Here is a 46,701-nt window from a genome sequence, read left to right on the forward strand (position 1 = left end):
TTACTCACCCGTTTGCCACTAGGCTCCATAATAGCAAGCTATCACTTCGCCCCGTTCGACTTGCATGTGTTAAGCACGCCGCCAGCGTTCGTCCTGAGCCAGGATCAAACTCTCCAATAAATATATTAGTCTGGACATTAACCAATCAACTTCGCCCTACGGGCTCGTTTCTTGGATGTCCTGACACTCATTTCACAGCCGTTCAGCTATCGCTTCACGGGTGAAATGTAGAAGACCTTGATTGGCTCTCAAAATTATCCATGTAATGGAATTTCAGATTGTGTTTCGCACAAATCTTGTTTGTTTATATTCTGCATCCGCATGGCGGACACAGAATCCAACATCTGGCTTGAAATCATGTGTGCATGATTTCTTATTGCATTGTTTAGTTTTCAAGGAACACTGCCGCTCACTTTACTCTAGGACTTTTGTCTTTGTGCTTTCGTGAGTCAGCTTGTTTATAATACCTTTTTTCTAACCTTTTGTCAAGCACTTTTTAAAATATTTTTAAAAAGTTTTTCAACGGCTTCGAGGCAAGAAAAAATGGTGGGCAGGGATGGATTCGAACCATCGTAGCCTACGGCGACGGATTTACAGTCCGTTCCCTTTAACCACTCGGGCACCTACCCACAAAAAATGGTGACCCAGGAGGGACTCGAACCCCCGACCCTTTGATTCGTAGTCAAATACTCTAATCCAGCTGAGCTACTGAGTCATGTTAAATGTGGTTATTCAGTTTGCTACCAAGAAATGGTGGGCCCACCAGGACTTGAACCTGGGACCGACCGGTTATGAGCCGGTTGCTCTAACCAACTGAGCTATAGGCCCATGACTTTTGATAGAAAATCTCGCACGGCACAAGCAATGCGAGACTCGCAAACATAGTATGGAGCGGAAAACGAGACTCGAACTCGCGACCCCCACCTTGGCAAGGTGATGCTCTACCAACTGAGCTATTTCCGCATGATATGGAGCGGAAAACGAGACTCGAACTCGCGACCCCCACCTTGGCAAGGTGATGCTCTACCAACTGAGCTATTTCCGCATTTTCTCTTTTGTCTCAGCCGCGCCCTGCGTGACTGACAAGGAATATAATACTACTTTCCCCTATCCATGTCAACACTTTTTTATAATTTTTTTTAAAAAAGTGTAAAAAAATTGAAAGAGCCGCTGTATTGCACCGCAGCAGCCCTTTCTTCACAATAAAAAACACACTCTAAAACTGGCTATCACACCAATTCATAGCCAGCTTCTGCAATTACCGACCTGAATTCATCCACAGAAATTTCCCTGTCCGACTCCACCAGGGCCGTCTTCTTTTCCAGATCAACCTCCACAGAAACCACACCGGCCATTTTGCTCAGAGCATCATGCACATGCTTCTGGCAATGCTGGCACATCATGCCTTCGATTTTTAACTCAGCTTTCACTTTGCCATCCTCCTTCTGACATTTATCTTCATAAGCAAATTTATCCTTCTCTGCCCTGCCGGCAGCCAAAGAAACAATTTTCACTTCATTCAGGGCCTCGCCACGCAGCTCGCCTCCATCATCCCCCTGTACGGCGTTTTCCTTTCCCGTCCCCTCACCTGGCAAAGCATCCCGGTCAGGAAATCGGAAGCCTTTCAGCCGCAGGGCATTCAGCACTACGCAGAGACTGCTCATGCTCATGGCTGCCGCCCCGATCATCGGGGACAGCTTCAGCCCGAAAGCGGGATAAAACACGCCTGCTGCCAGCGGAATACCTATAACATTGTAGAAAAACGCCCAAAACAGATTTTCCTTGATATTACGTATCACCGCCCGGCTCAGGGCAATCATATCGGCAATCTGCCGCAAATCGCTGCCTGTCAGCACCACATCCGCGCTTTCCATAGCCACATCCGTGCCTGCACCTACGGCAACACCCACATCAGAGCGCATCAGTGCAGGAGCATCATTGATGCCATCACCTGCCATAGCCACCACGCGTCCTGCCTTCTGCTGCTCCCGGACAAGCCTCTCCTTATCCTGGGGAAGAACACCGGCAAACACCCTGCCTATGCCTGACCGCCGGGCTACTGCCTCCGCCGTAAGCCTGTTATCACCGGTAATCATCATAACATCTATGCCGGAATTTTTCAAAAGCTCCACTGCCTGACGGCTGGAAGCCTTCTCCCTGTCAGCCACGGCAAAAAGCCCCAGCAGGCGGTCTCCGCCTGCCACCAGCAGCACAGTCTTGCCCTCATGGGATAGCTCATCCATGGAGCACCTGTAATCGGCCACATCGAAGCCGCTGCTCTCCATGTACTCACTATTGCCCACAAAAACACGCTCATTTTCCAGCACGCCGGAAATCCCCATGCCCGGCTCGTTGGCAAAATCCTCAAAAGGCAGCAGCCCGATTTCCTTTTCCCCGGCAAAAGAAACTATCGCCTGCCCCAGGGGATGCTGGCTGGCCTGCTCCACAGAAGCAGCCTTCTGCAAAAGCTCCTGAAAATCAGCCCCCAGGCACAGCACATCAGTCACCCTGGGACTGCCCTCCGTTATAGTGCCGGTCTTGTCCAGCATTACGGTGTCAATCCCCCTGGCACGCTCCAGGATTTCCCCGGACTTAATCAAAATTCCCCGTTCAGCCCCCTTGCCAGTGCCCGTCATAATCGCTACCGGCGTGGCCAGTCCCAGCGCACAAGGGCAGGAAATCACCAGCACGGAAATCGCCGCTGAAAAGGCAAATTCCACTCCATACCCCAAAAGCAGCCAGGCAATACCGGTCACAAGGGCAATCCCGATGACAATCGGCACAAAAACGCCGGAAATCCTGTCTGCCAACTTGGCAATAGGCGCCTTGGTGGCACCTGCCTCCTCCACCAGACGTACAATCTGGCTGATGGCAGAATCCGCCCCCACCTTTTCCGCCCGAAACCGGAGATAGCCGTCCAGATTGATGGAGGCAGAAATCACCCTGTCTCCTGCCTTTTTCTGCACGGGCAGTGACTCACCGGTAATCGCCGACTCATCCATGCTGGCACTACCCTCCAGCACGATGCCATCAGCGGCAATGCTGCCCCCCGGCCTGACAATCACCTCATCCCCGGGCACCAGCTCATCAGCGGCAACCTCCACTTCGCTGCCGCCACGCATTACGACAGCAGTCCTGGGCACCAGCCCCATCAGCCTTTGCAGGGCTTCTCCTGTGCTGCTCTTGGCACGGGCTTCCAGGTACTTGCCCACGGTGATCAGCGTCACAATCATGCCCGACGACTCAAAATACAGGCTCTCGCTATAGGCCTCCACCAGCTGCCAGTCACCGTGCCCCATGCCCCAGCTCATGCGGAAAATGGCAAACACGCCAAAAACCGCTGAGGCAGCAGCACCTATGCCCACCAGGCTGTCCATATTGGGGGATCCCCTGAAAAGATTACGAAAGCCGTTGACAAAATACCTGCGGTTCAAAAGCAAAATCGGCAACGTCAAAAGCAGCTGGGCAAATGCCGAAGTCACAGCGTTCTCCCTGCCATGAAAAACCGCCTTGAAGCCATCCCATGGCACGATGCCGAACCACTCCGCCAGCATGTGATGCATAGCTATGTACATCAGCGGCACCAGGAAAACCACCGACCAGGCAAGACGCCTTTTCAGCCCTGCCGCCTCCCTGCCAAGGGTATCCACCAGGCTGTTTCCTGTATCATTTCCCATGCCAGGTTCCGCAGCAGCTCCGCCACTGCCGCCATTTCCCCTGCCATGCCCTGCCCCGGCATCTGCCAGGGCAGCACCGTACCCTGCCTTTTCCACTGCTGCCACAATCTCCCGGGCATTTAGCAGCCCTTCATCATATTCTATCTGCATGCTGCCGGTCAGAAGATTGACTACGGCATTTTGACACCCCGGCAGCCCGTCCACCGCCTTCTGCACCCTGGCAGAGCAGGCGGAGCAGGTCATACCACTGATGATGAATTTTTCCTTTTTCATAACAACCCTCATCTTGATATAGCCATGGCATTGAAGCTATCTTTTTTGATAGCAATTATCGTTATTAATATTATCAATATATTACTAAAATGTCAAATTGTCAACACAATAATAACAAGCATTTCCCGGAGCAAAACTTTTCCCTGCCATTATCTGACAAATTAAAATATTGCTTATTTGCACATTTAATATTAAAATAGACGATAGAACAGATTTCTTTCAAAAATTCTGCATGAACTGCCGTCAGGCAGGCTCAAACAGACGACCAAATATAATCAAATGGAGCGTATTATTATGGATTTTTTACAAAACTTATGCAAGAAAATACTATCTGTCGTGGCACATGCCGCCCTGACCATCACCGGCGCCTTCACCATGCTGCTGAGCCTGGGAGGCTTCCTCTCCGGTGAGCTGATAGGAGGCGGCATCGTCCTTTTGCTGGGTTTCGCCATGACAGCCATCGGCACCCGTAGCTTCTGGTATCCCGGCTACAAGGAAAAGCAGGCTGAAAAAAAGCAGCTGCAGAACATCAAAAACACCTCCCTGGAAAGCGATACGGCACAGCCTGTCACAGATTTTGCCCAGGACAGCTACCAGAAAGCAGTCAGCGACTTCAACGCCCTGAACGGCATCATCAGGCAGCTGCAGGACCAGGAGCTGGCAGAGCAGCTGAAAAAAATGCAGGGCATTGCCCTGCGGATGATTAACTACATGAAGGAGCATCCCGACAAAATTTCCATCGCAGACCAGTTTATCAACTACTATCAGGACAGGGCCCTGTCCCTTTCAAATCAGTTTCTTGAATTTGAGCAGATGGGACTTGGCACGCCGGATGTCAATGCCATCAAAATCAAGACCAAGCACACCCTTGAGTCCTTTGACGAGGCCTACGAGGCGCAGTTCAGCCGCATGCTGACCGACAAAATGCTGGAGGTAGAGTCCGAGCTGAAGGTAGCCCAGCAGATTATGTCGGATGCCGGCATCCAGAATACATCCGGGATTCCTAAATCACATAGAACATCAGATGCCTCAACAAATACTGCATCTACAGCTTACCGCACACCTGATACAGACGGTATGCAGGCACCGTCTTCCCCTGCCAGGGAACTCCCGGACATCACGCCGGAAAACAATCCTTTCAGCATCGACCGTCCCTTCGATATCGACGAAGCTGCCGATGACTATCCCTGTAGAAGCAGGAAAAAGGGGCACTGCCGTCCTAGAGGACGCTTCCAAAAATAAGCCCGCCCTGTCCTCCTTCAAGCCAGGTGACCTCATCACCCTCGCCATCGGCGGCTGGTTCTTCCAGCATGCGGCTGAAAAGCTGCTGCACGGGCATTTCGTCTGGACTGCGATTTTTGCCGCCATCGGCATAAGCATTGCCAAAAAGCCATTGAAAAAAATTTTGCAAAAACTTTTTCCCAATAAAAATATCTGATGCCGTCCGGCACAGCCGGGCTAAATAAACATCACCAACAGGAAAGGATGAATAATATGGCAGAAATCAATCTTGAAGATTTGCTGAAAGCAAAAGCACAGGAAAACACTGCAGCCGCAGCTCCTGTAGCTGTCATCGACCAGCAGCAGGAGATAATGCAGGTAACGCAGCAGACAGAAACCCTGACACCTGCCGAGCGCAAGCAGGTTGAGGAAATAAAATCAAAAATCGACCTGATGAACTCCGGCTATGCCCTGCAATTCGGCTCCGGCGCCCAGAAGAACATGGCAGATTTTTCCGACAGCCTGCTGTCACAGGTACGTACCAAGGACAGCGGCGAGGTGGGTGCACTGCTCACTGACCTGTCCGGCAAAATCAACGAATTCAATCGCAAGGAATCTGACAGCTTCGTAAAGAAGCTTCCCCTCATCGGCGCCCTGGTCAGCAAGGGTGAGACCATGCTGGCCTCCTACGAGAAGCTTTCCACCAAGGTAGACAAGATACAGTCCGAGCTGGAGAAATCCAAGACCACCATGATGAAGGACATAATGCTCTTTGACGCCCTCTATCAGAAAAACCTGGAATACTTCAAGCATCTTGAGCTCTACATCCGCGCCGGTGAGGAAAAGCTGGTGGAGATGCGCAGCACCGTGCTGCCAAAGCTCAGGGCCGATGCCGCCGCTTCTGCCGACCCTATGGCCGGCCAGGTAGTCAGCGACTTTGAGAGCAACGTGGACCGCTTTGAAAAGAAGGTACACGACCTGAAAATCAGCAAGACCATCGCCATCCAGACCGCCCCGCAGCTGAGGCTCATCCAGAACAACGACAAGATTCTGGTGGAAAGGGTACAGAGCGCCATCTACAACGCCATTCCCCTCTGGAAAAATCAGATTGTCATCGCCCTGGGGCTTACCCGTCAGCAGAATGTGCTGAAAATGCAGCAGGCCATCTCCGACACCACCAACGAGCTCTTGAAGCGCAATGCCGAGATGCTGAAAATCAATTCCATCGAAACTGCCAAGGAAAACAACCGCAGCATCGTGGATATTGAAACCGTGAAGAAGGTCAACGATGACCTGGTAACCACCATCGAGGAAACCCTCAAAATCCAGCAGGAAGGACGTCAGGCACGCCAGTCTGCCGAGCAGGAGCTTTTGCAGATTGAAAACCGCCTGAAGGAAACCCTGCTTGCCAACATGAACCGCTGATATATCACACTAAAAAACCCCTGCCTTCCAAGGCAGGGGTACATTTTTTATGGAGCTGGTAGCCAGAATCGAACTGGCGACCTTCGGGTTACGAATCCGATGCACTACCGACTGTGCTATACCAGCGCATTTCCCATTATACGACCAATCATACCATCTGTCAAGAACAAAAGCATTATTCCTGTACAAATAACATCTAACATTCACCTTGCCGGAAAAATATGATATAATGGCAGGGCTGACATCATACAGTAAAACTAATCAAAGGGAGGAAGATGTCTGATGATTTTTCTTGCCATGCTGATTCTGGGCACGATTATAGGCTTTGTAGGGGCAGGCGGTGCCGGAGTGACCATCGCCCTGCTGGTTGTGGGCTTTCATGTTCCCATGCATGCCGCCCTGGCAGTGGCACTGGCTTCCATGATATTCACCACCCTGTCCGGGGCCTACAGCCACTTCCGGGAGGGAGAGGTGGTAGTCAAGACAGGTGCCGTGCTGGGCGTAGGCGGCATGCTGGGCTCCTTCGCCGGTGCCAATGTATCCCTGATGCTGGACGAGGAGCTGGTACGCTACATGACCAGCTACATCATGCTGCTTTCTGCCGTACTGCTCTACCTGAAGGTATATCAGTCAGACTGGCTGAACTCCCTGTTTCACTTTCCTGACCACCTGCTGGAAGGCAAAAAGCTGTACATATACGGCATGCTGGCAGGAACCATCAACGGCTTCATCTCCGGTGCCTTCGGCATCGGTGCTGCCGCCTTTATACAGCTTACCCTGCTGATTATTTTCGGCGTGCCGCTGATACAGGCCATCGGCACCTGCATGATGGTCATCCTGCCTATCTCCGTGGCAGGAGGCCTTGGCTATCTCCTGCAAGGGCAGCTGGACTTCAGCATTTTCCTGCAAACCCTGGCAGGGCAGTTCATCGGTGCCTACCTGGGAGCCAAGCTCACCCACCTGGCGCCCCGCCCTGTCCTCAAATTCTCCATTGTGGCCATGAGCACCGCCGGAGGCGTAATACTGCTTTTCGGTGTCTGACAAAATAACTGCAAATAAAATACAAAATGCTGCGGCATAAATCTGTCATCAGACTGGCTGGCAATCAGCAAGCCCACAGGCAGATATCTGCCGCAGCATTTTTATTTGGCATATTACAAATTACGCTAAAATTTTATTGCAAAGCTCCACCAGCTGCCACTTATTTGCCAGCTCATGTCCCTCCACAAAAGCCTTGATAGCCCGGACCAGCTCAGGCTCTGCATTTTCTGCCTGCAATTCCAGATACGCCTGCAAAAGCTCTCCGGCACGCTTGTATTTTGACAGGCCTGCCACAGGCTCATCCTGCAAGGCATAGCCAATCAGTTTTCCTGCCACAGCAGCCCATGCCGCCCCCTGGGCGGACTGCAGCAAGTCCGCCAGCTTCGTCCGCTTGATGACAGTAATCGCCGAATACTCCGGCATGATTTCATTCTGCCAACCCTCCAGCAGCAGCCAGTCGCGCATTGCCTGGTTTTCCGGCTTCACCATGCTCACCGCATGAATCCTGCCCCAGCCCTTCAGCTTCTTTGCCAGCTCAAAATAAATCTGATTGGCATCCTCATAAGCCCCCAGGGCAAACAGGCAGAAAAGCGTCAGCTCCTCGCAGGCCGCCAGAGTCAGCAATATCTCCTTCAGCTCCTGGTCAGGCTCCCTGTCAAGAATCTCCAAAAGCGTCAGACCAAACTTCACCGACTCAATATCCGGGCTCTTTAAGAGCAAGGTCATAGCAAACTGCCCCAGCCTGTCCGGTGCCAGCTCCCCGGCGTGCTCATAAGCCCATTCCTGCACCTTGTCCATAACAGGCAGCATGACAATCCCCTGGGCAAAGTAGGTAATCAGGGCATTGCCCCCATCCTCAAAACGCCCATCAGAAGCCAGCTTCAATGCCTGCTCCAGCATGGTGATATCCGTATTGCTGGCAGGGCCCATGTAGTACCTGATAGTGCCATCAATGGCACCGTCCGCAAACTGCCGCCCGTCCTGGAGCCTTTCCCGCAGCACAAAACCTTCCGGCATGGTGCCCTCCGCCGTCATCGCCTCCCTGATGCGATTGTAAATAGATTTCTTTTCCGCCATTTTTGTCCCTCTCTTAAATTATCTTATTTTCTCAATTTCTGCTTTTCTTCAGACTGTAGCTGATATACAGAACCAGCAGCCATACAGGCAGCGCCCAGACCGCCATCTGCATATCAGGAATCTGATACATCATGAAAATAACCCCCGCCAGAAAAGCCAGGCAGAAATAATTCAGCCACGGATACAGCCAGGAATGAAAATGCGGTATCTCATGGCCTGTCCGCTGGCAATACTGCCGGAATTTGAGATGGGTAACCGTAATGGAAACCCAGTTGATAACAGCTGAGATGATTACCACCGCAAAAAGATACATAAACACCTGGCTCGGAAACAGGTAATTCATAATGACAATAATAAAGGTAATGCCGGAGGAAATCAGCGTACCGGCTATTGGCACGCCCCGCTTGGAAAGCTTGTGCAGAAGTGCCGGAGCATCCCCCTTGTCGGAAAGGCCATAGAGCATGCGGGAATTGCTGTAAATCGCGGAATTATACACAGAAATTGCTGCTGACAGCACCACCAGGTTTAGGATATGCGCCGCTGCCGGAATCCCCACATTGTCAAAAATCTGCACAAAAGGGCTTGCCTCCATGCCCACCTGATTCCACGGCCACAGGCACATGAGGATAAACATAGTGCCCACATAGAAAATCAGAATACGCCAGATAACCTGGTTGATGGCCTGAGGAATGGATTTGTCAGGATTTTCCGCCTCCCCTGCGGTAATGCCCAACAGCTCGATGCCGCCAAAGGAAAACATCACCACAACGCATGCCATCATCAATCCCCATACGCCGTTAGGCAGATAGCCCCCATGAGCCCAGAGATTGCTCATGCAGTCAGGGAAGCCTGCCGGATTGGAAAACACTAGAAAGCCGCCAAAGATGATCATGCTCAGGATGGCAACCACCTTGATCAGCGCCATCCAAAACTCCGTCTCACCGTATGCCTTGACATTGAACAAATTGATTGCCGTAATCACCACCAGGCAGATAAGGGCGGACAGCCACTGGGGCACATCCGGCAGCCAGTAATTCACATAAATGCCCACAGCCGTCAGCTCAGCCATGCTTACCATAATATAGCAGTACCAATAATTCCAGCCGGACAAAAAGCCCGGAAAATCCCCCCAATACTTGGTGGCATAGTAGCTGAAGGAGCCGGATACAGGCTCATCCACAGCCATTTCTCCCAGCATCCGCATGATAAAATAAATCACCACGCCACCAATCAGATACGCCAGCATTACCGACGGACCTGTCAGGGAAATCGTAGACGCGGAGCCATAAAAAAGCCCCGTTCCGATAGCACTGCCCAGTGCCATCATCTGCAGATGCCTGTTTTTCAGCCCGCGCCTCAATTCTTTCTTTTCTTCCATTGATATTCCTCCAGTGCACACAAAAATACATGCTATCTTTGTGAATTGTCTGCATAACTTATCCACAGGCAGCAGGTAATTGTGGATAAAAAAGTGTATAACCTTATTTTTCCTGCCTCTGCCTATGTAAATCCACATTTTTCTGTGGATAATTAAAGTTACGATGTTGATAATTATAGCATAGTTTGTCTCTTTATCCAACTGCTGTTATAATATATGCTAGATAAATATAGTATTCATGCAACGGATAGAAAGGAAGGCTTGACCATGGCAGGTACTGATACAGATACTACTAATAATACTGGCACAGCTACAGGTACAGACACAGGTACAAGTACAAATACAAAAGAAGCACAGGACAGCAGCACAAAGAAGCTGATAGAAACGCCCCACGGCGTACAGGAAAGCATCAAGATGGATTTGCTGGAAATGATTCAGGAGGGCACAGAGCCCTTTGAAATCATCTATGCCGTAGCCAGATACCTGGAAACTGCCTCAGCAGAACGTGGCTATGCCCAGCACATCATCGACAATATACGCACCATCTACGGCACAGCCCTGGGTGAGCAAAAGCCCCTGGCCGATGAAATAGCCGCCCTGGAAAGCCGCCGCCAGCGCATCCAGGATTACCTTGATGCCACCAAAAAGAATGACACCGTCACCGAGGAAGAACGTGCCCGGCTTAATTTCTCCATCAAGGCCCATGAGCGGAAAATTGAGCGGCTGAAAGGACTTCTGGTAAACACAGAAAAATAATGCATACAAAAACAGGTATTGACCACGTGCGCCGTCCTTCCTGACGGAGCCCATGCCAATACCTGTCTTTTTTGCGCTAAAATAAGGCTGGCTTGCCATAGGATTTTTCAAACCTGCCAGAGAGAGAGAAATATACCTTGACATTATGATTGTATATAGCAACTAAAGCAATAACAGGACAGGAGGAGACAGGCACACATCTTCCCCTGCTCTTTCAATTTCTAAAATAAGCACATAGCATCACAAAAATCAGATTGTCCCCACCAAATTTCCACATAATTGGGACTAAAGACTATTGCCAAACTAAACAATTTCAGCATAATATAGACTGTATAGGATGAACGTTGCAGGAGGGATACAAGCATGTTTATTGGCTTAAAAAATTATATATCAGACATATCTTCCAAGGCACAAAAGGGACAGATTATCGTATTTACAGCAGTCCTGCTGCCATTGCTGATAGCTGCCACCGGCTTTACTGTAGATTTCGGCAATATGTACATGCACAAATCAAGGCTGCAAAATGCAGCAGATGCGGCAGCCATAGCCGGAGGGCACAGTTTCGTACAAAATAATGATACACTAAGCAACCATCCACATGCCGATGAAGCTGCCGAGAAATCTATCGATCTTAATCACCCCAAAATTGCTAATATAATTCGTGACTACAAGGCCAGAAACACAGACCAGGGAATAACCATCTACCGTGTACATCTTACTGAATCTGTACCTGTCTACTTTCTCAGTTTTTTTGGTGTAGGAGATTCCACTGATGTCACTGCTGAAAGCTTTGCTCAGATAGCCTATACTGGTGGAAGCAGCGGCGGTTCTCTATTCGATAACCTTTTTTCCTATGGCAGTGGCGGGTTCAGATCCATCAATGCCAGCCAAAATCCTGATAATCCTTCTATTTCCCAAATTTTAGATGCCTCATTCTACCAAGGTCGAATTGTCGGTATGGGGGCAGATGCAGATATGACAAAAAATTACCGCCATGAACTATTGAATCTCAATGCAAAGGCTCATTACCAGGATGGTTCCTTTACTTCTATGCAGGACGCCATCAATTACTCAAATGCACATCCCGATGACACGATGCTTGTTACTCCGGAGCAGGATTTAAATACCAGCCTTGATTATAAATTGGCCGAAATCCTCGGTAATGCAAAAGCCGACTTGGCAAAAAACAAGCTGATATGGACTAACGAGAATAATATCGGCAACATAAAAGCTCAGGTTATGTCCAAGGACATAGATTATATCTACAATCCAACCACAAATACACCTGAGTATGGCCCTGGCGGCAATACAGAATTTAAAATAAACGACTATATTCCTGCTAATGGAGCTGACAAGGATACTCCTCTTTTCGTCGTAGTTGATCCGCCAAAAAATCCTTGGTATGACGGCGAAGGATGCTACGGATCGCACAAATTGACTTTGCAGGGCTATAACATGCCTGCGGACAGCCGTCCTATCGTATATGTATATACAGGCACAGGTACCATCAATATAGAAGCAAACAATTCCACCTTCTATGGGGCCATTTATGCCCCTTATGCCAATATACACATGAATGATCAGGGACTTACCTTCCATGGCTCCATCTTGTCTAAAGGCTTGGAAATTACAGGCAAAAGTACCTACATTTATAAAAAATTCCTAAGTGATAGTGCAGGCACAGGCAGCAGTGGCAATGGCACAGGCGGCAACGCAAACGTCAGCCTTGCTTCCCCGCCTGCCGATATTGACTGGAATGATTAATAATAAAACAAAGTGACTGTTACATGAATGATTTTACAATGATAGAAAAGAGTCCTCAAGGGTGCTTAATCTCTCATCTTATTTCATAATGTACAGCCACTTTTTATTTACAATAAATACATTATATCAACAATTAATTCATTGCAGAAAACATAGCGCGGATTCCTCATCTTTTTACTTCATACAATCTATATTTAAGCGGCTCTGCGCCTTCTTCAGATGACTCTTCCGTAGTACCAGCCTCATCAGAATCATATAGCAACAGATAATCGTCATCATCCTGCAAAGATTCATACAAAGCCTCATAATTGTTTACCAAAATATGCGTAAAGTGATAATTTTCCATAAACTCTTTATAATTTATCCGTCCATTGCACAGCATCATATATTCATGAAAAATATCTTTTTGAGCATTAACCTGCTTTATGAATACCTCTGCCCGTGCATCCATGTAACAGCGCAAACCATGAAATTCCAAATAGCCTCCCTCCGTATAGCCGGTCCAAACGGACAATTCTTCACTAGAGCCACGCTGCTGCAAAATTTCCACGCAATCATCCCATGCCCTTGACATAATAACCTCATCAGGCACTTTGCTCTTGAATGGTATCATAGCAGCCACCACCAATGCTGTTATTGCTATAACCATGCCAGCACCACCCTCCCTTGAAATTATTTTTCTTCCCAGAAAGGCAGCTAGGGCAACTATCATTGATAGCCCAACCGCAGCAATGACAAAAATACCACCTTCATATTGACCAAGCACACATTTATGGAAAAACTCCCTGCTTTGCCAAAGAGATACCAGCGATAAGAACGATAAAGCAAGCATAAATCCATAACGTATTCGCACGGATTTTACATCATTGGACAGCCTTATATCCAATCCTTTCCAATTACGATAAACATAAGCTACACCAAGGCCACCAAACAGCAAATATAAAAAAAGGCTTCTGATTGCCAACAGGCTCATCAAGGCTGTCCCTGCTGACAATAGAATATAATGCAAAGGAACCTTGTTCCTGCTGTACACAGCAGTTACAGCAAACATTGAAACAATTGGCAGCCCTAGCCATGTCCGTATCGACACCACCGCCATTTCATTTATATACCTATTGATTTCGACAATTCCGTATGAATAATATGTATAGGTCATAGCCTCAATGCCATACGGATTTACAAAAGCTGCTGCCAGCATTAAAGCTGCCAGCAAGATAATCTTTCGCCAAGTCCATGCGACAGTACACTTGCCTAGAAAGCCTATACGGCCACCAATAACCATTTCTGCCAAGTACGGCAGCAAGAATACAAAAAGCATCGGCCACATGGCTGCGTGCAAATTAATCAGCAAAACGGATAATAGCGGAAACAACGCAAAAAGCCATTTGCTCTGTTTATGGGAATAATATTCCAGCAAAAATATCTCAAGCATAAAAATCAGATGTGAAGCTACCCAGGGACGCTGGCAGACGAAGCCAGCACAAAAAAGTATGCCTATAAAACATGTCATAATAGCGGATAAATCAAAATTGCCCCTGCTCACCAAATAATTTAATTTGAAAAAAACATACAAAAGAACAGCCCCTGCTGCCCATTGAAACACTATCAGCCCTGATAAGCCCCAGGCTGCATATATTTTCCACAGCATCAAGGCAAACAGCCATTGCTGCATCACGAAATGCAAATTCTCATGCACGGTAAAGGGCTCCACATGAGGTATGCCATAGGTTTCTACATATCTGCCGCTATTCAGCAAAAACCATACATCATTATTTATAGAGTTTCCTACGAAAATAACGCCTAAAAACATAGTAATTGCCAGAAAAACCTTTTTAACATCCCAATTGCTGCCTGAAAAAAATCTCATCGCCAATTATCCCTTCTGCCGTACCTCATGATAGTTTTCTTCCGTATTGACCTGCCACAGGGCTCGCTTATCCTGACTGCCAGACTTAATAACACGGACAGCCTCTATAGCCGTAAGCATGGAATGATCCATATTGTTATAACGATGCTGCCCATTACGGCCAATGCAGTACAGATTAGGTATAGTATCTAGATATTCCCGTACCTTGCAAAAATCCTTATAGGAGCCAAAATATGCCGGATAGGCCTTTTCCATTCTGACAACGCAGCCCTTTTCCACACAGTTATGCCGTATAATGCCAATGTTTTCCAACTCCCTGACAGCAAAGGCAAGAAAATCCTCATCCTGCATCTGCCACATTTCATCCCCCTGCTGACAGAAATATTCCAGTCCCAGCCAGACCTTGCTTTCAGGGCTTTCCACCAGATATGGTGACCAATTGTTGAACACTTGCAAACGCCCCAGCTTCACATCAGGCTCCTGTATATAAATCCAGCAATCAGGCACAATATTCCCCAAAGTCTTGTGGTGTGTCTGATTATCAATCTCCAAGCGGTCAACCAAAAGACCTGCCGTCATAAAATCACGATATGGTAGCTTATCGCCTATTGCCTGTACCTCATCAGGCACACCGTAACCAGACAGCGTATGAAGCAGCTGGGAAATAGGCATGCTGGAAATTACATAATCCGCATCCAGCCTTTCCCTGCCATTACCACACTCATAAACCACACCGGCAAGATCACCAGATGTACCCGGCAACAGTTCCACCGCCTCGCAGCCCATGCGTATTTCACCGCCCATAGCCAGTACCTCGTCACGCATTCTTTCCCACAGCTGCCCCGGACCATATTTAGGATAACGAAATTTTTCTATCAAGGAAGCCTCGGATTCCTGCCGCTTTATCCTCAAAGCCCGTTGCAGGAAATCGGACAACACCTTGCTAATCGATACCCCCTTGATGCGCTGGCTGCCCCAGTCTGCGCCAATATCCCTCGGATGCCTGCCCCAGACCTTTTCCGTATACTTCTCAAAAAAAATCTCGTACAGCCTCCTGCCAAAGCGGTTAATCATGAAATCCTCCAGATTATTTTCCTGCCGCTTCTTGAGTACAGCCTGTAAATAACTGAAACATATCCCAGCCATACGCGAAAGACCAAGATTTCTTATGGTTTCCCAGCCCAAGGAAACAGGATAGGCAAAAAAATGCCGCAGATAAAAAATTCTGGAGATACGCTGGCGATTGAGAAAGACAGCATCGCACTGTTCCGGATCTGCGCCGCCTTGCACCAGTTCAACATGCCTGCCTAACAGCTTGTCATCCAATGCTGGTGCTCCCTGGGGTGGCAATAATTTTTCCCACAGGGCAGCCACCTCATCATTTTTGGTAAAAAAACGATGGCCGCCTATATCCATCCTATTCCCTTCAAAATTCACAGTCCGAGACAAGCCACCCACCACATTATCCTTTTCAATGATAACAGGCTTGATGTCGGTTTCTTTCAGCAAATAATAGGCTGCCGTCAGCCCTGCTGGTCCTGCCCCGATAATTATCGCTGTCTTCACCTTGCTGCTTCCTCCTCAACCTTCACCCTCGTGCTTCCGTCTGCCGTAAATACCAAAAGCTTTCGTCCTAAATAATTCCACAAAAACACAATGCTAGTTACTACCAGCTTCACCAGCAAATAATTCACCTGCAAAAGGTCAACACCTGCATACATGCTCACTTCCGTCAACATCAATCCGGCAACGCCTACAAGCCCAATCCCTGCCACATCCCTGACATTCCTGCCCCGCCTATCAGCCACTACAGCCGGAGCCCTAAAGACATACCTGACCGACAAAAAGGTATTAATCGCCAAACCGCCTAAAAATCCCCCAAAAGCTGCCCAATATACGCCTGCATAGCCTGTGCAGATATACTCACGCAACACATATAAGAGACCAAAATCCACCACGAAGGAAAGACCACCTGCCAAACCATATCGAAGCAGCTCCTGCCAATTCTTGTATTGCTTGCAATCACATGAGATATAATCACTTTTTCTTTCTGCCAGTATCGCTTCCATAACCCATGCTCCCTACTTGTCCTTCTGCATAAACCTCTTACCGACAGCCAGCCCATAATGCGCAATAGAACCTATCGGCAATTCCAGCACCGCCCAGGTTCCCTTTTTGAAGCAGGCACTAATGCCCAGCCATGGACGCACATTTTTCACTGTCTTCACCACGGTATAATCCTTAGCCAGATACACCACATCAATAGCAAAACGCATAAACATCATGTGGATGCTATTGCAAGGAGCAATCAATAGCCCCGTTCCCAGCGGCAGGCTTTCCGGGCTTCTCAGCATCAGCCCACGCAATCTCTGCAAAAAATTATCCGCAACCTGAACCCGAAGTTCCAGCTGCGGATTATCCAAAAACAAACTAACAATTTTCATATCAGTTGACTCACTTAATAAAATTTTTCATCATATTCAACAGAGCCGGTAAAAGCACAATGACGAATATTGACGGAAAAATAAACAAGACTAAAGGAAAAATCATCTTGACAGGTGCTTTCATAGCCTCTGCCTTGACGGTCTGACGCCGCCGCTCGCGCATATTGATAGCCTGATTATTCAAAGTTTTGCCTAAGCTGGTTCCCAGCCGCTCCGCCTGAATAATCGCCGTAACAAAAAGGGCAACCTCCTGCACCTCGCACCGCTCTCCCATCATGCGGAGAGCCTGCCTGCGTGGCAGTCCCATGCGCACATCATCCAGCATCCTTGAACATTCCTCTATCAGAGGCCCCTTCATGCGCTCTACGATGCGCCGCAGGGCTGCATCAAAGGACAAACCTGCCTGCACGCTTACACAGAGCAAATCCAGCACCTCCGGCAGCTGCTTCGTAATCAGCTTCTGCCTTTTCTGTGCCATAATCCTCAGCATAATCCAAGGCAAGGCAGCCCCCAGAGCCGTAAACAAAATCATCACCATTACCAGCTGAACAGGTGCCAGGTCAGGCCGCCCGTATACATACTTGATGGCAATGACAATCACCACGAGAACTACAATCACCCAAAAAACAGCATATCCCTGGGCTGTCCACACACGCCCCTTACCAGCCGTCACCAGCTTTCGCTCAAGAGCAGCTGACCAGGCAGCAGGAGCCAGCCTGGTAATCAGATTCCCCAAATAATGGCCCAATGGTGTAATGACACGCTCACGAAAACCGGGAATCTCATCTTTGTTGTAATCAGTCCGCCGGATTTTTTTGCCTTCATATCCTTCATCAAGGGATTTCAGTCTTTCAGTCAGTTCCTTCTGAGGTATTACCTTAGCCTTGATGATAGCATACATGATGGCAAAAGCCAGCAAAGCCACTGAAAGAGAAAATACTGCTAACAGCATCAGTAATACCTCCCCCCGGCTTCCTCATCCGGCATGAAGAAGTCCTCCGGCAGCTCAACGCCGTTTGTTTGGAACTTTTCCATAAACCCCGGCTGCATACCCGTAGAAACAAAATGACCGGTCAGCTTGCCATCTGCATCCATGCCCGTCTGCTCAAAACGGAACAAATCCTGGGTGGTTATTACATCACCTTCCATGTGCTGCACTTCGGTAATATAGGTGATTTTACGAGAGCCATCCTTGAGCCGGGACTGCTGCAAAATCAGCTCAATAGCAGAAGAAATCTGCTCACGAATAGCACGGACAGGCATCTCAAAGCCCGCCATCAGCACCATGGTCTCCAGACGGCTGAGGGCATCCCTTGGCGTATTGGCATGAGCCGTAGTCAGGGAACCATCATGACCTGTGTTCATGGCCTGCAGCATATCAAGAGCCTCGCCGGAACGAACCTCGCCTACAATGATGCGGTCAGGACGCATACGCAGTGCATTCTTCACTAAGTCACGGATAGTAATCTGACCGGAACCTTCAATATTGGCAGGCCTTGACTCCAGCGTTACTACATGGGTCTGCTGCAGCTTCAGCTCCGCCGCATCCTCTATAGTGACTATACGCTCATTCTCAGGAATAAATGAAGATAGCACATTCAGTGTAGTGGTCTTGCCGGAGCCAGTACCCCCTGATACGAGGATATTTATTCTCGCCTGAATACATGCCTTGATAAAATCAGCCATCTTCCTGTCCAGTGTGCCGAAGCTGATGAGGTTTTCTACCGAAAGAGCCTTCTGGGCAAACTTACGAATGGTGATGCATGGACCACACAGTGCCAAAGGCGGAATAATGATATTTACACGGGAACCGTCTTTCAGGCGGGCATCCACCAACGGCGTGGACTCATCAATATGCCTGCCAATAGGTGACAAAATACGCTCAATAATATTCATCACATGAGCATCATCATGAAACTGCACCCCGGAAAGCTGCAGCTTGCCCATGCGCTCAATAAACACCTTCTTGGGCCCATTGACCATAATCTCTGTAATGGATGGGTCCTTTAATAGTGACTCGATAGGACCCAGCCCCAGCATTTCATCTCTCAGGTCAGAAACAATCCGCCCCCGCTCGCTGACAGGGACAGCAAAAGGATTATCCTCCAGCACCTTGTCCACATAGTTGCCTATAACCTGCTCCACCTCGGCAGCATCCTGCTGCACGGCAGACAAAACCATCTGCTCGGTAGGCGTCATCTGCTCCACAATAATCTTATGGACAGACTGCTTAATAGTCTGATAATCATTATCTACTGTTTCTGATGAAATAGTAGCAAAAATCTGTACCTGGACATTCGGCTGATTGCCACGCCCCAATTTCTCCAATAATGTCAAGACCTTCACATCCTTTGCTACTTTCTATCCGTATACATAGTATAAGTGATGCTCATTGCATCGCCTATGCTATTTCCCAGCATGTTATTAACGGCATTGGCAATAGCGCTATCCTTGCTTAGCTTTGCCTGAGCCCGTACCACCACATTGTGACGATCAGCATCATAGGTAACAGACAAAAAATCATTATTGTTGCCATTCTTGCTGTCAGGCTGCCACACATATATATCGCTTACCATGGTAATGCCACTGGTAGCGTTCCTGATAATGGTTTTATAATCATCATCAGTGCTTTTTAGTGAAGCCTCATGGGCTACACTGCGCACTGTATTACTCATAGTCAGATAATCACTGAATGCCATGCCAAAATAAATGACACCCATGGACAGCAGCAAAAACAATGGCAGCACCACGGCAAACTCTACTATCCCCTGTGCCCTTTGTCCTCTCAGCATACCGCCGCCTCCTCAAACCTATACAAACAAGCAATCTCAAAAATCATACCGCCTGCGACTTCCATCACAGGCGGTCATACCATCTTGCAAAACCGGCTATCCGCCGACTACTAACTGCACTTTGGCTACAATTTCGGCAAAGTTCTCCAGGACAGCCTCCTTCAGGGCACTATCTCCAGCCAAGGTGGCAGCCAGTGCCAAAACTGCTACGAAAGCCAACAGCAGGGCATACTCCACCATGCCTTGAGCGTTCTGTTTTCCACACCAGCAGTCACTGAAAAAAACTATCAGCATATCCATTGCTCTCTAATTTTAGTTCAACTTAACGCTTAGTAACCTGATTGGTAGTATCACTGAATACATTCTTGATAGCCTCGCTCAGACCGCCACTTTGTGTCAGCACAATAGCCAGAACTACAACAAATGCCAAAATCAGGGCGTACTCTACGATACCCTGCGCCTTCTGGCTCAGGTAACGATTCTTGAGATGAGTTAAAATAGTGAACATAATTCATTCCTCCTATGAATAAAAAAAATAATAAATATAAAATATTAATATCGCCGATAAATATCAGCGTATATTACAAAAACAAAAACTAAATATCTATATCAACAATCCTCTTGATGACAACGCAGCCTATTACTATCATAACCAAGGAGCCAGCGACTGCCATCCTGCCAATGGGATCATTAAATAACGGATCCAGATAAGCAGGATTTATAGTGCTCAGAAAACCTGCCAAGGCAAACGGCAACACTACAAGGATAAACCCTGACATGCGCCCCTGGGCTGTCAACGCCATAACCTCCCGGCGCATCCGGATGCGGTCATTGATAGTCTCACTGATATTATCAAGAATCTGAGCCAAGTTGCCGCCTACCTGCCGCTGAATGAGCACGGCTGCCACCACCAGGTTGAAATCAGGGCTTTTGATGCGCTTGGTCATATTATTGAGGGCCTCCTCCAAGGAAATCCCCACATTGACATCCCTGACCACTTTGTTGATTTCCAGCCGGACAGGGTCATTCATCTCTCCAGCCACATGCTCCATTGCCTGCATAAAGCTGAAACCTGCCCTGAGGGCATTTGCCACCATGCTGAGCATATCGCCCAGCTGATTGACAAAGGCCGCCTGCCTGCGCTGTATGCGGATAGACAGAGCAATCATACAGCCCAGGATGCCGCCAATGAACCCCAGTGCCGCCATCAGCACATCCAATGTCAACAGCCCCAGCACCAGTGCCGCCACTGCACCTGTTCCCAGCATAATAACCTGAAACTCGCTGCCCAGAAAAGGCCACGCTGCCTGCTGCATCTTCATGTCCAGGCTGTTATCCTTCTGAAAGCGGCTTATCTTAGCGCCTACAACCTGTATAAAAAGCCGTAGCCTCTCCACCAGCGGCTTGACGCCATCACGCCTGTGACCATGCTTCCTGCTGGCATTTTGCAGGCTCACATCCACCCCGGCGAAATAGGCCATACGGTTCTTGATGGTTTTCTGCTCCGAAACCTTGCGGCTCAAAAAAAACATGGAAAGGCTGAAGCCCAAAATGACAGCCAGCACGGCTATTGCAATATTCAGTATCATCCTGCACCACGCCCTGTATCATTCTGATGAATAATCCTGCCAGCCAGATAGTTGATGCTCATTGCCAGCGGGCTGTCCGGCTCCAGATCAAGTGCCATCTGGCCGTTGTCCGCAGCCTTTGACACTACCATGTAGGCATTAGGCACCACAGCCTCCACCGGATAGCCGATAGCCTCGGACATTTTCCGCTTTGACTCCTGATTGCAGGGCACTACACGGGTAAAAACCACCTTGACACGCTGCTGGTAATCCTCCCATGCCTCGAAAATATCCAGGGCACGCTGGGCATGCTTAACCTCATAGGCCCCATTCAGCATGGAAACCACATAGGTCATGCCTGACATCTCCGCCGCAGCGATAGATGTAGGATTAAAGCCTGCCGGAACATCAATCAGGAGATATTTAAACAGGGATTTGGACATCTTGATAAGCGTTTCCAGGTTAGGAATGCTCACCTTATCTATATAGCTTGGCGTCTTGGTGCCGCAAAGCACCGACACCTTGTCATTAACCTTCGTAAAATAAGACCGCAGCTCCAGAGGAGACAGGAAGGACACATCCCGCGTTGCCTCAAAAATGGTACTCTGGGGCTCCAGATTGAAAAACACCGCCATATCGCCAAACTGCAGATCGGCATCAATAATCCCCACCTGCTCACCAGTGCTACGCCCCAGTGCCATAGCCAGATTGGCAATCAAAGTAGTCTTGCCGCTCTTGCCCTTGGGACTGAAAAAGGTCATCACCTGGGAATCCATCTCCATACCATTAGTGGTATATGTCTTGATGGCTTCCTTCAGGTTGGCATAGCTAAAAGGCTTTATCAGGTAGCCGCTGGCACCTGACTGAATAAAATGACTGGTTCTATCTGCCTGCCACTTCTCACCTGTACAGATGATGGCTGCCTGGGGGAAGGACGCGATAAACTCCTGCAAAAGCTCCGTGGCATTGTCCATATCTGCATCCAGAAGGATAATATTGGGATTGAATACCCTGCCCTGCCCCAGTGCATCATTGCTGTTCTGATACCTGGCCGCCAGCTCCATATCCTGAGCCGACTCTATTACCTTTGACAGCTGTTCCAGCAGAAGGCGGTTATGCTCTACCAACATAATCTTATATTGCATCCCTCACTACCTCCTAACTGAAAATCTTGGAAAACCAGCCCCCGGACTTGCGCCTGCCGTTTTCCTCCCCATGATCAAATACAGGCAAGCCGTCATCCTCATCATAGGCACGATTGGTATAACGGGAAATCAGCTTGCGGATTTCCGTGGCTAGTACACTATCAGAGCCTCCCAGCACCAGCGGTACGCCGGTCACAATGGATTCGCTGGCCGCCTTGAAGTCATTGGGCAGGATATGATAAAATTCTCCGCCCAGCAGCCTTTCCACATCCTCCATAGAAATGCGGGTTTTGGCATCACTGCGGTTCAGCACCAGCCGAATCTTGTTCGTATCATAGTTCAAGGTACGCAGCGTATCATTGCCGATCTTCATATTTTTGATAGTGGGAATGAAATCCACCACCCCTAAAAAGGTCACTATAGTACTCAGATCCAGCATAGCAAGATTCAGCACGCTGAACATGCTGGTAGTATCTATAATCACATAATCATAAAGCAGGCGCAGCTTCTCAATCAGCCTCCGGCAGTCATCAGCAGAAATGTTGTAGGCCTCATCCAAAAACTCCGGTGCCGGTACCACATCAAAGCTAATCATGCCATAGCGATACTGGGTAAGGCAATCCTGCAAAGGTACATCAGGCCTGCTGTTCATGGTTTCCAGTACATCCTTGACGGAGCGTTCAACCTGAATATGCAGATAATTGGCCACATCACCAAACTGCAGATCATAATCCACCAGACACACCCTGTAGCCCTGACGTGCCAATTCAGAAGCCATGTTGACACCGATCAATGTCTTGCCCACGGAGGAAGCTGTGCTGAAAAAGGTGAGCACTACACCACTGATATTATCTTCAGGCATCTATACTCCCTCCTTCCCGCATCCAGCAAAAAATACCTAAGTTATTCAAAATACAAAACTGCATCATCGCAAATCAATCAGCCTCCGGCAGCACAGGTCTCTGTGCCGTCTCTGCTTTTGCCTGCTTCTCCGCCTGCATGGCCTCCCGCTTGGCAGCTTCCTTAGCCTCGGCTTCTGCCTTCAGCTCCGCCTCTGCCTTGGCAACCCAGCTGTCATATATGCCAAAATCACGCTTGACATGAGGTACAGGTTCCTTAACAGGATGCTCTATCTTTTCCGGGTCGGTCTTGGCAAGGGGCTGTTTCTTTGGCGGATCATTTGGAAAAACCTCCTCCATCTCTGCCAGCTGACGCTTGCTTTCCTCCACAGCCTCTGCCATCTTATTGGAGGCCTTGACAGGATCATTTGCCGTCACAATCGTCGGCGTGATCAAAATCATCAGCTCGTGCTTATCCTTGGAATTGGAAGTATGCTTGAAAAATTCGCCAATAATTGGAATATCCCCCAAAATAGGCACCTTGGTCACAATCTTGTTCTCCCGGTTATCAAGCAGGCCGCCAATAGACATGGTGCCGCCATCCGGCAAGGTCAGGACAGTTGATGCCTTGCGGGAGCTAAGCCCCGGAATCTTGCCGGCTGTAGTTGCCACAGCCGCTGCATCATTCAGATTGCTTACTTCCGCCTGCACACTGGTCGTAATCTTATTTTCATGGTCCACAGTAGGCTTAATCTTGAGATGGATGCCGTACTCCTTCCAGGTAACGACAATCTCCCCGTCCTTGCTGGTAGGAATTCCCATCTCACCGCCAATGAGGATTTCCGCTTCCTCACCGCTCATGGTGGTGATATTCGGCCTGGAGAGAATCCTCACCTTGTTCTTGGTGGCCAGCGCCTGAATCATAAAATCCACCCGCTGGAAGGGATGCTTGGTCAGCTCATAATGATCCATGCCGCCGTAAAACTCCCCTATCGTACCAAAGGTAATGGAAGCTATGTTGTGATCATCCACTGAAACCTTGCTGGCGTTGGCATACTTAAAGCCCAGCTTGGACTCATCATCATCGGTAACATCAATGACCATCGCAGCCAGATTTACCATGGTAGGATTTTTCATCTGCAGCAGATCCACAATATTTTCTTCCCCTGCATAGACCTTCGCTATGCCCAGAGCCTTACTCTTTTCGTACTGATTCTCTACTACTCCCTGCAATACCAGCTTTTCGCCCACCTTGGCTACCTGCACGCCAGACAGCCCCATGGACTGCTTGATAAACTGTGCCGTAGCCGTATCCGTGTTGCATACCGATATGATAAAATCCTGGCGCATACCATTTACGCTCCACACAGAGAGACTGGTAGACCCCAATGCCTTCGCCACAATGTTCAGTTTAGTCTTGTCCAGCACCACCACATCTGCAATCGCCGGATTAGCTACAGCAACCCGGTTGATGGGGGAGGAACCAGCCTGATAGAGATAGGCCTGATTTAATTCAAGCCATATAGGCTGTGCGGCTAGCGCGACAGCGGTAGCCGCAATAATAGCCATGGCTATTATTGCGCAAACATACCTTCGTATACTTGCAGATATTCTCTTTTTTTTCCTCATACCTTAAAATCCCTCCCTGCTGACGGATGTACCGCGAATAACCTCGACGCCACCCGATGATCTGGGAGCTGAAGCTGCTGGTGCTGCCGGTGCTGCAGGTCCGGGGGCCGGTGCCGCTGTCCTGGCGGGAGCAGGGGAAGCCTTTGGAGCTGCACCGGCTCCCTTGGCAGATTGCAGTGTAGAATAATGAACATGAGTAGTATTGACCGTAAACCTGTCTCTTGGCTTGTATGGCCGTAAGGTAAGGTACACTGTTCCCTCCTGGGCCTCCGTAATCAGCTTGAGGGCGTCCTCAGGTGTCAAGGCCAGAGTAGCTGTTGCCAGATTATCTATAGCCTTCGGAGCCGCAGAGGTATTTTCCTGACCGGCATTGCCTGCCCCATTGCCTTCCTTTTTCGTATCGCCAGCAGCTGCGTTAGCAGCGGTACCATTATTTGCAGGCTGCTCTGGTGTCTTGTTGATGGCCAGCAGCTGCACATCCTGCAGCACCACCCGTCCCAGCATCTTGTTATCATTTTTGGCTATGATAATAACATCTACATAGTCTCCTGGCTGGGCAAACCCTGCTACGCCTGTTATATCCGTAATAGCAATAGAAACCGCACGGCAGCTTGGCGGTATGCTGCCCGTAAACCCTGCCATTGCCATGTCTGACAGCACCTTCCTGCCGGATATGACATCATCCTTCATAATCTGAACCTTGGCAGGCTTATTCACCACATCCATCACGCTGCTCACCGCATCCGACGGTACAAGATGGGCAGGCATCTCCCGCACCTCCAGCATAGCTTCCTTGATGACGGTTTTTGGTGCAATATCCTGCTTCGCCACCACCACATGCACCATGTTTACCGACTCAGTTTCCTTGACAGCTTCCCTGCCGCTCAGAGAGAAAAACACCAATACCCCCAACAAAATGCTCGCAGCCCCTGCCAACATAATCCAATGCCGGTAAGTAATCTTTTCCAAAGCCTCTTTAAAAACCTTGGAAAATTTCGTAGCCATATTCATCATCCCTTTTTTTACCATACTTTATGCCCTGCGTCATTCTCTTTCGCATACATCCACGCATATCGCTGCCGGACACCTGCCCACAGCGATTTTACGATAAGAACAATGTCGCAAAACACGATTTTGGCACCCTGTCGCCCTCCTCCGGACGCCCCTGTTGCAAAAGTGCTTCAAAAATCTCTCAGTATGCTCTATAATATTCTTGACTATATAACATAATATAAGTTTTTTCAAGATATGTAAAGGGACTAATATCCCATATAAAAATATTCATAGGAGTATGAAATAATGACAAATTCAGTTTTTACAATAATCCTGATTTTTTTCATCCTGAATGTAGGACTTTTATCAAAATGGCTCAGCTACCTATTTCAGGAAAATTCCAAGGAACTGAGCTTCCCAGCGGAGCTTGGATACAGCTGGCTGGCAAGAGCAGTGAAAATATTGCTTTTGTCTATTCCTGTCTGGCTGGCAGCAGCCTGTACTGCCGGCAGCAGCAACGCAGGCTGCTCAGCAGCGGAAGCCCTGTTTTTTGCCATCTATACCGTCTTTCTGCTTACCATGCTTTGCAGCGACATTGAGCAGCAGATTATTTTTGACAAACAGCTTGCCCTTTTTGCTATGTTCGGCCTGCTGCGCAGCCTGCTATTCAGCCTGCCCTGGGAACAGCATCTCCTGGCCGCCCTGTCAGGGAGCCTGGCATTTTTGCTGCTGGCCATCCTCACCCGGGGTGGCATAGGTGGCGGTGACATCAAGCTGATTGCCGCCCTGGGCCTGTGGCTGGGAGGCGAAGCCCTGAAGCTGACCGCCCTTGGAGGCATCATGATCGGCGGCCTTTGGGCTCTGTGTGCAATTTTGGTCAAAAAAAAGAAGCGCACTGATTTTATTCCCTACGCCCCTTCCTTTATCCTGGCGGCCTTCGCCGCATATATACTGCACATATTGCCATGACGGCTGGCATACACCGCATCAGTCCCCCAAGAACAGCTTCTCATAGTCCTGGACTGCCATCGGCTTGGCAAAATAAAAGCCCTGTACGCACTGGCAGCCAATTTTTTTCAAGAATTCCACCTGTTCCTTGGTCTCCACACCCTCTGCAATAGTCTGCATCTTCAGGCTGTGCGCCATCTGCATGATTGCAGCCAAGATATTGCCTCCCTTGGCAGAATGGTCAGAACTCTTTAAAAATCCCATATCCAGCTTCAATATATCTATCTGAATATCCTTTAGCATATTCAATGAAGAATACCCACTGCCAAAATCATCCATCAGGATAACAAAACCGGCATCCCTCAGATGCTTTGTCATGCTGATAATCTGCTCCGGGTCCTCCGTGTAGGCACTCTCCGTAATCTCCAGCTCCAGATACCTGGCCGGGATGCCATACCTGCCTCTCAGGGCCACCAGATAGTCCACCAGCTTCGGATCATACAAGTCTATCCGGGACACATTCACTGACACAGGCTTCACCGCCCTGCCCTCATCCAGCCACTTTCTCAGATAACGGCAGGTTTCCTCCCAGATAAACTTGTCCACCTCATAAACAAAGCCGTTGTTCTCAAACACCGGGATAAAATCCCCCGGGGAAATAAAGCCGTTATCCCGGCTGTTCCAGCGCACCAGCGCCTCCGCTCCCACGATGGTCTCATCCTCCAGCCTGTACTTAGGCTGAAGATAAATGGCAAATTCCTTGTTTTCAATCGCCATTTCCATGGCATTGATAATCTTCTGCTCCTTGAGCACCTGCTGACGCATATCCTCATCATACTCGCAGTAAGGAGTCTTGAAATTGCCCTTGGCCTTCCAGAGGGCCATGTTGGCCCTGTCGCACATAACGCTGACAGGCAGGGACTTGTCATCAATGCGGTACAGTCCGAAGCTGAGCACCGTGCGGTGATTCAGGGCAAAGCTGTCCGCCATCATCTGCATGATAGTTACCATGCGCTGGGAATCCCCCTTGCCGGCCTCATAGCACACCACGAAATTGTCAGCATACAGACGCCCGCTGACACAGAGAGGGAGATTGATTTCCTTTAAAAATTTGCCAATATACCTGAGCAGCTTATCCCCTGTCGCTTCTCCAAACAGGTCATTTAAGACCTTGAACCGCTCAATATTTATCCGCAGCAAATCAAAATGCTTGTCAGGATTATCCAGCAGCATTTCCTTGGTTTTGGCATAAAAAGCCTGCTTGTTGTATATGCCGGTCAATTCATCGTAGGTGTTCAGGTACTCTGCCGCCCTGCCACCCACATGGCCGTCACTCAGCACCCTGAAGGTGCTCTCATGCCTGTAATCCCTGTAAATGTGTATGCCGGTTATCACAGGGCAGTCATTCTCGTTGTACCTGAACATGACAGTCATGGTCAAAAATACCAGCATCTTCGCCCTGGTACATGTCAGCATCATCCTGACAATGACAGAAGCCCCTTCATCTGTAGGGCTGTATCTGTACTTGCACCGCATTACCTCCAAGGGGGACAATCTCTCGTACTGGCGGCTGAGAAATTGCCGTACATTCCAGCTGCCACGGACATAATTCACATGCAAATGACTGTACGCCACCACATCCTCAGCCAACAGCAGCGTCAGACCGGACAAATCCCCGTCTGCCAAATAGTCATTTATTATATTTTTCGTGAGCATGATCAGCTCATCCTCGTTCATTACCACGCCCATAATATCCCCCGCCATCTCAGCATACTACTCTACATATATTTTACGTTATAGCGTGACTTTTTTCAATCTAAATATTTTCCTATTTTTGCGATATAGTTAACAATTTTTATACTATACAAATAAGAAGCGGGGACTAGTAAAGGGCTGTTCTGCCTGTACTATTCCCCGCTTCTTACTGTCTGGTAACAGTTATCCGGTATTTAATTGAGTATGTATACTTCTACTGAACGGCGGCCAAAGTTGATGGCCTCGCCGTAGCTTTCCATGCACAAATCTATCTTATTTCCTCGGATAGCTCCGCCCGTATCGGCAGCCACAGCTGTTCCATAACCTGGAATATACACCCGGGTACCCAGCGGAATTACATCAGGATCCACTGCCACGATACCTCGCTGGGCAACGGCTCCTGTGGCGGTAATGCCTGCCCCATTGCCGTCAGTCGGCAGGTAAGCACTAGCCTCCATTGGTATGCAGGCTGCATAGGTCATCTCACCACTGTTGGTGCTGACAGTATTCTCTGCCTTGGGCGGTGCCACCGGAACATCCTTGACCTGGATATTCATACCGGTTACAACAGCTGCATCCGTCCCATAATTGACCTCGTAGCCATTTCCTACATAGCCGTAAGGCTCTAAGACCTCACCGACCGTAGTCTTGTTTGTTAAAATTGTCTCTTTATTGCCATTGTATTCTATGACAACCGGCACGGCACGCTTTACAGTCAATACCTGATTGCCCTTGTCATCCTCTGAAAACGCGTATTCATCGCCTTCCAGCACGGCTACCCCTGCCTGCGTAAGAATATTGGCAGGTACCTTATAAGGTGTATTCAGCTCAAGCTGCTGGCCATCAACCGCTATTGTCACATGCCTGTTAGAAATGAAGCCGGAAAGCATCATTGTTCCACACATGATACCGACACTGATAGGATACCGGACATCCCGACTGCATCGGCGATATAGTTTCTTTAAGGTCATTAAATACCCCCTTATGTAATTATGTGTGCTACTATATCACATTTTTGTTCAACTGTCAAATTTCAAAGTGTTTATTCCCCACTTTTGAAGGCATTTAAGCTGATTTTCACTTGGTATAAAGCCAGAAATGGCAAGGCATCTGGGACGCCTCGCCACTTTGAGAAATTTTTGCATATTTTTTGCGTATGTTACCATAATCTGCCATACAATTCCTGAGCGTTGCTGGTAGTCTGACGGGCAACTTCATCAAAAGCTACCTGCCTGAGCTCTGCCAGCTTCGCTGCCACATGATATACATAGGCAGGCTCGTTGCGCTTGCCCCGCATGGGCACCGGTGCCATATACGGGCAATCCGTCTCCACCAGGATACGCTCCAGGGGCAGCCGCTGCACAATCTCCGGCAGCTTTGCCGCATTCTTGAAGGTGAGAGGGCCGTCCACGCCAATGAACCAGTCCAGCTTCATCAGCTCCCTGGCCATCTCCAGGCTGCCGGAATAGCAGTGCATCACGCCGCGGATATCCCGTGCTTCCTTCTTGAGGATTGCCAGGGTATCACCGTGGGCTTCCCGGTCATGGACGCAGACAGGCAGATGCAGCTGCCGTGCTATATCCAGCTGCCGGATAAAAATCTCCCGCTGCAGCTTCCGCTGCTCCTCGTCCTTCACCCAGTAATAGTCCAGGCCGATTTCACCGATGGCAACCACCTTTGCCTCCCGGGCCCAGCCAGCCAGCAGATCATCATCTGCCTGTGTCATGGGACGGGCTTCCTCAGGATGGATGCCTACGCCCGTGTATACCATGTCGTACTGCCTTGCCATAGCCACGGAGCGGCCGGAGGACTCCATAGAGTCCCCCATGTTGATGATGGCAGCCAGCCCGGCAGCCTTTGCCCTGGCCAGCATGTCATCCCTGTCTTCATCAAACCTGTCCGTATCTATATGGGCATGGGTATCCACCAGCAAAGGAGCCCTTTTCGCCCCATCAGTGCAGTCACCAGCTTCCGATGCTGCCAGAAAGTCCCCCAAATCATGCACAATCTCTATTTTGCTCATCTTATCTAATCACCGCACCTCAATGCGTGGGAACAGCTGCTGTGGCTTGCCAATATGCATATTGGCAGGCGTACCGCCCCACTGCTGCATGTCAGCCAGCCTGAGCTCCCAAATGCTGCCCGGCAGGTTCAGCTGCTGCCACAGCTTTTCGGCAGTAGACGGCATATATGGCAGAACCATGCCGCTGATGATGCGCAGGGCCTCCACCAGGTTGTACATGACATTCGCCAGCTCCTGCTTCTTCTCCGCATCCTTTGCCAAGGCCCATGGCGCCGTTTCATCGATGTACTTATTGGCTCTGCTGATAAAGGCCCAGACGGCCCTGATGGCATTGCTGATTTTCATGCCGCTCATATCCTCATCAAAAGCCTTCACCGCAGCCATGGCATCGGCAATCAAAGACTCATCAACCTCGGACCGCCCCTCAGCCGCCAGCACAACACCCTCCTGGAACTTGCCTACCATGTTCAGGGTGCGGTGCAGCAGGTTCCCCAGGTCATTTGCCAGGTCAGCATTGATGCGCTGGATGAGGGCATCCCGGGAGAAATTGCCATCCTGCCCCAGGTTGATTTCACGCAGCAGGAAATAGCGGATGGCATCCGCACCAAATTCCTCAATCAGCCCGACAGGGTCAACCACGTTGCCTACGGACTTGGACATCTTGCTGCCGTCCACCACCAGCCAGCCGTGGCCAAATACCTGCTTTGGCAGCGGCAGGTCCAGGGCCATGAGGATGCAAGGCCAGATGATGGAGTGGAAGCGGACAATCTCCTTGCCTACCAGATGGATGTTGGCAGGCCAGTATTTATTGAACTTTTCCGCATCATCCAGATAGCCGATAGGAGTCAGGTAGTTGGACAGGGCATCAAACCATACATAAATAACGTGCTTTTCATCAATCGGCACAGGAATGCCCCAGTCAAAGGAAGTACGGGAAATGCACAAATCCTCCATGCCCTGCTTGATGAAGTTAATCATCTCATTGCGGCGGGAAACAGGCTGGATAAAATCAGGATTTTCCTCAATGTACTGCAAAAGGCGGTCAGCGTACTTGCTGATCTTGAAGAAATAAGCCTCCTCGGATACCTCCTGCACAGGACGGTGGCAGTCCGGGCAGCATCCCTTCTCGTCCAGCTGCAGCTCCGTCCAGTAGCTTTCACACGGCGTGCAGTACAGGCCTGTATAAGCTCCCTTGTAAATATCCCCCTTGTCATAAATGCGGCGGAAAATCTCCTGCACTACCTTCTCATGGCGTTTTTCCGTGGTGCGGATAAAATCGTCATTGGAGATGTTCAGCATCTCCCACAGGTGCTGAAAGCCTGCCACGATAGGATCTACATATTCAATAGGGGTAATGCCCTGTTCCTCTGCCTTCTGCTGGATTTTCTGCCCATGCTCGTCGCTGCCGGTCAGGAAGAATACATCATCCCCTGCCAGGCGGTGGAAGCGTGCCACCGAGTCGGCAATAGTGGTGCAGTAAGCGTGACCGATGTGCAGCTTGGCACTTGGATAGTAGATTGGCGTAGTGATATAGAAACTTTTGTTGCTCAAAACTGTTTCCTCCTAAAAATATATTTGATTATATTTGATGTATTTGAAATTAAAATCATGCCGGGGATAGGTGTGTGCCAGCGAAAACACGCTCTCGCTCCTAGTTGTGCCTGTCACACACCATATCCCCTTACACAAACTATATATTCCTGCAAGCTATTAAGTCTACTTTTCTGCCTGCAATAATAGATTGTATATGTCCCTGCGGCTCATGTTGAGGGTTTGGGCTGCCTGCCGCATGGCTTCCTTACGAGGAACGCCCTCAGACTCAAGCCTTGCTACCAGCTCCACAGGATCGGCAGGGGCAGCAGCCTCGGCAGAAGCTTCCCGGCTGCTGTCAAAGCCGCTGACGATGAGGACAAACTCACCTCTCGGCTCATTTTCCTGATAATAGGCCAAAAGCTCACCCAAGGTGCGGCGGTTAAATTCCTCATAATGCTTGGTCAGCTCCCGTGCCGCCACGGCCGGGCGCATCTCCCCCAGTGCCTCGCAGAGCTGCCCCAGGGTTTCCCTGAGATGGTGGGGTGCCTCATAAAATATCAGGGTTTCCGGGCTTTCCTTAACCCTTGACAAAAGCTCCCGCCGCTTTTTGCCTGTCCTGGGTAAAAAGCCATAAAAGGTAAATGCCGTAGTATCAAGGCCGGAGCAAATCAGGGCTGACAGAGCGGCATTGGCCCCCGGCAGGGGACTGACCTCTATGCCTGCCTCAATGGCTAGCTGTGCCAGATGGGCCCCGGGGTCGGATATACCCGGCAGGCCTGCATCACTGACGCAGACCACCACTGCCCCTGACTGCATTTTCTCCACCAGCTCCGGACCCTTGGTGAGCTTGTTATGCTCATGGTAGCTGGTGGCAGCTGTATGTATGTCATAATGGGACAGCAGCTTTCTCGTATGCCGGGTATCCTCCGCAGCAATCAGGTCAGCCTCCCCCAGAATGCGCACCGCCCGGAAGGTCATATCCTCCAGATTGCCGATTGGCGTAGCCGACAGGTACAGCCTGCCCCTTTTTTCTTCTGTCATAACATCGCCCTTCTATACATTTCTACATGTTATATATGTCCAAAATTTCCCTGGTGTAGCTGCCGTCCGCCTCGTGGACAATCAGCGGCAGCTCCGCCTTCATGCCCCCCGGGGCAGCGCCTGCCACCCCCTCAATCAGCATCAGGTTGGAAGGCTTGTCCGGCTTGGGCTGAACCAGCTGCAGCCTCTTTACCTGTATCTGGTTTTCCGCCATGGCAACGATTATTTCCCCCAGCCTTTCCGGCAGGTGCACCATGGCAAACCGCCCTCGGAACCGCAGCAGATACCTTGCCGCCTTCACCACATCCTGCAAGGTGGCCGTCACCTCATGGCGGGCCCGTGCCACGCCGTCCAGGCTGTTCAGCTGCCCCTGATTGACAGGACGGTAGGGAGGATTGGCAATCACGCAGTCAAAGCTCTCCGGGGGATAAAGCTCCCTGATGCGCCGATAGTCCCCCTCTGATACATGGATTTTCTCCTGCAGGTTGTTGAGGACGACATTGCGTTTTGCCAGAGAAGCCATGACAGGATTTATTTCCAGCGCATGGATTTCCTTGACCTCATCGGCAATCAAAAGGGGCATTACCCCGGTGCCTGTACCCAGGTCAAAGACGCGCCAATGCTTCTTGTAGCGGGGATAATGTGCCAGCAGCACCGCATCCAAAGAAAAGCAGAATTCCTTGGTATTCTGGATAATGCGCCTGCCGCTGCACAAAAGGTCATCCAGCCGCTCATCCGGTGACAGGCCAGCTATAATCTCCGACCAGTCCCTGAAATTTTTCTCACTATTTTCCATATAGATATCTTCCTGGACATCAGATCATGTCCGCCCCATCCTTTTCAATAATATCTTCCCAGGATGCCACGATGGTCTTGCGGTCATCCAAAAGGATGGTAGCGGAGCGGCGCTGCATGTTCAGGTTGATTACCTTGCCCTCGCCCTCTGCCGTAATAACCTTGCTGCCCTGGGCAGGCGGCTTAATCTTCTTGCGCTGCTTCTTGTTGCCGCAGTAGCAATGATTTTCATATTTCAGGCAGCACATGAGCCTGCCGCAGATGCCGGAAATCTTGGTAGGGTTCAGGGACAGATTCTGCTCCTTTGCCATGCGGATGGACACAGGCTCGAATTCCCCCAGAAAACTGTGGCAGCAAAGAGGCCTGCCGCAGCAGCCAATGCCCCCCATCAGCTTCGCCTCATCCCGGACACCGATCTGCCTCAGCTCGATGCGAGTGCGGAAAATAGCCGCCAAATCCTTGACCAGCTCCCGGAAATCAATCCTGCCATCTGCCGTAAAGTAAAAGATAATCTTGTTCACATCAAAGGTGTACTCCACATCCACCAGCTTCATAGGCAGCCCATGTGCCGCAATCTTTTCCTCGCAGATGCCGAAGGCCTCATCCCGGCGGCGCAGGTTGTCCTCCACCTTTGCCCTGTCAGCATCAGTGGCAATGCGCTGCACCTCCTTCAGAGGCAGCACCACATCGCTGTCCGGCACCTCCCGCGGCCCGATGACAGCCGTGCCAAACTCAATGCCCCGGGCCGTCTCCACGATAACATTGTCATTCAGCTTAATATCCAGCTTGCCCGGACTAAAATAATATATCTTCCCGGCCCGCTTGAAGCGAACCCCAACTACTGTCTGCATTTATTCCTCCATTATACCTCTATTGATTTATTTAAAGCCATGCATTACTGCATGAGGTTTTCCATCTTGATAAAAAAGCCCTCCAGGCAGAGCTGCAAATTGACATTGCTCCTAAGCCGCTTCTGATACTCCTGCACCAGCCGGAGAAGCGCCAGCAGGCTGTGCTGAGGGTATCTTGCCAGCAGAGCTGACAGCCTCTGCACATCCGGCTGGTTGTACAGGGGCAGTCCGCCGCCGCTGTACAGCACCAGCAAATCCCGGTAAAGCATGGCCAGAAATCCCAGCCACTGAATGAGCTGCTCCCGGCTGCAGCCTGACATATCCTTTGCCAGCCGCAGCATTTCCTCTACGGGAAGCCTGCCTGCTATCTCCGCCAGCTGAAATGCCTTTTGGTGCAGCTCCTGAACCTCCGGCTCCCTGAGGGCCATGGCCCTGGCAGCACTGCCATCCGCCACAGCTGCCAGCCGCTGTGCCTCCTGCCTGTCAAGTCCCTGGCGGCAGAGCACCTCCTGCAGCTCATCTAGCTGCAATATGCCGAATTCCACCCGCATGCAACGGGAAATAATCGTATCCAGCAGGGCTGCCGGTGCGCTGGTCAGCAGGATAAACACCGCCTGCCCCTCCGGCTCCTCGATAGTCTTCAGCAGGCAGTTGGCAGCTGCCTCATTCATCTTTTCCGCTTCCTGTATAATCACTACCCTGCGGCTTGACAGCAGGGGCACCCGGGCGATGCCTGCCTGCAGCTCCCTGACCGCCTCAATCTTGATGCTTTTTGCCGCCTTGCCGGAGCTCTCCGGCTGCAGCAGGAAATAATCCGGATGAGTGCCTGCCTTGAGGGCCAGGCAGGCAGGACACCTGCCGCAGCACTGGCCATGGTCAGGCTCATGGCACAGCAAAGCGGCCGCCAGCGCCTCTGCAACCAGTGTCTTGCCCACGCCCTCTGCACCGCAAAACAGCATAGCATGGGGGATTCGCTCCTCCATCTGCATGGCCTGCAGCCTTCCTATCAGCTCTTTATGCCCGACTATATCCTTCCACTGACTGTTCATCACATGTACAGGTCAACCAGCATGCCCCGGATGGCATCATGGCTTGCCACAATATCCAGCTGCTTGGTCTGCCCCAGGCGGATTTTTTCCGCCATGTTTTCCAGCTCCCTGTCAATCTTGCGCACGGTGGTATACACCTTCTGCCGCCCCATGCGGTCCCAGCCGGCCTGGGTATTCACTGCATACATCTGGGACACCACAGTCCCCACGAAATTCTTGATCAGGCTGCGGTAGGATTTCAGCTCATCATAGGTCGGGGTGTTCGTCAGCCTCTGCCCCTGGGCATCAATTTCCTCCAGCATCTGCTGCAGCTGCTCCCGTGTCATATTGCCCTGCTGATCCTCCAGCTCGGAAGCAAAATCCGAGTCCAGGGAAGCCGCCCTGTGGCCTGTTTCCGGCCCACGGGCAGTCATCGCCGGCCTGGCACCTAAACCATCTATTTTCATAAAAACCCCCACTATCTAAAACATTCGATAATAGCCTAAACTAAATTATAGTAGTTTTTTCGGTATAGTGCAATTAATAAGGAAAAAAAGTAAATTGCGTATTTCTCAAAAATACACTTGACTTTTTGTGAAGTATAACATATAATGCCTTTATCGCGATGAAATATAAAAATATCCCAACTCAATGATGAGGAAAAGGCTGTATTTTTGATGCCAGAGAGCCGGCGGCTGGTGTGAGCCGGTGTGAGGAAAGCAGCTGTCCGCCTCGGAGGGGCCGACGATGAGCCGGACGGGTGCGCCCGATACAGCGAGCTAGAGTTGCGCCTGCCGCAGGCGGCGTAATTTGGGTGGTACCGTGGAGTATAAGCTTCACCCCAATGCGGGGTGGAGCTATTTTTATTTTTAGGAGGACTAACGATGAAGGTTTTAATTGCAGATGGCGTTTCCCAGATGGCTGTAGACATTTTGAAGGATGAGTTTGAGTGCGATGTAAGGGACAAGCTGCCAGCCGATGAGCTTTTGGCTATTATCCCTGATTACGATGCGCTGATTGTGCGCTCCGCCTCCAAGGTTACAGCCGAGGTTATTGCAGCTGCCAAGAATCTGAAGATTATCGGCCGTGCCGGTGTGGGCGTAGACAACATCGATGTAGCTGCCGCTACCGACAAGGGCATTATTGTTATCAACTCCCCGGGTGGCAACACCATTGCTGCCACCGAGCATACCTGTGCCATGATGATGGCTATGGCACGCCATATCCCGATTGCCAACGAAACCCTCCAGAAGGGCGAGTGGAACCGCAAGAAGTACACCGGCGTTGAGCTGAAGGGCAAAACCCTGGGCGTTATCGGCATGGGGCGCATCGGCAGCGGCGTGGCAAAGCGTGCCCTTGCCTTTGATATGAAGGTTATCGGCTACGATCCTTATATCAACGAGGAACGCTGCAAGGACATGGGCGTAACCGTGGGCACCTTTGACGAGGTAGTAGAGAAGTCCGACTTCATCACCGTGCACATGCCTCTCACCGACACCACCCGTGACATGATCAACAAGGATGTCATGGCCCGCATGAAGAAGGGCGTGCGCCTGGTGAACTGTGCCCGTGGCGGCATCATCAACGAGGCTGACCTCCGTGAGGCAGTGCTGTCCGGTCAGGTAGCAGGTGCCGCTGTGGATGTATTCACCAGCGAGCCTATCCCGGCTGACCACCCTCTGCTGGGAGTTCCTGGCATCTATGTAACCCCGCATCTGGGTGCTTCCACCGTAGAGGCACAGATCGGCGTTGCCGTAGATGTGGCACAGGGCATCAAGGCAGCCCTCAACGGCGAGCCTGTCATGACCGCTGTAAACATGGCACCTGTCTCCAAGCAGGTTATGAACGTCATCACCCCTTACTTCGAGCTGGCAGAGCGGCTGGGCTGTGCAGTACGTGCCCTGGCTGACGGCGCCATCAAGAAGCTGGAAATCACCTACAACGGCGAGATTGCCGATGTGAACACCAAGATGGTAACCACTGCCGTGATCAAGGGCATGCTGGACTCCGAGATGGAAAAGACAGTCAACTATGTCAACGCACCTGGCCTGGCCAAGGAGCGTGGCCTGAAGGTCAACGAAATCAAGGACAAGGATACGGAGCGTTTTGCCAACATCATCACCGTTACCGCCTACTCAGGCGACAAGTCCGTCAGCGTACAGGGCACCCTCTTTGGTGACAAGGGCCGCATCATCAAGATTGATGACAACCGCGTTGACCTGGCTCCTCAGGACTGCATCCTCATCTGCCCTCACATCAACCGCCCGGGCGTTATCGGCCAGGTAGGCTCCATCATGGGGGCTGCCGGTGTAAACATCTCCGGCATGCAGGTGGGCACCACCAGCGTAGAAGGCACCAGCCTGATGATTCTCACCCTGGACAAGGATGTACCGAAGGATGTTATCAAGCTGATCACCTCCATGGACGGTATTTTCGGTGCCAAGGTCATCGTATTTGACGCTAACTGAGCCTGACAGCAAAAAATGAAATAGAAATATTAACCATAATGCAACAATAAAAAGATAATAATTTAGGAGGTTTTCACTTTGGAAGCAAATCGTATTTATAACTTTAACCCGGGCCCTTCCATGCTGCCATTGGAAGTATTAAAGGAGGCACAGGCAGAATTCCTGAATTTCCAGGACACCGGCATGTCCATCCTGGAAATCAGCCACCGCGCCAAGGCATACGATGAGGTGCACAACCAGGCAAAGGCTGACATTCTTGAGCTGATGGGGCTGGGTGATGACTACGAGGTACTGTTCGTGCAGGGCGGTGCCAGCATGCAGTTCGACATGGTTGCCCTGAACTTTGCTTCCGCTGAGAAGCGCGGCAACTACGTTCTCTCCGGCAGCTTCGCCAGCAAGGCATACAAGGAGGCTGAAATTCTGGGCCGCGGCTACGTAGCCGCTTCCAGCAAGGATGTAAACTTCAAGCACATCCCTGCTCAGGAGGAAATCAAGCTCAGCGATGATGCTGCATATCTCCATGTCTGCTACAACAACACCATCTTTGGCACCGAGTACCACTACATCCCGGAAACCGGCGATGTGCCTCTGATTGCCGACATGTCCTCCGATATCCTGTCCCGTCCGCTGGACTTCTCCAAGTTCAGCCTGATTTATGCCGGCGTACAGAAGAACCTGGGCCCTGCCGGTGTGGCACTGGTAGTAGCAAGGCGTTCCATGCTGGAAAAGAGCCCTGCCGACCTGCCGACCATGCTGCGCTATGATACCTACTACAGCAAGAACTCCCTCTACAACACCCCGCCAGCCTTCGGCATCTACATGGTGGGCAAGGTTGCCAAGTGGCTCAAGGCACAGGGCGGTCTCGAGGTCATGGCAGAGCGCAACAAAAAGAAGGCTGCCCTGGTCTATGATGCCATCGACAACAGCAACGGCTTCTACGCAGGCCATGCTGACAAGGATAGCCGTTCCTTCATGAACGTAACCTTCCGCCTGCCTAGCGAGGAGCTGGAGAAGAAATTCGTTGCCGAAGCCCTGGAGAACCAGCTGGGCGGCGTAAAGGGACACCGTTCCGTAGGCGGTATGCGTGCTTCCATCTACAACGCCATGCCTTATGAGGGCTGCGAGAAGCTGGCTGACTTCATGGAGAAATTCCACAAAGCCAACGCTTAAAAACAATTCATGATATCTAAATGATAACAAAAAATGTGAGCCTGCTCCCTGCAGCCTCACATTTTTTATTGCCAATATAAAATTAAAATTAACGATTAACGGGGATTTAGAACTGTGGATAGCACTCAAACAGCCTGTTCCAAGGCATAGTCACCTTGATCTGCTTCACATCCAAAAACTTCGGCAGATTCCACCCGGCAAAGGTCTGCATCCTCAGGGTTGCCGATGCCTCGGTCTGGGCGCGCTTCTCATTGAGGTTGCCGCCGCTGCCCTGCCCCTTGAAATACCCCAGGGTAGCAGACAGGTTCTGGCGCACATTGGCCTGATAGCCCCAGTCATCCAAGTAACGGGTATAGAGCAGCCGCTTGCGGCTCTCATCACTCATCCGCGGCACCAGCATGCCCTGCCCCAGCACGAACCCCGTGCTGTTGGTAGGGGTGTTCCAGCCGGAATAGGCCTGCAGCCTGAACAGCAAATCCTTATCCCTCAGGGCTGCCATCAGCGCATTATCTGAACCGTTGGCATAAGCGATATCCGCAATGCCCACCGGGCGCCCCTCTGCCAGCTCCTCCTCCAGCATATTCATGAAATACCTGGTGGAGAACCTGCTCTTTTCCGTATTGCCTGCATCGTTTGCCTCATAGGTCTCCCCATTGGGGTTGGTATTTACCAGCAGCACCAAATCAGCCCGTGCAGGAGTAGTCACATACACGCCGCCAGCCATGGTTACATGGGAGCGGATGGTCTTGTCGATGGCTTCATCAGAATAGGACGGCACCACCCTGGCTCCCTCGCCCATATTGTAGCGCACATAGACAAAAGGCATCACGGCCTCCAAGTCGTTGACAGCCCTGGTCAAAAGCAGCATGCCGAACTCATCAATGCCTGCCATATTGTTGAAGCGCGTCTTGCCCAGTTCCCTGCCATAATCATTCAGCCAGCGGCTTTCCCTATGGGTCTGGGAATATGGCGCATTATCATCACGCCCCAGGCAGAAATAGGAGAAGGTCCCCGCCTTTGCCAAATCAATCATTGCCTTATTGACTGCCAGATTTTTGCTGCGGCGGCTCATCCAGTCATCAATGGCCTCCTGGGGCAAAAACTCCGTCAGGAATTTCATTTCCTTCTTCTCACGCTTCGTCAGGCCTTCCACTTCTTCCTTGTCCTTCAGGGCAGTATAGCGGAAAATATCCGTGCCGTAGCTGAAATAATAGCCCGGCTCCTCACTGCCGGAGGCCTCACCGGTGCGAGGCGTCCTCATAATGGAGGAAAAGACATACATGGGCACCTTGGGATGGGAATCCTTAAACTCCTGAAACTTCTTTACCCGTTCCAGCAGCTTCTGCTGGGTAAAATGATGCTTTCTTGAGCCCACCAGGCTGCCATAGATCATGGCATCCCCGGAGAGCACCACCGCCTTGATGCCCGGCAGGGGCTTGTATGGTGGCTTCTTGTCCTTTTTGTGAGGCACGGTAGTATTGTCCTCCAGCCACTGCCACAGCTTGTCAGAATCCCCAAGATTGCTCTTGCTGCCCAAAAGCTCATCCGGCGGCACTACCACCTTGTAGCCCAGCTGGCGAATGGTATCTGCCGTTTCCACATCCGAAATAGGCCGGTTATCGTGGGGAATAAACACTATGGTTCCTTTATCCTTTGGTGCCTCTTTCTTCTTGGCAGCGGCTATTCCACTAAATGCTGCCAAAAAAACTGCCAGGCACAACAAAAGTGCTGTTATTTTCTTCATTTAGCTCAATTTCCCTCCTGCGTATGACGGCGAAGCAGCAAATCCAGGGCTGCCACCTGAATTTCCTGAGGAATATTCAGCCTTGTCTCAAACATGATATAGCCATCATGGGGCACGGCATTTTTGATTTCCAGCATATCCAGCACAGGATACCCCTTAATCTCCGCCTTGGCAAGCTTGGACTGCTCCAGTGCCTTCCGGCAGTCCACAGTTATATAATTGCCCTTGATGGAGGTAGGCAGGCTCTCCCCCAAATCAAACTTGCCGAACAGCTTCTGGGACATGGACATGGAAATGCGGGAAAAAAACCAGGAGGCAAGGCCATGATCCTTCAAAGCCCTCTCCCTGACACGATAGGTCACATGAGAATCCTCCTTGTTGTGCACAAACTCCTCAATGGTGCCGGAAAATTCCACCCTGCCTATCTTTTTGGTGTTGGCAAATATCTCCAGCCTGCCATTTTCCCGTGAGGTCAGCTTCAGCTCCGTAACAGGCGGCTCCGCCCCGGGCCCGGGCCCACCATCAGCAGCCTCGCTGCCACCAGACTCCGCCTTCAGGCTTTCCGCGATTGCCTCATTAATCACCGAATCCGGCACGGAAACCTTGCCCTGCATGATTTCCTTTAGTGTCTCATTGCTCCATGTATGCTGTATAACCTGCCATGCAGGCTGATAATCCTCTACAGCCTCCGAAATGCTTTCCACACTGATACCGGGAAAGTACTCCGAGATAATTGCCGGCATGTCCATATCAAATCACCTGCCCTCTCTGTCCCAATCAGCTGAACCAGCGGCTAAAGCCGCTCTTTTTCTTCGCCGGTGCCGCCTTTTTGGCAGGTGCCGCAGCCTTCTCCTTGGCTGCCTGCTCCTGCTCAGCCTTAGCCTCCGGCTCAGTGCCGCCCACAGTCTCAGTAGTGCCTTCCCGGACAGCCTGCCACAGGCGCCGGGCATCCCGGTACAGCTTTTCATCCGTCAAATTTCTTCTGTTCTTCTCATCCACCAGGCGGCTCAGATATAACACCGCCTTATCACGCACCCCCAGGTCAGCATACAGGGCACCAATCAGGTACATTACCATGCTGTCCGTCAGGGTATCAATGGGATACCGCTCTGTCTCCAATGAACGGATATAGAGGTTCAATGCCTTTTCCAGGTATACCTTTTCCTTTTCCCGATTGCCGGACAGCCTGTAAATCCACGCCAGCCTTAACGTAATGCCGGCCCTTCTGGCAAGGGGCGCCTTCAGCACCTCGGCACAGAAAATCGCCAGCTTGACAGCTGCGATGCCGTCCGGCACATCGCGCTCCTCATGAAAATCAAAATGAACATTTTTTTCTACCAATGCATTGCCCATCAGTTCCCGCCTGCTCATAGGCAGTGCCGTCAGAAATACCTTTTCATCCGCAGCAAAACCGCAGTGCTCGCAAACCCAGATATGATAAAGATACGGATCAAAATCCCGGTAGTGGCAGCAGTAGTCATTATCCACCTGCGTTGCCACCAGGCGTGATTTTACCTTTACTACCCTGGTGCTCTTGCCGCAAATCGGGCAGCTTTTCTCCACTACAAAAGTAAACTCTGTCGACATTACAAACCCTTCCTACTCATTATCCTCCGGCCTGTCCGGCTTGTTCTCAGCCCTGTAGGCTGCCTGCTTCTCAGCCAGCTGTGCCCTGACAGACTCATCCAGGTCCCCTTTGGTGCGCACAGCCAGAACCAGCTGGTTGCGCATAGCATAATCTACAATTCTCTCATAAAACTTTGCATCCAGGCTTTTTTCCGAAAGCTCCTCCAGGCTGACCTCTGCATCCGTCCTGACCACCTCAATGGCGGTCCAGGTGGAATCCAGGTAATCAACCTCCTGCACGCTGACCTTTTTTTCTGCCAGATTGATGGTGAGATACTCGGAAACCCCCACAAAATCATCAAAGCCAGCCAAGGACTTGCCATTCCAGCGCCGCTTTGCCACCACATCATTAATCATCACATCATCAAAGGTCTTCAGTACCGGCACAATCAGCACGTTGGTATCTACATTGCCCTCTGCATCAACCTCGTAGCAGATCTGCTGCTTATTAAAAAAATAATTAGTCCTAGCAGAGGACTGCACCCAGCGGAAAATATCCTCAGGCACATGCGGTGCCGCAACGGCTGCATCCCCATTAAAAGAAAAACTCAAAAGGGCGGCCCCCAATACCACCAAACGCTTATAATTCATTAAACTCACCCTGTCTATTAAATATTATCCTGATAACGACAAAGACTGTCCAGCTCGTATGGCGTTTCCTGATATACATAGTAGTTCAGCCAGTTGGAAAACAGCAGGTTTGCCACGGAGCGCCACCTGACCACAGGCAGCCTGGCAGGATCATCATCAGGATAATAATTCTTCGGCACGTTCACATTGGGCATGCCGGCAGCCATATCCCTGTCATACTCCTGCTTCAGGGACAGGGGATCATACTCTGCGTGGCCGGTAATAAAAAACTGCCTCTGCTCAAGGTTGGCTATGGCATATACCCCTGCCTCATCATCGGACTCTGCCAGGATAGTCAGCTCATCCACCTTTTCTATGTCCTCCTTGCGAATCTCCGTATGCCGGGAATGAGGCACATAGAACTCATCATCAAAGCCCCGGAACAGCGGCTCATTCTGCTGGCAGAGATGATGCCTGTACACGCCGAATATCTTCGGCGCCACATCATACTTCGGTATGCCGTAATGATAGTACAGCCCCGCCTGAGCTCCCCAGCAGATATGGAAGGTGGAGTACACATGGCTCTTGCTCCACTCCATGATTTCAGAAACTTCCTCCCAGTAGGCCACGTCCTCAAAAGGCATCTGCTCCACCGGCGCACCGGTAATGATAAAGCCATCGTATTTCTTGTGGCGCACCTCGGCAAAGGTGCCATAGAACTCCGTCAGGTAATCCTGGGAGGTGTGCGTTGGCACATAGGACTCGGTATAGATAAAATCCACCTCCACCTGCAGCGGCGTATTGCCCAGGAGCCGCAGCAGCTGGGTTTCCGTCACCTGCTTGACGGGCATCAGGTTCAGAATCAAAAGCCGCAAAGGACGAATATCCTGGCTGTAGGCCCTGTCCGAATCCATAATAAAAATATGTTCTTTTTCCAGAATTGCCGCTGCCGGCAAATCATTTGGTATCTTGATTGGCATTAGCTATTAACTCCCCATAATCTTACGCAATTCCCCTTATTACCTTCACCGTATCAGCGGTAAAGGGATTCGTAATCCTCCAGGCTGTATCTGTGCACCCATTTCTGATTCCTGCTCTCATAGGCCTGCAAAGCCTTCAGCTCCGTTTCCTCAGCTGAACCCTTGACAACAGCATGGTATGCCCCGTCAGTCTCACGATCTGTATAATCTTTCCACCCCTCCCGCGGATTCCAGTGCTGATAGCGGACAATCTTGCCCGTATACTGAGGGATGTTAATCGCCTTCTTCAAAAAATGGATTTCCACCAGCTCACCGCTGGCAGACTTGTATTCCTGCCACTCCCAGAAGATGATGTTCTCGCCATTTACGCGCATGGTAGTAGTGTCCGCCATGCAGCTGACATAGCCGCCGTTAGGCAGCCTTTCCTGCCTGAGCAGCAGCCATCTGTCAGAGGCACTGCGCCTCTCCACCTCGCCCATGCCGAAGACGCTGTCCACGATATAGGCATAAAAATCCTCGTCAAATTCCTGGGAATTCATTTCCTTGTATTTCAGCGGCTGATACTGCTTGCTCCACAGCTTTTTGCCGTTTTTGTCGTAAAAGACTTCATCCATGTATGCCAGCACCCTGGTCTGTGGACATACCTGCACTGTTGCCAGGCTGTAGGCCAGGTCATTTGGCCTGATGTCCTTGATGCCATAATTGTCCAGGGTTTCCTTGGCGCCGCCGTAGCTATAGGTAGTCTTGGTGACAGCGGTAATTCTGGTGGCAATCCCCCCGAATGCCTCCTGCACCTTCACCTGGGATGTATTGTAATACTTGGTGTAATTGTTATCCGACGAAATCCAGTACCACGGATTGTCCGTTGCTGCCGCAGCAGTCGTTGCTGCTGTGGTTGCTGCTTCTGCCCCAGTCGTGCTATACATGACATTACTGCACATGGCAACAGCCAAAAATAATATAGCGGAAACAATAGAAAAACAGTATCTCATGACAACACCCTCTTTTCCAAAAATATATCCATCTAGTTCTTCCTGTGTATACAAAAACGTATACTTTAGTATTTTATCATATTTTGGCAATCTTTACCACATCATGGGGAAATTTCAGTTTGTCGTGGTGCTTATTCGTTACTTTGTGCATATACTGATGATGTAGTTTGATATTTCGTGGATTCTGTTCAGACATTATAAAGGGACAGGTAGCGGCAGTACCCATAGAAAACTCGCTCTCGCTCTTAGCACAGCCTCGCGCTTCTAAGCTCCTGTGTCGCTTACGCTCGCACTCGCTAAGAAGCGAGGCTGCACTCAAGGTTTTCTTTGGGTACATGCCACACCTGTCCCTCTTTGTGTCTGAACAGATATGCACATAGTTATCAACTATACTCTGCTGTACGCTACCAAGGTAATCAATCTGACTTTACGAAAAAGCTGAAAAGGGGGAGCCGGGAGGCTGACGAAACTTGCTACTGCCGACCGCTGTATAAACTGAAGTTTAATGCCGCGGGGTTATAGGCGGTATTTTCATTTCCACTGATTGGTGAACAATGAGATTTTCGCTCATGTCCTTAGAGGAATGCTGTCCCCAGATTTTTTGCAAAGCGGTCACAAAAGCTCCCGGTGTCATGGAGGATTCCAGCTGTGCCTTTACGGATGTGCGCAGCTGGCTGAAAAATTCTTCTGAAAGCTCTACATTACGCTGTGCCAGCAGGATTTGCAGGTTGGTATCCACCAGATACATGTGCAGTACAGGCTCCTGCAAATCTTCCAAGATAGGCTTCAATCCCGGCGGCAACAGCTGAACCCCCAAAGGGCAATCCCCCCAGCCCTCCTTGAAGATGCCATCAATCTTGTACAAAAGGAACAATATGCCATCCTGCTCATACAGTCCCAGCTCCAGCTTGCCAGTGCGGAATGCCTCCGTGGCAATCACATCGGTCTTGCTAAGCTGCAATATAAACATGCAGCCGTTGGCATCTATCTGAAAAAGTCCTCCGTCCCCCTGATTTTTGATAGGCAGGGGGAATTTTTCTCCTACCTGAAAATTTGTGTATTCCATGCAAGTTTCCTCCATTAATTAATGTGTGTATATTGTTACGGTTCATTCCATTAACAGAGGTATTTTAGCACAAAAGTGAGCAGTGAACAATCAGGAAAATTTCAGTTTGTCGTAGTGCTTGATTGTTACTTTTGCGATATATGTACGTTTTAATTATTAGTGCAGGGGAGCTGTCAGAAAAACATCAGCAAATACTCCAATGGTCGGAGAGGCAATGCCAAT

42 protein-coding genes, 6 tRNA genes and 1 rRNA gene are annotated in these 46,701 nt (G+C 50.3%); 8 read left to right on the forward strand and 41 right to left on the reverse strand.

All coding sequences use genetic code 11. The features are described 5' to 3' along the window. From FYJ84_RS10810 to FYJ84_RS10840, 7 genes are all read right to left on the reverse strand, one after another. A 16S ribosomal RNA gene (locus tag FYJ84_RS10810) occupies nt 1–120 on the reverse strand; the annotation flags it as partial. Nucleotides 121–544: 424 nt separating this feature from the next. Next, nucleotides 545–629 (reverse strand) — tRNA-Tyr (locus FYJ84_RS10815). Between the two features lie 8 nt (nt 630–637). Then, a tRNA-Arg gene (locus FYJ84_RS10820) sits at nt 638–715 on the reverse strand. 36 nt (nt 716–751) lie between these two features. Then, nucleotides 752–828, reverse strand: a tRNA-Ile gene (locus FYJ84_RS10825). Nucleotides 829–887: 59 nt separating this feature from the next. Further along, a tRNA-Gly gene (locus FYJ84_RS10830) sits at nt 888–963 on the reverse strand. A gap of 6 nt (nt 964–969) precedes the next feature. After that, nucleotides 970–1,045: transfer RNA gene (locus FYJ84_RS10835), tRNA-Gly, on the reverse strand. 184 nt (nt 1,046–1,229) lie between these two features. Next, nucleotides 1,230–3,950, reverse strand: a complete 2,721-nt coding sequence (locus FYJ84_RS10840) for a heavy metal translocating P-type ATPase (RefSeq protein ID WP_154407627.1) — start codon at nt 3,948–3,950, stop codon at nt 1,230–1,232. Nucleotides 3,951–4,244: 294 nt separating this feature from the next. On the opposite strand from FYJ84_RS10840, the gene FYJ84_RS10845 reads away from it, so the two are divergent. Beyond that, the gene (locus FYJ84_RS10845) at nt 4,245–5,192 is read left to right on the forward strand and encodes a 5-bromo-4-chloroindolyl phosphate hydrolysis family protein (protein ID WP_205764216.1); all 948 of its coding nucleotides are present in this window, start codon (nt 4,245–4,247) and stop codon (nt 5,190–5,192) included. Here FYJ84_RS10845 and FYJ84_RS10850 read toward each other — a convergent pair. Further along, entirely contained in the window at nt 5,170–5,361 is a 192-nt protein-coding gene (locus FYJ84_RS10850; protein WP_154407629.1) for a hypothetical protein, read from the reverse strand. The genes FYJ84_RS10845 and FYJ84_RS10850 overlap by 23 nt on opposite strands. Before the next feature lie 83 nt (nt 5,362–5,444). Between FYJ84_RS10850 and FYJ84_RS10855 the strand changes: the two genes are divergently transcribed. Continuing rightward, a complete protein-coding gene (locus tag FYJ84_RS10855) occupies nt 5,445–6,596 on the forward strand; it encodes a toxic anion resistance protein (protein WP_154407630.1) in 1,152 nt (383 codons plus the stop codon). A gap of 50 nt (nt 6,597–6,646) precedes the next feature. On the opposite strand, the gene FYJ84_RS10860 is transcribed toward FYJ84_RS10855, so the two are convergent. Next, nucleotides 6,647–6,722 (reverse strand) — tRNA-Thr (locus tag FYJ84_RS10860). A 156-nt stretch (nt 6,723–6,878) separates the two neighbouring features. Between FYJ84_RS10860 and FYJ84_RS10865 the strand changes: the two genes are divergently transcribed. Next, entirely contained in the window at nt 6,879–7,637 is a 759-nt protein-coding gene (locus FYJ84_RS10865) for a sulfite exporter TauE/SafE family protein (protein ID WP_154407631.1), read from the forward strand. 120 nt (nt 7,638–7,757) lie between these two features. On the opposite strand, the gene FYJ84_RS10870 is transcribed toward FYJ84_RS10865, so the two are convergent. Both FYJ84_RS10870 and FYJ84_RS10875 read right to left on the reverse strand, forming a co-directional pair. Next, complete coding sequence (locus FYJ84_RS10870; RefSeq protein WP_154407632.1) at nt 7,758–8,714, reverse strand: hypothetical protein; 957 nt, start codon at nt 8,712–8,714, stop codon at nt 7,758–7,760. Nucleotides 8,715–8,745: 31 nt separating this feature from the next. Continuing rightward, complete coding sequence (locus FYJ84_RS10875) at nt 8,746–10,092, reverse strand: amino acid permease (protein WP_154407633.1); 1,347 nt, start codon at nt 10,090–10,092, stop codon at nt 8,746–8,748. A 267-nt stretch (nt 10,093–10,359) separates the two neighbouring features. Here FYJ84_RS10875 and FYJ84_RS10880 point away from each other — a divergent pair, with 267 nt between their 5' ends. Continuing rightward, nucleotides 10,360–10,848: a hypothetical protein gene (locus FYJ84_RS10880; RefSeq protein WP_154407634.1), complete on the forward strand. Its 489-nt coding sequence runs from the start codon at nt 10,360–10,362 to the stop codon at nt 10,846–10,848. A 363-nt stretch (nt 10,849–11,211) separates the two neighbouring features. Continuing rightward, entirely contained in the window at nt 11,212–12,612 is a 1,401-nt protein-coding gene (locus FYJ84_RS10885) for a Tad domain-containing protein (RefSeq protein ID WP_154407635.1), read from the forward strand. Between the two features lie 166 nt (nt 12,613–12,778). On the opposite strand, the gene FYJ84_RS10890 is transcribed toward FYJ84_RS10885, so the two are convergent. The 14 genes from FYJ84_RS10890 to cpaB all read right to left on the reverse strand — a co-directional run bounded on the left by FYJ84_RS10890 (nt 12,779) and on the right by cpaB (nt 25,901). Then, nucleotides 12,779–14,479, reverse strand: a complete 1,701-nt coding sequence (locus FYJ84_RS10890) for a hypothetical protein (RefSeq protein ID WP_154407636.1) — start codon at nt 14,477–14,479, stop codon at nt 12,779–12,781. Nucleotides 14,480–14,485: 6 nt separating this feature from the next. Further along, the gene (locus tag FYJ84_RS10895) at nt 14,486–16,045 is read right to left on the reverse strand and encodes an NAD(P)/FAD-dependent oxidoreductase (RefSeq protein ID WP_328596385.1); all 1,560 of its coding nucleotides are present in this window, start codon (nt 16,043–16,045) and stop codon (nt 14,486–14,488) included. Further along, complete coding sequence (locus FYJ84_RS10900; RefSeq protein WP_154407637.1) at nt 16,042–16,548, reverse strand: GtrA family protein; 507 nt, start codon at nt 16,546–16,548, stop codon at nt 16,042–16,044. Before FYJ84_RS10900 ends, FYJ84_RS10895 begins: the two co-directional genes overlap by 4 nt. Before the next feature lie 12 nt (nt 16,549–16,560). After that, nucleotides 16,561–16,923, reverse strand: coding sequence for a DUF192 domain-containing protein (locus FYJ84_RS10905; protein WP_154407638.1), 363 nt, complete (start codon nt 16,921–16,923; stop codon nt 16,561–16,563). Nucleotides 16,924–16,933: 10 nt separating this feature from the next. Then, nucleotides 16,934–17,875: a type II secretion system F family protein gene (locus tag FYJ84_RS10910; protein WP_154407639.1), complete on the reverse strand. Its 942-nt coding sequence runs from the start codon at nt 17,873–17,875 to the stop codon at nt 16,934–16,936. Continuing rightward, entirely contained in the window at nt 17,875–19,260 is a 1,386-nt protein-coding gene (locus FYJ84_RS10915; protein WP_154407640.1) for a CpaF family protein, read from the reverse strand. The genes FYJ84_RS10910 and FYJ84_RS10915 overlap by 1 nt, the downstream gene beginning before the upstream one ends. Nucleotides 19,261–19,277: 17 nt before the next feature. Then, nucleotides 19,278–19,715, reverse strand: a complete 438-nt coding sequence (locus tag FYJ84_RS10920) for a TadE/TadG family type IV pilus assembly protein (protein WP_154407641.1) — start codon at nt 19,713–19,715, stop codon at nt 19,278–19,280. 96 nt (nt 19,716–19,811) lie between these two features. Then, nucleotides 19,812–20,009 (reverse strand): hypothetical protein, encoded by a 198-nt coding sequence (locus FYJ84_RS10925; RefSeq protein ID WP_154407642.1) that lies wholly within the window; start codon nt 20,007–20,009, stop codon nt 19,812–19,814. A 28-nt stretch (nt 20,010–20,037) separates the two neighbouring features. Then, complete coding sequence (locus FYJ84_RS10930; RefSeq protein WP_154407643.1) at nt 20,038–20,223, reverse strand: Flp family type IVb pilin; 186 nt, start codon at nt 20,221–20,223, stop codon at nt 20,038–20,040. A gap of 88 nt (nt 20,224–20,311) precedes the next feature. Beyond that, nucleotides 20,312–21,304, reverse strand: coding sequence for a type II secretion system F family protein (locus FYJ84_RS10935; RefSeq protein WP_154407644.1), 993 nt, complete (start codon nt 21,302–21,304; stop codon nt 20,312–20,314). Next, nucleotides 21,301–22,428 carry a response regulator gene (locus FYJ84_RS10940; RefSeq protein ID WP_154407645.1) on the reverse strand — a complete coding sequence of 376 codons (1,128 nt, stop codon included), beginning with the start codon at nt 22,426–22,428 and terminating at the stop codon, nt 21,301–21,303. The genes FYJ84_RS10935 and FYJ84_RS10940 overlap by 4 nt, the downstream gene beginning before the upstream one ends. 13 nt (nt 22,429–22,441) lie before the next feature. After that, entirely contained in the window at nt 22,442–23,290 is an 849-nt protein-coding gene (locus tag FYJ84_RS10945; protein ID WP_154407646.1) for an AAA family ATPase, read from the reverse strand. A 73-nt stretch (nt 23,291–23,363) separates the two neighbouring features. Further along, nucleotides 23,364–24,896 carry a type II and III secretion system protein family protein gene (locus tag FYJ84_RS10950; protein WP_154407647.1) on the reverse strand — a complete coding sequence of 511 codons (1,533 nt, stop codon included), beginning with the start codon at nt 24,894–24,896 and terminating at the stop codon, nt 23,364–23,366. Nucleotides 24,897–24,899: 3 nt separating this feature from the next. Further along, entirely contained in the window at nt 24,900–25,901 is a 1,002-nt protein-coding gene (gene cpaB / locus FYJ84_RS10955; protein WP_205764217.1) for a Flp pilus assembly protein CpaB, read from the reverse strand. A 294-nt stretch (nt 25,902–26,195) separates the two neighbouring features. On the opposite strand from cpaB, the gene FYJ84_RS10960 reads away from it, so the two are divergent. After that, nucleotides 26,196–26,858: a prepilin peptidase gene (locus FYJ84_RS10960; RefSeq protein ID WP_154407649.1), complete on the forward strand. Its 663-nt coding sequence runs from the start codon at nt 26,196–26,198 to the stop codon at nt 26,856–26,858. A gap of 18 nt (nt 26,859–26,876) precedes the next feature. On the opposite strand, the gene FYJ84_RS10965 is transcribed toward FYJ84_RS10960, so the two are convergent. From FYJ84_RS10965 to FYJ84_RS11005, 9 genes are all read right to left on the reverse strand, one after another. After that, on the reverse strand, nt 26,877–28,586 hold the full coding sequence (locus FYJ84_RS10965; protein WP_205764218.1) for a putative bifunctional diguanylate cyclase/phosphodiesterase: 1,710 nt from the start codon (nt 28,584–28,586) through the stop codon (nt 26,877–26,879). Nucleotides 28,587–28,786: 200 nt separating this feature from the next. Continuing rightward, nucleotides 28,787–29,563, reverse strand: coding sequence for a G5 and 3D domain-containing protein (locus tag FYJ84_RS14905; protein ID WP_154407651.1), 777 nt, complete (start codon nt 29,561–29,563; stop codon nt 28,787–28,789). 188 nt (nt 29,564–29,751) lie between these two features. Next, entirely contained in the window at nt 29,752–30,615 is an 864-nt protein-coding gene (locus FYJ84_RS10975) for a TatD family hydrolase (protein ID WP_154407652.1), read from the reverse strand. Between the two features lie 9 nt (nt 30,616–30,624). Then, nucleotides 30,625–32,166 carry a methionine--tRNA ligase gene (metG, locus tag FYJ84_RS10980; protein ID WP_154407653.1) on the reverse strand — a complete coding sequence of 514 codons (1,542 nt, stop codon included), beginning with the start codon at nt 32,164–32,166 and terminating at the stop codon, nt 30,625–30,627. 165 nt (nt 32,167–32,331) lie between these two features. Then, entirely contained in the window at nt 32,332–33,189 is an 858-nt protein-coding gene (gene rsmI / locus FYJ84_RS10985; RefSeq protein ID WP_154407654.1) for a 16S rRNA (cytidine(1402)-2'-O)-methyltransferase, read from the reverse strand. 22 nt (nt 33,190–33,211) lie between these two features. Then, a complete protein-coding gene (locus FYJ84_RS10990; RefSeq protein WP_154407655.1) occupies nt 33,212–33,985 on the reverse strand; it encodes a tRNA1(Val) (adenine(37)-N6)-methyltransferase in 774 nt (257 codons plus the stop codon). A gap of 19 nt (nt 33,986–34,004) precedes the next feature. Then, a complete protein-coding gene (locus FYJ84_RS10995) occupies nt 34,005–34,835 on the reverse strand; it encodes a PSP1 domain-containing protein (protein WP_154407656.1) in 831 nt (276 codons plus the stop codon). 44 nt (nt 34,836–34,879) lie between these two features. Then, nucleotides 34,880–35,884, reverse strand: a complete 1,005-nt coding sequence (gene holB, locus FYJ84_RS11000; protein WP_235901437.1) for a DNA polymerase III subunit delta' — start codon at nt 35,882–35,884, stop codon at nt 34,880–34,882. Then, nucleotides 35,884–36,330 (reverse strand): YaaR family protein, encoded by a 447-nt coding sequence (locus FYJ84_RS11005; protein ID WP_154407658.1) that lies wholly within the window; start codon nt 36,328–36,330, stop codon nt 35,884–35,886. Before FYJ84_RS11005 ends, holB begins: the two co-directional genes overlap by 1 nt. A 417-nt stretch (nt 36,331–36,747) precedes the next feature. Here FYJ84_RS11005 and serA point away from each other — a divergent pair, with 417 nt between their 5' ends. Both serA and serC read left to right on the forward strand, forming a co-directional pair. Further along, nucleotides 36,748–38,331: a phosphoglycerate dehydrogenase gene (serA, locus tag FYJ84_RS11010; RefSeq protein ID WP_154407659.1), complete on the forward strand. Its 1,584-nt coding sequence runs from the start codon at nt 36,748–36,750 to the stop codon at nt 38,329–38,331. Nucleotides 38,332–38,409: 78 nt separating this feature from the next. Continuing rightward, a complete protein-coding gene (gene serC, locus FYJ84_RS11015; RefSeq protein ID WP_154407660.1) occupies nt 38,410–39,501 on the forward strand; it encodes a 3-phosphoserine/phosphohydroxythreonine transaminase in 1,092 nt (363 codons plus the stop codon). Between the two features lie 106 nt (nt 39,502–39,607). Here serC and FYJ84_RS11020 read toward each other — a convergent pair whose 3' ends face one another. The 7 genes from FYJ84_RS11020 to FYJ84_RS11050 all read right to left on the reverse strand — a co-directional run bounded on the left by FYJ84_RS11020 (nt 39,608) and on the right by FYJ84_RS11050 (nt 46,479). Further along, on the reverse strand, nt 39,608–41,245 hold the full coding sequence (locus FYJ84_RS11020) for a DUF4127 family protein (RefSeq protein WP_154407661.1): 1,638 nt from the start codon (nt 41,243–41,245) through the stop codon (nt 39,608–39,610). Nucleotides 41,246–41,250: 5 nt separating this feature from the next. Continuing rightward, complete coding sequence (locus tag FYJ84_RS11025) at nt 41,251–41,994, reverse strand: hypothetical protein (protein WP_154407662.1); 744 nt, start codon at nt 41,992–41,994, stop codon at nt 41,251–41,253. Between the two features lie 28 nt (nt 41,995–42,022). Beyond that, the gene (locus tag FYJ84_RS11030; RefSeq protein ID WP_154407663.1) at nt 42,023–42,832 is read right to left on the reverse strand and encodes a DUF2225 domain-containing protein; all 810 of its coding nucleotides are present in this window, start codon (nt 42,830–42,832) and stop codon (nt 42,023–42,025) included. Between the two features lie 12 nt (nt 42,833–42,844). Next, nucleotides 42,845–43,462, reverse strand: coding sequence for a hypothetical protein (locus tag FYJ84_RS11035; protein WP_154407664.1), 618 nt, complete (start codon nt 43,460–43,462; stop codon nt 42,845–42,847). Between the two features lie 17 nt (nt 43,463–43,479). Continuing rightward, the gene (gene metA / locus FYJ84_RS11040; protein WP_154407665.1) at nt 43,480–44,421 is read right to left on the reverse strand and encodes a homoserine O-acetyltransferase MetA; all 942 of its coding nucleotides are present in this window, start codon (nt 44,419–44,421) and stop codon (nt 43,480–43,482) included. Between the two features lie 53 nt (nt 44,422–44,474). Then, nucleotides 44,475–45,413 carry a hypothetical protein gene (locus FYJ84_RS11045; RefSeq protein ID WP_154407666.1) on the reverse strand — a complete coding sequence of 313 codons (939 nt, stop codon included), beginning with the start codon at nt 45,411–45,413 and terminating at the stop codon, nt 44,475–44,477. Between the two features lie 502 nt (nt 45,414–45,915). After that, nucleotides 45,916–46,479, reverse strand: coding sequence for a hypothetical protein (locus FYJ84_RS11050; RefSeq protein ID WP_154407667.1), 564 nt, complete (start codon nt 46,477–46,479; stop codon nt 45,916–45,918). Nucleotides 46,480–46,701: the final 222 nt, after the last annotated feature.

The organism is Anaerovibrio slackiae, from assembly GCF_009695585.1.
GTDB lineage: Bacteria > Bacillota > Negativicutes > Selenomonadales > Selenomonadaceae > Anaerovibrio > Anaerovibrio slackiae.

Coding starts and splice junctions, on each gene's coding strand:
- FYJ84_RS10840 (WP_154407627.1), bottom strand. CDS start 3,950: ATGAAAAAGGAAAAATTCATCATCAGTGGTATGACCTGCTCCGCCTGC.
- FYJ84_RS10845 (WP_205764216.1), top strand. CDS start 4,245: ATGGATTTTTTACAAAACTTATGCAAGAAAATACTATCTGTCGTGGCA.
- FYJ84_RS10855 (WP_154407630.1), top strand. CDS start 5,445: ATGGCAGAAATCAATCTTGAAGATTTGCTGAAAGCAAAAGCACAGGAA.
- FYJ84_RS10865 (WP_154407631.1), top strand. CDS start 6,879: ATGATTTTTCTTGCCATGCTGATTCTGGGCACGATTATAGGCTTTGTA.
- FYJ84_RS10870 (WP_154407632.1), bottom strand. CDS start 8,714: ATGGCGGAAAAGAAATCTATTTACAATCGCATCAGGGAGGCGATGACG.
- FYJ84_RS10875 (WP_154407633.1), bottom strand. CDS start 10,092: ATGGAAGAAAAGAAAGAATTGAGGCGCGGGCTGAAAAACAGGCATCTG.
- FYJ84_RS10880 (WP_154407634.1), top strand. CDS start 10,360: ATGGCAGGTACTGATACAGATACTACTAATAATACTGGCACAGCTACA.
- FYJ84_RS10885 (WP_154407635.1), top strand. CDS start 11,212: ATGTTTATTGGCTTAAAAAATTATATATCAGACATATCTTCCAAGGCA.
- FYJ84_RS10890 (WP_154407636.1), bottom strand. CDS start 14,479: ATGAGATTTTTTTCAGGCAGCAATTGGGATGTTAAAAAGGTTTTTCTG.
- FYJ84_RS10900 (WP_154407637.1), bottom strand. CDS start 16,548: ATGGAAGCGATACTGGCAGAAAGAAAAAGTGATTATATCTCATGTGAT.
- FYJ84_RS10905 (WP_154407638.1), bottom strand. CDS start 16,923: ATGAAAATTGTTAGTTTGTTTTTGGATAATCCGCAGCTGGAACTTCGG.
- FYJ84_RS10910 (WP_154407639.1), bottom strand. CDS start 17,875: ATGCTGTTAGCAGTATTTTCTCTTTCAGTGGCTTTGCTGGCTTTTGCC.
- FYJ84_RS10920 (WP_154407641.1), bottom strand. CDS start 19,715: ATGCTGAGAGGACAAAGGGCACAGGGGATAGTAGAGTTTGCCGTGGTG.
- FYJ84_RS10925 (WP_154407642.1), bottom strand. CDS start 20,009: ATGCTGATAGTTTTTTTCAGTGACTGCTGGTGTGGAAAACAGAACGCT.
- FYJ84_RS10930 (WP_154407643.1), bottom strand. CDS start 20,223: ATGTTCACTATTTTAACTCATCTCAAGAATCGTTACCTGAGCCAGAAG.
- FYJ84_RS10935 (WP_154407644.1), bottom strand. CDS start 21,304: ATGATACTGAATATTGCAATAGCCGTGCTGGCTGTCATTTTGGGCTTC.
- FYJ84_RS10940 (WP_154407645.1), bottom strand. CDS start 22,428: ATGCAATATAAGATTATGTTGGTAGAGCATAACCGCCTTCTGCTGGAA.
- FYJ84_RS10945 (WP_154407646.1), bottom strand. CDS start 23,290: ATGCCTGAAGATAATATCAGTGGTGTAGTGCTCACCTTTTTCAGCACA.
- FYJ84_RS10950 (WP_154407647.1), bottom strand. CDS start 24,896: ATGAGGAAAAAAAAGAGAATATCTGCAAGTATACGAAGGTATGTTTGC.
- cpaB (WP_205764217.1), bottom strand. CDS start 25,901: ATGGCTACGAAATTTTCCAAGGTTTTTAAAGAGGCTTTGGAAAAGATT.
- FYJ84_RS10960 (WP_154407649.1), top strand. CDS start 26,196: ATGACAAATTCAGTTTTTACAATAATCCTGATTTTTTTCATCCTGAAT.
- FYJ84_RS10965 (WP_205764218.1), bottom strand. CDS start 28,586: ATGGGCGTGGTAATGAACGAGGATGAGCTGATCATGCTCACGAAAAAT.
- FYJ84_RS14905 (WP_154407651.1), bottom strand. CDS start 29,563: ATGACCTTAAAGAAACTATATCGCCGATGCAGTCGGGATGTCCGGTAT.
- FYJ84_RS10975 (WP_154407652.1), bottom strand. CDS start 30,615: ATGAGCAAAATAGAGATTGTGCATGATTTGGGGGACTTTCTGGCAGCA.
- rsmI (WP_154407654.1), bottom strand. CDS start 33,189: ATGACAGAAGAAAAAAGGGGCAGGCTGTACCTGTCGGCTACGCCAATC.
- FYJ84_RS10990 (WP_154407655.1), bottom strand. CDS start 33,985: ATGGAAAATAGTGAGAAAAATTTCAGGGACTGGTCGGAGATTATAGCT.
- FYJ84_RS10995 (WP_154407656.1), bottom strand. CDS start 34,835: ATGCAGACAGTAGTTGGGGTTCGCTTCAAGCGGGCCGGGAAGATATAT.
- holB (WP_235901437.1), bottom strand. CDS start 35,884: ATGAACAGTCAGTGGAAGGATATAGTCGGGCATAAAGAGCTGATAGGA.
- FYJ84_RS11005 (WP_154407658.1), bottom strand. CDS start 36,330: ATGAAAATAGATGGTTTAGGTGCCAGGCCGGCGATGACTGCCCGTGGG.
- serA (WP_154407659.1), top strand. CDS start 36,748: ATGAAGGTTTTAATTGCAGATGGCGTTTCCCAGATGGCTGTAGACATT.
- FYJ84_RS11020 (WP_154407661.1), bottom strand. CDS start 41,245: ATGAAGAAAATAACAGCACTTTTGTTGTGCCTGGCAGTTTTTTTGGCA.
- FYJ84_RS11025 (WP_154407662.1), bottom strand. CDS start 41,994: ATGGACATGCCGGCAATTATCTCGGAGTACTTTCCCGGTATCAGTGTG.
- FYJ84_RS11030 (WP_154407663.1), bottom strand. CDS start 42,832: ATGTCGACAGAGTTTACTTTTGTAGTGGAGAAAAGCTGCCCGATTTGC.
- FYJ84_RS11035 (WP_154407664.1), bottom strand. CDS start 43,462: ATGAATTATAAGCGTTTGGTGGTATTGGGGGCCGCCCTTTTGAGTTTT.
- metA (WP_154407665.1), bottom strand. CDS start 44,421: ATGCCAATCAAGATACCAAATGATTTGCCGGCAGCGGCAATTCTGGAA.
- FYJ84_RS11045 (WP_154407666.1), bottom strand. CDS start 45,413: ATGAGATACTGTTTTTCTATTGTTTCCGCTATATTATTTTTGGCTGTT.
- FYJ84_RS11050 (WP_154407667.1), bottom strand. CDS start 46,479: ATGGAATACACAAATTTTCAGGTAGGAGAAAAATTCCCCCTGCCTATC.